We start from the raw sequence: 57,671 nt of genomic DNA, 5'->3' as shown, positions 1-57,671 counted from the left end.
TTTTTCATTAAAAGAGTAGCATGAGTATGACGTAATGAATGATAAGAAATTCTTTTCAAATCAGCTTTATGTGAAATATTATATAATGTTCTTAATAAATTCCTTGGATTTATCGGTTTTCCTAATGAAGTACATATGACCAAATTATTATCGACATAGTCAGCTCCACTTTTTTTCTTATCATTTTGAATTTCCTCAAACTTTTTCATAAGTTCATCCATTACATATTGAGGCATTTCCACTACTCTTCTAGAAGATTTAGTTTTCACTTTATTTCCAATTCTTTTACCGTCATGACTCAGAGTTTCTGTTATAAAGACACTATTATCTTTGAATGAAACATTATTCCACCTTAACCCTAGACTTTCACTTTGTCTTAATCCTCCTGTTGCAGCTAGTAGAAATGCAAGGTAGTAACTACTACTTTTTGCTTCGTCTAGGAGTAACCGGAGTTCTTCTTCTTCAAGGACAGTAATTTCCTTTTTCCTCTCATCTTTAGGTCTTTTTAAAGATTTAGCAGGATTTTCATCTGGTTTAATAAGCTTCCATTCTACTGCATCTCGAAAGGATTGCTTAATAACATTATAAATATCGATTTGACTTTTTAATGCAAGTGGTTCCACTTCTTCATCTTTACTCTCTTGCCTTGCTGCATTAAGAGGATACAAATTACTCATGAACCGTTCTAGGTGAAGAGGTTTAATTTTATTTATTTTTATATTTCCCAGCTCTGGAATTATCCTTTTTTCCACAATTAACTTATACTTGTCATAAGTTACTTTGGAAAGTTGTCTCTTTTTTGACATTAACCAGTCAGTCCTTATGAATTCACCGTAATTATTATTTGATGGTTCTAAATAGATTCCTTTGTTAACTTCTGATATAAAGTCTGCAAGTGCCTTTTCTGCTTCACTCTTGGAACTAAAGCCCCTTTTTTTCTTTTGTCTCCTTTTCCCATCAGCGCCGGGAATATCAACTACAAAATAATAATTTTTACTTTTGCTACTTTTGTCTTTTTTAACTGACCCTTTCATTATAGAATCCCCCTACATTTTATTATTCATATCCAATCATTCGACTTAAGCAATACCTTCTAACCATTCTTGAAAAACCTTCTTGTAAATTAGTATTCTCTTTCCCACTCTTACAGTATGGAACTGACCTGAGTGGACTAATTCATAAGCCTTATCATTACAGATATTAAGATATTCCTTAATGTCTTTGACGTTTAATATGTCAGGGTATTCGTTTAGTGTCTTCACTTTGAATCCTCCATTTTCTTTTATATGTTTTATCATTAAATTGACTTTTTAGTTAGGAATTCCCAAACTTATAGACTACCTTTAAGCCAGCTTACGAATATCTCCTTAGAATAGAGGTTGCCTGTTCCGATTCGCATTTGAGTAAAAGATTGGGTTTTTACTAATTCATAGGTTTGTCTGAGTCCTATCCCCAAAATATGTTTGATTTGTTGAGGAGTTAGAGTATCAGAATAGTCATCTAGGTTTTTCATTGTTGTTCTCTCCTTGTTATTGTTGAATTTAAAATAACAATTTAAGAATTAAAAAACATAAGATTTTCGATTTTTTTTATCCTTTAATAATTTTTTCTACTTTGAAAAAAATTAAATTAAAAAATGGACCAATTCTATTTGAAAATCTGTTAAAATATCCATTTTTATAAGAGGGAATAAAAAAGAGTATGCATCAGCATACTCAAATAAATTAAAGTATTTAATGAAAATGTTCTAAAAGCTTTTAAAAAAGTCATCTATTGAATCGAATATGGCGCCGGATTGTATACTTCCTGATGAATTATTATTCTGTTCTTCTAATATAGCGCTTGGCAATTGTAAGCATTTATATTGGTATTTTCCATATTGAAGTCTGCCCTTATATTTTTTGTTTAACAATTTCTTTGTAATTAATCCTTTTAAAACTAACTGGTTGATATCTTCTCTTATGTTGATGTCATCTCTTATTGCACAGTTCTTGGCAATAGACTTAATTGATACCTCGGCAATCATACTTTCTCTATCAGACCTACTTAACAAATATGCATATATTAGTTTCTGCCGCGGTGTAATTTTATCTGTGCGTAAAACAGCATAGTGCATAAAAAAGAAGTTACCTCGCAAATTAAGGTCTTCATTATTAATGATATAGAACTTATTTCCTTGACCTATTTTTTCTACCAGTTCGGCTTCTTCCAACCGATTTACAACTACCTTAAAGGTTGGGCGTGATATGCCGAAAAGCTGGCTTAATTCCTTTAAATTTGCATATGAATGGTTCAAACCATTAATACAGATAGAACTAAGATAAATGTACGCCATTTTATCTGTCTTTTTTAAACTGTTGATTTGGAACATCCCTTTGTAAACCATGAAGAAGTCTTTGCTAAAAATACCTGGATAACTCATTTTAATTCCCCTTCTCTTGAAATTTAGTGAACAACCATTATTTATAAAGTTCTTTAAAGAATCCTTCATGAGTATGAAAAATTTGAAGGGAGGCTGATGTAATATTCAGCAGCAACTATGTAAAGACTGAAGGTCAGTTAAAGTAAAAACAGGTGGGGTGCTATGTTAAAAAGGAAGGGGTTATTATCTAAATATACAAGTAACAAAATACAAGTATTTAATATACATATCAAAATACGTTCACAAAAACGATTTTCCTTATTTTTGCCGCCGAATCAATTAAGAACATCTTATTAAGTTGGATTAATATCGAGTGTCTTTTTAAATTGTGAAAGAAAAATGTATTTATTCTATTTTTCAAACAAAACAATACGGAGTATAGTATGTTTAAATTAAGGGAGGAGGAAATCAATGAAAAGGGAAAAAATTCAACCACATTGCGTGGTATGTCTAAAACCATTTAAAAGGACAGACTTAGTACATACTGCCACTTTCGATTTGCAAATTCAACATGCCAATTGTTTTATGTTTAAAAGAGAATTTATAAATGATAGTGGCACATACGAAGAAGTTGTTAATAAATATCCTAACTTTAAAAAATCGTTCATAGTATCTGATAAACCAGTTACAAACTTACCACTAGTTGCTGCCCATAAAATACGAGTTTAGATTATTAATAAATGACAGTGGGCATCAGCTTACTGTCATATTTTCTTTCCTCTTCTTTCATCCTATGTAACACTATCTCATAGTCCTCTAATAATTCAGTTTACTATTTCATATATGTTAAACCATAGAAGATGAATAACTTATTCTAGTTTTACCCCTTTTTTTAAATACCATTTATAATCTTAACAGTTGTAAGAAATCAATATATGGCAATACGCTAGGAGGAATATAGAGGCATGCGCCGTTTGAGCTAGATTTTATTGCATACGCAAAGAGTATGCGAGAGCAACATATTTTCACTTTTCCTCTAAGATAGCCATATTTTAATATTCTACATTAACCAACATAGTAGCTTGATAAAAACTATTCTCATCAAGCTACCAACTTACAACTTTGTTAATTGATTACTCTTTTATATAGATTATTGACTGCCAATCAATAATCTTTTCCAATACTTAATCATTCTCTCTTTTATGGGGCAGAACATTACCGCCAATAATGTGTCTGTCTATGTCATCGTGAAAACTCGTTGCCAGCGAGGTACCATAGATGATATCGGGTTCGCGACGTGCATGGAGACATGCCTGCGTCGTGGAAACGGGGGCTGTGGGGTTAAAAACCTGCTTCTACCCACTTAAAGTTTTTTGTGAAGTTCAAAAGGTATATGGGCGACTTAGACAAAATACGATTTTAACAATGTGAAATCGTGTGTTTCATTCCGAAAGTTGGTGTGTATCTTTAAGATACGAATCCACCTCGTACTGCACTAGAAATGGTGTGAGTATTGAGCCGCAAGGGGGAGCCTAGCTGTCAAAGATGGTTAATATTCAGTAATGGATAAGGTGAATAGCTCAACCCGGTAAAGGTCCATCAGCATGTTGATGGTTAAAGCACGCAGCGAGTTGTGTCGGCGATTGCAAAGCGGTAAGAAAATACAGAGAGGCAAGACCTGAGCGCGTTGAAGATATAGTGTAACCGAAGATTTAGTAGGTAGGGGTTTTCTATATTCTCCCCTGTGATTCGTCAAAGAATGGCACAAACTATATTGGAGCAACCTCCACTGTATTTTTGTTGTAGGTTTGGAACTAATAAGGCAGGTCCGAACGGCTAACTAATTTTTCTAGAATATATATGGAAGAATAGTTTAGTGCGAGGATTAGAGCTTTCCCGATTAGGTTCTATAAAATAGAGCGATTGATGTGTAATTAGCATCTACATAATTAAATTTGTGTTCCTGCGAGGGTAGTGGGAGTCGTAGAGCTAGTGACTGTGGCGGTCATACAAATAGCGAAACCAAAAGGGATTACCGTGTGTAGAAGAGAGAATGAAGGGATATAATGTTTTTTCTGTGGCAAGAGAAAACAATCTCTGGGCTTGGCAGCTCGTACTCATGATTTTTTTCCCATCGGGAGGTGGACTGTATATGAGTATTAAGTATAGATATGAATTAGATTCATGGCAGGCATTATTGCAACAATTAAATAACCTTGTTAGTAGTAAATGCAAATATTACTTTTGGCATTTAACATATCTTCCAGATAGCAAAAGAGATAAATGGGGTTCAATTGATTTGAAACTGATAGAGCGTTATCAAACAAATAAAACTCCAAAACAAAGATTGTCCATACGTAAAAAAGGCTATGCCAGATTTATGTATCTTAGATGGGAACATATTGTTTTCATTGTCCATACTGAAGGTCAAATTCCAGCAGGTGTGGAACAGGACAAATTCTATGATATTCGGAAGATACCAATTAATTTTGAATTAAGTGACTTGGTAGGCTTTCAAATTGAAAATTTGAAGGGAAAAACCAGCATAAAATTGAACAATAATACTTTTAATACAGTTAAAGAAGAGTTAAGAATGATTGCAAAATCTGGTGATATCCTAAAAATGAGGAATACCTTTCATAAGCTAAATGGGTTTCCTTCGTGGTCAGGAATCATTACACAAAAGAAAGTTTTGGCTGAATTTTTAACTAAAGAAGCAAAGAAGCATAATGTAAACTCCAGAAATTTTAGTTATTCCAGTCTCTTTATTAGAATGCAACGTAAGGCTGTGAAAACTTGGAGATGAAAATTGTAGTAATTAAAATCAATTAGGGAGAGATTTATTAGTCAGGTATTCTACTACACCTCTCCCTTGTATTTTTATTATTATTAAAATGTAATCACTTAGCAAGTGGTTCCGAGAGGTAATTAAATCTTTATAAACAGTTATTTCATCAACTACCACCGCAAGTAAAAAAACATCTATCCTCCTACACAATTAGGAAACCCCTTTTACGAACCGTATTGTAATTTGATAATTCCGAAAATAAAAACATTAAGGAAACTAGAAAAAAAAACTGAATCCTAAGTTTTTTGATTACTTTTTTGCTAATTTGAGAATACGAAATATCAATAAGCACTTATCAAAATTTATTAAAAGAGAGGAACTAAAGATTATGTTGACAACATCTGTAATTAAGGCCAACCAATAAAGAGATTAAGCAAGGAGAACTTATTCACATTAGTAAACATAATACTTTCTATGCAAAAAAGGAAGACCACATAACAATCCCAAAAGAAAAAATTAGTGATATCATATTGAAAATTTAGGAGGAATTTTTCATGCACTTTGTTAATGAAATGCACAAAGGAAATTATGATTATTTAATGGGGAAATATCACTTAGCACCTGGCGAGGATGCTCAATATGAATCCACTATTTATGTTGCTGCATACCCTGATATTTACAAGGCAATTAATCTAACAAAACTCTCAACGATGTTACATATGTCCCCATTGTATACTCTTACAGAATGGAATGATTACGAAGAAAAACATGTCTTTATAGCTCCGGAACTTACAGGCGCGACTCGTAGAATGTGTCAACTAGCCCTGTCTCTTTATAATGGTTTTCCGGTATCTTTAGATGATGTTTTTGGCTCGGTTAGTAGTCCAGAAATAATAAGGGTTCTATTCCAGGCAATGAAAATCCGGTTAAAAATCTGTGGTAATATCGAATGTTAGCTTGTGAAACCTAAGCTATTCATTAGGATGCAGGAAATAACCCGTAAAATTTTGGAGAGAATAAAAAATAACAATTAAATTATAAGAGCGAGTATGAAATAAATTCACACTCGCTCTTTCGCTTATATATTCCAAGGCTCAACATGCCGGTATAGAGTTGGCGGCAATCCAATCAATTTTACATCTAATTTTAGTGAACTCTCCACTGTGGTGCTCGCACTGTGAATCCTTGCAGAGATTGTCCAACCCTCGTCACAAACTATAATAATAGTATTATCCGAGTTTTCTTTAAAGTGAATTTCATAAATTCGACTAGGTAATCTTAATAATGGCATTCTAAGTTGTGGGTTTCTACCAATTGCTCTCATATTTAAAGTACCATATAAATTAAAACCTTGAAGTTCTGTGGTTCTACTTCTTGTGTTTACAATTGCTTTATAAAAATCATTTCTCCCTAAAAGATAACTTAATAACCTTCTAGGAATTTCTCCTGGATACATAGTGTCTAAGCGTCTTAATTCACTAATTAACGCTTCTAAGATTGGAATGTAATATCTCTCAGCTTTGTCAGTTAAATCTCTCCACTTAACTCCCTCTGCTCTTAGTAACTGAAGTTCTTCAAAAATTGGTCTTATTTCATTGAAATATGAGTCAGTTGATTGATAACCAAACCACGAACGTCCGATATCAATTGTAGGAGACAATCTAGAATGTTTTAACGCAGTGTGGTTATTTTTGCATGAAATACCTATCTCCCAGTCATCTGCACTTCTAATTGCCAAAACATCGCGAACATCACCAGCTTGTCCGGCAGCATCTTGTTGCAATGTGAGTTGTAAAGGATTAGCTCCTAAGTGTAGACGGGGTTCTAATCGCAGAAGTATGTCAATACCCGCATCTGCTGCTAAATCCATTTGTTCTCTACTCGCTTCTTCAAATGAGAGGTATGCTGTTCTAGCAGTAGCCAATGGGTTAGATTCGACAATTAAAATTTCATTTTCAGCATTCAATTTACTCTCAAGAGATTTAAGAAATGCGTATTCTAACGCTTTTCCGTTTCTTGTTTGGGTCGTCATTAAACCACTACCTTTGTATGCTTGTTACTCACCTTTAATGCATCTATTAATGTACTGTATAGTTCCCTAGCAATAACTTCCGCAAGTTTAGGAGGAACAGCATTTCCAATTTGTTTATATTTGCTCACTAAATCTCCTACAAACTCCATTCCTTCTGGAAAAGTTTGAATTGCTGCTGCTTCCTGCCAACTAAATCTCCTTGTAACTCCTTCGCCAAACTCCCATAAATCTTTATCAAGCTTTATCATATCGGGCGAACTTGGATGTAAAGTGACCTGTTTGGCCATAGCAGGAATAGTATAGCTAACCTCATCCCAATTACGTTTACGATTTCTGCTCATATATCTAGGAGAGTAAGGAGCTTGACATACATCATTAGGGTTCGGTTCTGGCATATTTCCTATGACATCGTATAGGTCTCTTCTTCCGGTAGGCTCAGGGAAGGTAAATCCTTTATCAATATCTTTTCTAATACCAATTAAAATTACACGCCACCTATCTTGTGGCACACCATAGTCTGCTGCGTTCAATAACTGGTAATAAAGGTTATACCCTTTTGAACTAAAGTCCTCTACAATGGCATTCATGATATCGCCATTTCCAAGCGTCAATAAACCTTTTACGTTTTCTCCAATAAAAGCATATGGTTGTTTAGCTTCTATTACTCTTGAAAGTTCTTTATATAGTTCGTTCCTCACATCAAGAACCTTTCTGGGACCAGCAGCCGAGAATCCCTGGCAAGGAAACCCCCCAGTAACGATATCTACATCGGGTATATCATCTGCATCAATCTTTTTGATGTTACCACAAACTACCTCGGCATCTGACCAAGAGGCAAAAGTTTGACAAGCATCTTTATCTATATCATTCGCATAAATAGTTTCGAAACCCTCTGATTGGTCTAAGCCTTTGTCTAGTCCACCGGCACCTGCAAATAATGATGCAACTTTAAACTTTTTACCCTGTTCCATGCGTTTCACCTCATAGCTGTTAATACTATTATTTATTATACTTTTATTTGACATTATATCCAACTCCAAATCTATCTATTTTTAACAGGGAATATATGTTCTATTTGGAGTATAAACTAATATTACTTTTAAATAAAAGGAATTACTCCAACAAATGAGATATTTTATAAAAAAACAAAAGAACCTAGGTACCTAGGCTCTTTTGGGCTGCTGTTTGTTTGGTTGATTTTTTAAGGTCGTTAATATTTGCTTTTTCTCCACCTTAAATTCTTCCACAAATGCTAGGTCAACGTCATATTCAACATGTGGGATACCACCTATTTCTGGATACTTTGGAAAACCCTTTTTTACTTCATAAAAGTTTTCCTTTTCTATTTCCAAGCGTATAGGGTTATCAAAGCCTCCCATCGGATACCCATAAGAAAACAATTTTTCATGAAATTTTTCCAAAATAAGAGAATCCTTTGGCATCTTCGAAGCTAAACGCTCTACGACTTCAATTACTGTTTCTCCATTCACTTCAGATGGATTTATTTTTATAATATGAAGGTATAGGTTCCGTTGATTATTCGTGGAAAGCTGCTTATTTCCATGAATTCGAATTAAGCTATTACTTGTTACCTTCGTTTCAATATTACAAGTCGAGAACTGAAAGTCTTGAACATTTTTTAATGGACCTACCCAAGCAGAAATAATTTCAGGGAGCCATAATTTGTCATTCAGCCTTTCAATAGTAATTAACTCGCCGTATAGCCCTTTTTGTTTAGCTACAGAAAAATTCTTATCCCCATGTTTTAAGAAGAATTCCTGCCACAGGGAAATTCTTCTTATTGCAGTACCTACCATTTTTTTTTCTTCATTTATATCTTCTAAAATGCTTTTTAAGTCTTCTGTTATTCTTAGGAAAAATGAAAAATTATTTTCTTCTCTACAAGTAATTGTTAAGGCGTATCTTGCTCCCTTAATAAATGGTATAGTTTTCCAACCTAACTGAAAACCTTTGCACTTAGGAAGAACTACATCTGGTTTTGAAGATTCAACGAGCTCAACTGCAAAATGGCATTCTTTTGTTACCCTATTATAAAAAACATAAAAATGGTGTTTTTTTGACTTCACCTTTTTCCAGATGATTGCTTCTGTAGTTGGAAGTTTAGCATCTAATTCATGCATTTTTTCCCATAAGCTTCTCATACTACATTTCCGCCTAGCACATTTTTTAAATAATAAACAAGATTTGCCATTGTTTTTCGATTTTCATATTTGTCGCATTCGGGAAGCATAATATGAAATCCGATAGGAGCAATTTTAAGTTTATCTTCACTCTTCAGTTTAAGAGTATTATTAATATGGTCAGGACAAAAGGTATATATTATTATTGAACCATGTTCACCACGTATCGGCCGTACCTTTTTTTCGGTTATAGAGTTATCATTTGGATATATTTCATCATAACGATTCCTCTGTTCCTCAGTTAGCCCTAATTTTAAATGTGTGCCTGATATTGTACGTCCACCATTAATTACAGCATAATTTGAATCATCTTCTACAAAGCTGGCACTTCGTTTAACGGCAGACACATTATACGGACCTATTTGAAGGTCGTTTTCCCCTTTAGTCCGCTTGGTCTTAACTAACACAACATCAAAATACTTTAGATGATTAAATTTCCGGTTAACCTCCTCTATATAGTCCCTCAATAACAGAGCTTCTCTAAACCTAGAGTATTTACTTATTTTCATTTGTAATAAGTAGTCTATTACCTTAGATGATTCAACGTTACGCCAACTAATCTCATTCTCATTATATGGAGTACCTAATGAGCTAATAAAATTTGCCGTTACGTTTTGATTGTGTTCCGAAACCTTATCATCAAGTTTAAAAGAGGCCATATCTGAGGCGAATCCTGAAAAAGAACTTTCTACTGCCTCATACCTTCGCATCTTCTTTTTAGATGTAGGTTTTAAATAACCTTGAAGCATATCTTCTATATAGAAACCAAAGTCTTTCGGCGTTTCCCCTTTCTTTTCCATCTGCTTAAATTGTGTAATAAGTTGAAAAACAACTTGAGCAGACATTCTTAGAATCAGTTGAATCTCCTTATTTGCATATACTCTTACTAAATCTCTATATCCATCTCGATATCCGTAAAATCGACCACATTGTAGAACCGTATCTACTTGGAGAGAATTCCTACCATAATAACTGGAAGTTAGCCCTTCAATAGTAACACCTCTTGAAAGGGTAGCCCCCCCTACACAAATTACTTTTAGAGGTCTTCCATTCTCCTTTTCAAAACCATGATAATCTAAAAAATCTGCATCCTTATCACTGTTAATTTTGTATACCCCTTCTAGTTCTTTAAGAAATTCAGCAATCTCTAACTTTATTTCATTAAAATGAAAATCCATATCATATACTACTGTCGTACCAAATTTATTTGAGTCTATTTCTTCCATTTCTTTTGAGGTTCCAATAAAATCTTCTAGCCATAATTTTTCAATTTCTTCCCAAAAATCATTTTCTTTTCCCTTACTGAATACGCTATTCTTTACTTCATCTAGGTATTTTTCAACTGCAAGTTTCACATCAGTATGAGAAGACATACTTGTGGATATATGAATCAACATAGAACAGTGTTGGTGTCCATATCCTCGCAGCCGTCGGATTGCGCCAGATAAGAGAAAAGTATTTATAGCCACTTTTAAAGACGGATTAATACCGTATTCTGGATAGTTCCAATCATGAATTGTTTTCCCATTAAACGAATCCAATTCATCTGTTTTTCGCATTAGTGGCATTCGCTTAATAACAGACCCATTATAATCGATTCCATGAAATTCAAAAGGACCGATATAATTGATAGGAGGCTGCATTAAGAATATAAAATCCTTTGGAAATAAATCATCTCCTTCAGTAGGGTCTAGAAAAATATTAGCGAATGGTGTTGCGGTATAGCCCACGAGCGCGTTTTTTCTAAAAAGACCCAATATTTTTCTTATTTCCCTGTTAATTGCACTTGGTTTTTCAGTTTTTTCCCCTGTATTTGAGCAGTGGTCGGCCTCATCGTCCACTATAAGCAACGATTGGTCAATTATTTTATTTACGCCGGACTTAAATATTGGTAAACCTTTTAACCATGTATAGAGTGCAGTTAAACCTTCAACGTTCTTTTTTACAACAAAAATAATTTGCTTATTCCCATTGTAAGGAGGTAAATGACGCATCCGTTCTCTTCCAACATCTCCATTTAAATCTTTTGTACCATGTGGTTCCTTCTTATCTCTTTTTGTCAGAGGCTCTACTAATGAAGCGTTTTCCAGTTTTTCACCGATTCCAATCCTTCTGCCTGTCAATGTATCAATACCTATTACGTCAAATTCCATCCTCTTTTGTGCCTGGTTCCGTAAAATAACTGGTATACCAGCTAAAATAATGATTATGTCATAACCCAAATCAAGTGCCTTGTTTATTAAAGCAGCATAATTTCGAGTTTTCCCAGACTGGACAAAGCCACAAACTAGTCCACGAATAGTAAACTCTACTTCTTCACTTGGAATTGGTAGGTTGAGTAGGATTTTATCAGTATCATTATCCAAGTTCTTTATTACATTTTCCTTTACATGATAGTTTTCAATCATATGCCTACAATAGGCATTCCATTGATTCCAAAAAGAGGTATTTAACTTCATTTCCTCCAACCTCTTCGTTTTCTCTTCAATTGTCTCTTTGTTATCATTGGTCAATATTATTCCTTCGTTAGTTGTAACAAATTTTATGTCCAAGGCATATTCCATCAGTTGTTTTACCATAAATGGAAATTCCTTAAGATATTCATCAATACTTAGTTTTTTTATAGTGCAATGTGATGTTATTACATCATTTATTATTTGAAGAGCTTCTTCTTCAGTAATTGAGTCTTCATACTCTTTTAAATACAAAGTAAGAAGTGTTTTTAACCTAGATAGTTCCGTATTTATCGTCTTCATTTTTAGAGCTCCTTTTTTACAAATTATTTAATTTACGATTTCTCCATTCGCTCGGCCTTGAATCTTCATGCCATTTTATTAAAGGTCGAGATTATATTTAGGTGTTTGAGTTATTGCATAAATTTATGTATTGCAATAATTGGTAATTATGGAATTTGGGTAATCTAGTTGCTCTAAAAACAGAAAAAGATGCCCCTTAAAAACAGGAGCATCCTTTTCTGTTTATTTAGTTACTACGTAGTCAGAATGGGCATCTTCAACATTTTGCACAAATGTTTCTTCCCATTCTGCAGCATCTTCATATTCACCCAATTTTACTACATGTCCTCGAATAGCCTCTTCCAAACCATTCTCGTCCATATTAATGAATTTTTTCCCCATCGCTTTATGCTCTTTTAACCATTCTTGAAAAACCTGGTCTACAGTTTGGCTATCTGTGAGATGACCATACCGGCGATTTTCTAAAATATTCTTAACTCTTTCTTCAAATGTCATAATTTAGCCTCCTTGTTTTTGACTTATTTATTTTACCAATAATATCTAGCGAATAAAATATATTAATTGAATATTTTAACTTTTACCTTCTCACTAATAAATAACAGTTTCCGGCTCCTTATAAATCTTTGTTATATCAATAATTAAGGTTTGTGAATTTAATTATTAGGAGTCACCATTAAGAATTAAAAATTAATTTGCTTGGTCACAATATTGGTCACAGTTTAAAAAGTAACATTCCGTAATAGAGGACAAAATATTAACTAAAATATAATAAGAACGCCTATTAAAACACTCCCTACGGAACCAAATTGTAAAGTAGGAAAAGCTTATCTCAACGCTGGCAGCGTTGAGGTCAGGGGTTCGAGCCCCCTATTCTCCACTAACAAAAAAGCTGCAAAACCAATTGGTTTTGCAGCTTTTTTCGTTATGAATTACGTTTTTGATAATAAACTAACGTTTCATATGCCCTTAATTTACCGTGTTCTACTTCTTTATAATTCTGTACAATCAATTCTGCTTGTGCCATTTCAGTTAAAAAGATTTCTTCCTCAATAAACATTTCCTCGCTGCTAAAGTTACATAACACCACAACCTTTTCATTCTCACTTCTTCGCTCATATGCAAAAATCTTTGGATGATCCTCTAATAATAGATTGAAGTCACCGGTTGTGATGACATCTAATTTCTTTCTAAGAGAGATTAAATGTTTATAGTGATAAAAAATAGACTCTTTATCTGCTAAAGCGGCTTCTACATTAATTTCTTTATAGCGTGGATTTACTTTGATCCATGGAGTTCCTTTCGTGAAGCCGCTATGAATTTGTTCGTTCCACTGCATAGGAGTCCGGGCGTTGTCCCTGCCTTTTACATAAATCGAGTTCATGATATCTTCTGTTGGAACTCCAAGAGAACGTTTTTCTCTGAACATATTTAATGTCTCGACGTCTTGATATTGTTCGATCGATTCAAACTTCACATTTGTCATTCCGATCTCTTCACCTTGATAAATATAAGGTGTCCCCTGCATCATGTGAAGGCAAGTCGCAAGCATTTTGGCAGATTCCACTCGGTACTCCTGGTCATCACCAAACCGGGAAACAATCCTTGGCTGGTCATGGTTATTCCAATACAAGCTATTCCAACCTGTGCCATGCAATTCAGTCTGCCATTTTGTCAGATTCTCCTTTAAATCAACCAAGTTCAAAGGTTTGAGATCCCATTTTTCAGTAGGACCACTATCTAAGCCCATGTGTTCAAAGGTGAAAATCATGTTAATTTCCTTATTTTCAGGATTTGTGTACATCACCGCATCTGCAGTACTCGCTCCCGGCATCTCCCCAACAGCCAAAATATCGTATTGAGATAGAACTTTTTCATTCATCTCTCTTAAGTATTCATGTATCTTTGGTCCGTTTACGAAGTATGGACCTCCATCTCCATATATGGCACCTTCTTTAACCTCCCCATTTGGAAGATCAGGGACCTTAGAAATAAAGTTAATGACGTCCATACGAAAACCGTCTATGCCTTTATCAAGCCAAAATTTCATCATGGTGTAAATTTCATTTCTTAGAGCTGGATTTTCCCAGTTCAAGTCAGGCTGTTTTTTTGAAAAAAAGATGCAGATAATATTCATTTGTATTTTCGTCATAATCCCAGGCCGGCCCACTAAAAATCGATCCCCAATTGTTCGGCTCTTTTCCGTTTTTTCCTGGCTTCCAAACATAATAGTCTCGATACGGATTATCCGGGCCTTTCTTCGATTCTACAAACCAGGAGTGTTCGTCAGAAGTATGATTCACTACTAAATCCATGATGATTTTCAGTCCTCGCTGATGAGCAGCATCAAGAAGATGATCCAAATCCTCCATCGTTCCAAATTCCTTCATTATTTGGTAGTAATCCCTTATGTCATAACCGTTATCGTCATTTGGAGAGTCATAGATAGGACTTAGCCAGATCACATCCACGCCAAGCTCCTTTAAGTAATCCAACTTTTGGATAATCCCCTGCAAATCCCCAATACCATCCCCATTGGAATCATAAAAACTTCTAGGATAGATTTGATATACAATACTTTTTTTCCACCATTGTTGGTCATTCTTTACCTTTTCCACTACAGTATCTCGATTTTCCATTTCTCCGGCTCCCTTACTTCAGATAAATTCTCAACCCTAACGTCTCCCGAGTAGCCATAAACCTTCATCCCTTTTACTTGGCTTTTCCATTGCTTATCTCCACTTATATTTACATTAACTCTCAGATAACCGTCATTCATATCAGTTTGGAAATTCGTGATGGAATAATGACCATCTTTATAGCCATGGGAACTTCCATCATCTTCATACAAACTGAACTTCCCATTATCACCACCATAAACTTCAATCTCAAGGATTTGATTTTCAGTTGTATTTTGAACCTCTGACCCCATAGGAAGAATAGTTCCTTCTTTTATAAAGATTGGGAGCTTATCTAATGCGGCCTCTATTAAGACATACTTTCCACCTTGATAGGATTCTTTAGTCCAGTAATCATACCAAACTCCCTCAGGAAGATAGATGGACCGATGGGTGGTACCCGGACGTAAAATAGGCGCGATCATGACATTGCTCCCCAATAGGAACTGATCGCTGATATTAAATGTATTTTCATCCTCTGGATATTCCATCACAAGAGGACGAACGATTGGAACTCCCGTTTGAGATGACTCATGGAAAAGGGAATATAGATAAGGGAGCCACTTATATCTCAGCTTGATGTATTTTTTTACTATTTCAGTTGTGTCTTCACCAAAAACCCATGGCTCCTGGCGGATACTGTCCTGTACACTATGATTTCTGAAATAAGGCATGAAAGCCCCGACCTGTGTCCACCTAATCAACAATTCGGGTGTACAGTCAGAAGAGAAACCGCCAACATCCGCTCCAGTAAAAGCAACCCCTGATATGCCAAGATTCATAATCATTGGCAGTGACATTTCAAGATGCTCCCAGTGGCTTCGGTTATCTCCCGTCCAGACGGTGGCATATCTTTGGATACCCGCATAACCAGCACGGGTCAAAACGAAAGGACGTTTATCGGGGAGTAGCCCTGAAAGTCCTTCGGCAGTTGCTTTGCTCATATAGAGTCCGTAGGTGTTGTGCATCTCCAAATGCGGTTTCAGTTCTCCATCCACATCATGCATCACATCGAGATCCATGGTCTTGCTTTCATTGAAGACAGACGGTTCATTCATATCATTCCAAATTCCTTCAATGCCGAGATCGGTATAGAATTTGTGCAAACTTCCCCACCAATTCCTTACCTCAGAATTCATAAAGTCAGGAAATGCACTCGTTCCAGGCCAGACATCCCCATAATAAATCTGTCCATCAAGATACTTACAAAACAAGCCCTTGTTTACCCCTTCTGCGTACACAGGATACTGAACATCCTTTTTAACTCCTGGATCTACAATTGGCACAACCTTAATCCCGCTATTTAATAAGGTAGAGATCAGATTTTCAGGTTGCGGAAAATGATCCTTATCAAAGGTAAATACTCGATATTCCCTCATATAATGGATATCGAAAAATATACAATCCAGCGGGATGCCTTCTTGTTTGAACCGATTAGCGACTTCCAGGACCTCTTCTTCTGATCGATAGCTATAGCGGGACTGATGATATCCAATCGCCCATTTGGGAGGCAGACTCATCTTTCCTGTCAGCTCGGTATAAAGGGTAGTGATTTCCTTTAAGTTCTCACCAGCAAAAACGTAGAAGTCGAGTTGCCCACCATTGGCACTCATCCTGTATTTATTTGAGTAGGTCTGGGTATCAAATTCGGTTTTAAATGTATTATCAAAGAAAAGTCCATAAGATCTCTGCTTGTTATGTACAGCAAAATATGGGATGGATTGATACAGCTCGACCGTGTCCTTATTGTGCGGTGCATAAACGTCCGTATTCCACATCGACAGTTTCGAACCTCTCTTATTGAGGAATCCAGTCTTTTCCCCAAATCCGTAAAAGACATCATCAGTCTCCATCAGTGCATCAAAAAAGACTTCTCCACTGTTTTTATAAAAAGCTGACGGACTCCCCGATTGGAATATTGTTCCTTGGTCATTCGATATCTTTATTGTGAAAGGTACTTTGGTCACCTCAACTTTTACCGAATCACAGGTAATCATTAATAGGTCATTCGTTTCCTGAAACGATGCCTCATGAGGAACTTGCTTAAGTGAAACAGCAATGCTCGATGCCGAGTCTACTTTTCCAAATGGATTTATGATGATTCTAGGAATCTTTTTTTCTGCAAAATAAATCAAAAACTCACCATGCTCATTAGTGCCTGTTAGCATATGATCTTTCCACGCGAAAGATTTGACTGACCCGACATGTAATTTAGGCTCGCCTTCGATCTTTTCCTGGGTTGGAAGGATAGCAAAACTAGTTGTATCTAACACATTCATACCTCCATGAACTCAAGCTTTTTTCTTTCCATTTATAAAAACAGCTTTTCCTTCAGAGTTAGCTTCATCAGGAAGATAAACATCAAATTCTTCTGCTGGTCCACTTACTGAAATCTTCCATCTATCCGATTCTTCTATGACGTCAACAACCCATTGATTATTCAGGTGGTCATTGATTCTTTCGGATAATCCATCCTTTAAATAAATCCTTAATAATGGTCTGACATAACTTGTAATATCATTGGAAACCCAAGAACCTAACTGAAGCGTTTGATCCACATTTGTTAAAATTACAGCCCCTTCTTTTACGTAAACAGGAATATGATCAAGTGGTGAATCAATCAATTCATAGGCAGGACCAATAATTCTTTTTCCGCTCCAGAAATCAAACCAAGTTCCTTCAGGGAAATAAACTTTTCTTGAAGTTGCACCTTCTTCTGTTACAGGAGCAACCAATAAAGAAGACCCAAAGTAATATTGGTCGAATACTCCTTCACCACGTTGATCTTCGGGGTTCTCCATAAATAAGGAGCGCATTAATGGAATTCCTGTTTCACTAGTTTTTCTTGCTTCGTTCCAAATGTAAGGGAGCAAGTTCATTCGGACATTGGCATAAAATCTATATCCCTCAATAGCAATTTTTTGATTGGTTCTCTCCGCAATATTCCATGGAGTGCGATCCTGATTAAACTCACCTTTGCTTTCAGCGTGATACTGCATGATTGGACAAAAGGCCGCCATGGCCGCAGATCTGACATACAATTCGGCCGTTGGAATATCACCATTGAATCCCGCTAAGTCCCAGCCCCAAAATGGAATTCCTGACATTCCAGAAGTGATACCTGCAGCCAAAGACCGCTTAAAGGCGTCAAAAGTCGATCTTTCATCCCCTGCCCAATGTGCCGGGAAGTTTTGAGCTCCCATATATCCGGCACGGCTAAAGGTCATTACATCTCCGCTTTTAAAGTCATTAGCAAATTGGTAGTACGCCTCTATATAATCATTTGGGTAAAAGTTGCGCATTTCGTCGCCGGTTTTCCCATCAGCAAACAGTAATTCGTCTCCGAACACGAACTCCCCACCATCTGTTTTGAAGCCATCCACTCCAATTTCAAGCAAATACTTCCGTTTGCTAAACCACCATTCTTTGGCTTCTTGATTTGAAAAATCCATCAACAGACTTTCCTTAAACCAGCCTTCAGGCATCCTGTATGGAGATTCGTCTTTCTTTTTGACAACATATCCATTTTCCAGCATGTATTTTTCATCAGCATCTTTTTGTGGATGCGTTTGCCTGTTCAAGTATTTTTTAATCGGAATCTGCCACAGAAGAACTTTCAACCCATTATCATGAAGGTATTCAAACAATCCCTTCGGATCAGTCCATCGTCCCCATTCAGGAAACTCCATTTCGTTGTAAGTATGACTTTCTCCGTTCCCCTTCACCTCATATTGGGCATCATTGAACATGTAATAAGTGGCTTCATCACTCCACTGTTCCAGAACTAGAACAGTTGCTGGTATTTGATATTCATTTGTTTTCTCAACTTCTGAACGGGTCAGACTGTCCCTGTCCCAGTTATTGCTCGACATCCAGGGTCCAAATGCCCAAACAGGTGGTAATACTGGTTTGCCAGTTTTCGAAGTAAAGGATTCAATCACTTCTTTTGGTGTTCCTAAGAATGCGGTAATCGAGGTGCTTTGTTGTTTTTCTGACATCCTTATCTTAATAGACATGGCATCCTTCAATGAGTGAGCGATGTCAAAATGGGTGTACCTGTTGGTATTAACCACCAAGCCATATCCCAGTGAACTGATGTAAAAAGGGACAGGCATATAAGTCCTTGTACCTTGGTCTCGATACTGATTATAAACATAGCAATCAATGATATTCCCGCGCTGCTCAACAGCGTTATATCTCTCACCGAATCCATAAAAGCTTTCGTTCAAAGGTGTATGGAAATTAAGCTTTAAATCCCTTATATGCCGATTCTTATCAGTCGTACATTCAATAAAGGAAAGGAAATCATGTGACTCTAAAAGTGTTTTGTTGGCATCTTTTATGCAAATAAAAAATGGATCTAACTTCAGGTCAACAGTAAATCCCTGGTTCATGGATTTTAGGGTAAGAGCTTCATATTCTTCCTGGAGGAATTCTTGATTAATATTTGAATCAATATTTATATAAAACTGATCTTCATTGAAGCCCAGATTGACCTGTAGCGAAAAACCTTCCTCATCTCTCGCTAACAAGACTACTTCACTCTCAGCCTTTTCAAAGAGGCGGAATTCATTCAGTACCCGTCGTTTTAGAGGTGTGATTGGAAACCCCTCTGATTGCACCTTAAGGCTCTCGCCTTTATAAGCAGAGAAATGATAACTGAATTCCTCTTCCTGGGTGAGGGGTTCGATAGTTCCAGTCCAAATGTAAACTTTTTTATCCTCAAGATATTTTCTCTTCAACTCTTTTGTCTTTACGGTTTCACAGCTAGCTGAGGTTAATGTTAATAAAACCGTATCTACTTCTCCTTCAGGCCATACCTGGCATGCTACTGTTATTGGCTCTTCGATTGTCGGATCATGTGGACTGCGTTCTGTAAGCTGTGGTTCGTAAATGTTATGATTGCCGTATGGTGTATGTACAATTTTGTACTCTTCTATTGGATCAACTTTATAGTGTTCTATCATTTCAATAATCACTTTACCAAGCTCTGATTCCTCGGTCGACTCTTTTCCAAGCTGGCTTTGTGCCAAGTTTAAATATGTATTCGCTTTTTCATAGTTGCCCTTTTCCAAAAAATATAATGATAATAGCGCGGTTGCTGAAGGAGATTCTTTCTTGCTTTCAATCGTTTTTAGTGCCCCTTTATTATTAACTAACTGTCTTTCGATTTGACCAACTGCTTCGACCACAATTAAGTCCTCTGGAGAAAACAATCCATATGGCATAACTGCTGTAAGCATATCCAATGAAATTTGCCGTTCATTCACTGCATTAAGCAGCATCCCACCTGAAAGTAGAGAGTCAAAGACAAAATCTCTTAATTCCGTGATTGTTTTTTGGAGTTCATATTGATGTAGATTATTTTTGGATTGAGTTAATGCCGCATATACCATTGCAATGTTCGAAACATACATATCTTTTTTGCCGTCTCCCCAAATACGTTCAAAAGGTTGTTTCCAACTATCCTGGAGAAACGTTAAGTAAGGTTGAACATTAACTTCTTTCAAGCTCTCACTATTCGTCTCTTTTAAATGGTTCTGCACATTCCATAGCCAGGTAGCAATTAGATATATACTGTCCTTATCAAGTTGAGGTTTATGATTCAGAAGAATTCTTTCCGAGGATGGATAATCGTTATTTAACTGGTATACATGAGCTTTAAGCAGCTTGCTGTACATTGCTTTTGAATCCATGTGTCTCTCCCCTTATGTTAGAAGAGAAGGATATGAGGATGCCTCGATATCCTTCTCCAGATTTGATTACTTCAACTTCTCTAATTCTCCCTGCATAACTTTCAATGCTTCTTCAGGGCTCTTTTTACCATTCACCACATTTTCTAGTTCCTTTGTGATCAGGTCACTCATTTTACTCCAATCTTCAATTACTGGAGGTAAAACAAGCGTATCCAGTGCTTCAAAAATCACTTCCCTGCTTTCTGGAGGAGTTTGTTCCAGATAAGGCTTTAAGATTTCTTCATTCGTGATTGCTGGAAGTTCCCATGAACTTGCAATTCGAATTTCTGCGGCTTCGTCACTAGCGCTCATGAAGCGTGCAAATTTATAAGCAGCGTTTTGAGCATCTGAGTCCTTTGAAACTGCTAATCCATTTGCGAAGAAGTGGTGTGCCTTTTGAGTATTACCTGCTTCAAGTGCAATATCCCATTTGAATGGTGCATCTTTAAAAGCGGATAGCATCCAGATTCCAGTGTGCAGGATCCCGATTTGACCATTTTTAAATAAATCTTCTGGCGACTGGCCTGATAGATCTCCTACAGAAGGAGTTACTTTATATTTGTTCACCTTATCAACCATATATTGAAGTGCTTCTGCATTTTCAGGGCTATCGATGGTTACTTCTGATTTATCTTCATTGAATACAGACCCACCATTCTGAGCAATCACTTTATAGAATTCATGGAACTGAATCGGTGAATAAGTACCCCAGATCTTTTCATCCTTGTTTGTGAGCTTTTGCGCTGCTGCTAATTCATCTTCCCATGTCCATTCTGCAGTTGGATAATCCACTTTTGCTTTATCAAACAAGTCTTTATTGTAGAAAGTAACAACGTTTGAGAAGCTTTCCACCATACCATATTGCTTTCCTTCGTATTGATAAGCTTTATATGCTTCTTGATTTAATTTAGATGGATCAAAGTCTTTATCTTCTTCAATGTATTTAGACAGGTCCGCTAAAGCTCCCTTTGAGGCATAACTAACGAAGTTTTCATAGTTAAGCTCGAATACATCCGGTGCTTTCCCGCCAGCAATCATGGTTTGCAGCTTTGTGAAATAATCATCATAAGCAGCAATCTCATAATCTACTTTTACATTTGGATTTTGCTTTTCAAAAGCACTGATCATGTCCTGTAGGTCTTTTTCATGGTCAGTACCTGGTGAAAAGGTAAAGTAATTGATGGTTACCTTTTCATCCTTGCTATCTCCAGAGCTCTTTTCCGAATCAGAACATCCTGCCAATACAGTAAAAGTAAGCATAAATAGTAGAACAATAGCCGAAACTAGCTTTTTCTGAGTCATCTCAATTCCCCCTTATTATTCTTTCATTCCACTCATTGTCATTCCTTGAATAAAGTACTTCTGCGCAAATAGATAGACTGCAAGTATTGGCAAAACACTAATGACTACGCCTGCCATCATCATGTTCCAATTCGTTTCCCACCTCCCTTGCAGAAGAGATAATCCTAGAGGCAAAGTAGCATAGCTTTTATCATTAATTACAATAAGTAGCCATAGGTAATTGTTCCAAGATTGCATGAATGAAAAGATGCCTAACGTCGCGAGTGTTGGTTTAGATAACGGCATGATTACACGCCAGAATATTGAAAAATGGTTGGCACCATCCATGAATGCAGCCTCTTCAAGTTCTTTCGGAATCGACAAGAATGCCTGCCGTAACAAAAAGGTTCCAAAAACACTAAACAATCCAGGGACGATCAATGCCTGATAGGTATCAAGCCAGCCAAAGTTTTTCATTAAAATAAACTGAGGTATCATGGTGACCTGCGCTGGAACCATCATAGTGGCAAGGTATAAAAGGAAAAGTTTATCCCTGCCCCAAAATTGCATCCTGGCAAACGCATAAGCTGCCATAGAACATAAAAGCAGTTGGCCCAAAGTTGTCAGAACCGCTACTAATAAGGAATTCCCTAAAAAATGAAGCATTGGGAATGCCCCTGTCACATCCTTATAGTTTTGAAAGCTTGCATGATCAGGGATAAACTGTGGTGGAAAGACCATTGTTGCTCCTTGATTCTTTAATGAAGTAGAAATCATCCATAAAAAGGGAAGCAGCATGGCGATTGCACCTAAGATCAATACGATGTATAGTAAACCTTTTTTAAATATCCTAAGACTTGTAAGTTGATAGTCTTTCTGAAGGACAGTTGATTGTTTTGTAACCGTATTCATTTCCATATTCAATCCGCCCACCTTTTCTGCATTTTCATCTGGATCAAAGTAATCACAAATATGACGATGAATAAAATCCATGACATTGCGGAAGCGTAGCCCATTTCAAAATACCGGAAAGCATGATTGTATATGTTTTGAACTAGTACATTTGTTGCGCCGCCAGGACCGCCTTCAGTCATGATCATGACCTGGTCAAAAACTTGGAATGAGTTAATCAAAGAAATGATGGTTACAAAAAATGTCGTAGGTGTCAAAAGCGGGAGGGTTATATTCCAGAATTTCTTCCAGGAATTTGCCCCATCGATGTCTGCGGCTTCGTAGTAAGAGGTTGAAATATTTTGTAGGCCGCCCAAGAAGAGTACCATAACAAATCCAATGTCTTTCCAGACACTTGTGATGATGATCGCTGGCATTGCTAGACTTTCATCTTGGAGCCAATTAAGCCCCTCAATACCAACAAATGATAAGAAGTAATTTATTAATCCATAACTCGGATTAAACAGCCATTTCCAGACTAGAGAGACAGCAACCCAGGATGTAACTACTGGTAAAAAATAAGCTGCTCTGAAAAAGGCTCTTAATTTTACTTTTCGATTAAGCAACAAAGCACATGCTAATCCGAAAATCATCACTAAAGGTAAATATCCAATAATGAAAGTTACCGTGTGGGTAAACGCTGCCCAAAATTCTTTGTCAACCATTAGCTGTTTGTAATTATCAATACCGACGAATTCCATAGTGGATATTAGGTCCCAGTTTGTAAAGCTGATGGCTAATGATGATAAAAGCGGGAAAACGATAAAAGTAAAGAAACCGATTAAATTGGGTAAAAGGAACACAGCTACCCAAAAGGCCGTCTTTTTCTTTGTCATACCAACCATGTTCTCACCTCAATTTAAAATAGATTTAGATTCTTCATAGATTGGAGCCTGGAACAAATGAGTGATTGCAAGTAGTGCTGCTCCTTTTAGCCATGAATCATCTCCAAGTTGAGTTGGTCTAATTTCTGTTTGAATATTTGCCGCTGAAAAAAAGTTCACTTTCGCAATATTCACAGCGGTGTCCATAAATAAGTGCTTGTATTTCATCCCTTCTCCAATAAGTAAAATTGTATGGGGATTAAGTGCGTTAATTGCATTTAGTATTCCGTACCCGAGATTCTCACCAAATGAATTCATTAACTCGATTGCCAGTGGATCTTCTTTTTCCGCTGCAGTCGAAACCTCTTCAAATGAAAAATCATCGATAATTGTCTCCGGATAGTTTGCTCTTATTTCAATGCCACGGTTAGATAAAAAGAATTCAGATGCATACATTTCTAAGCATCCCTTTTGTCCACAATGACAAGGATAGCCGCCAATCTTCATTACAGTATGGCCGAACTCACCAGCTCCCCCCGGATTCTCCATAGTAGATCTTCTTATCCACAACAAGGGACATACCTAAACCGGCACCAACAGATATACAGACAAAGTTTGATAGTTCTCTTCCTTCTCCGTACCATAATTCAGCCATTGTGTAAGCGTTGACATTTTTATCAATGAATACAGGGATGTTATTCAACTGTTCGCTTAACAATTGGCATAAAGGTACGTTCTCCCATCCCAGCATGGATGATCTAACAATCGTCCCTTCCTGGCGGTTGATTAATCCAGAAGCCGCGATTCCGATACCCAATAGTTGCTTCATTGGCTTATCAGCACTTTGTAAAAGCTCCTTAATTTCATCAGCAATCATTGATACAACATCCTGGATATTATCAAATCTGTTAAACTTCTTTTCTACTAAATCCAAAATTTCCGCATTTAGATTGGTTAAAGCGAATATAACCCTTTTTTCCTCAATCTTCACTCCAACCGTATAGCCGTAATCCGCATTAAACTCCAGCAGTACAGGCCTTCTACCCCCAGTGGATGTAGCAACACCGACTTCCCTTACCAAATCAATGGTCATTAATTCATCCACAATGTAAGTGATTGTAGACAAACTCATTTTGGTAATTTTAGAAACATCAGACCTGCTGATCCTGCCTGATTTCCTAATTAGGTTAATTACTATGGAACGGTTAATTTCTTTGATTAGATCCTTACTGCCTTTCCTAAGTCCATTCATATTATCCATCTCCATAATTTACTAATTAAAGAGTAACTTACTTTCTTCATTGAAGCAAGTAAGTTTTTTTAATATTTTTCGACAATTTTTTTGTAAAGTAAAATAGACTGCTGATTGGCAGTCTACTTGTTCTTTTTATTGAAGATAAAGCACCCTTATGTTTAAGTGTAATGTTTCACAAATAAATTGAACTCTTCTATTAATTAGTAAGAAATCCCCAAGAAGTATCCCATTTATTCATAAAATCACTGGTGAATGAGAGTTCACAGTTTTTTTCTCCCTTATTGTAATAATTGAAGAAAAGAATAGGGTTTTCAAAGCACTTTATCAATTGTTCTCGTCCTAATGTTTTATCAATTACATTACACATATGATAACCGATTGCTTTGTCTCGGGGTTCAAAACCATTAGAGTCAAAGCAATATTTATTAATCAGTTTTTTTATTTCATCATCTTTTTCAGCATAATTGAGGGCTTTCAAGATATCTTGTTCTAATTCTCTAATGAGTGTGCCAATATTTAGTTGTCGATTATCCATTGACTGACGGTATTTAAGTGCGTAATCTTCTCCGTGAGATTCAACTACCAGTGGATACAAATCCTGTGAATGGTTAAATAAATAGGTAGCTGCTCCCTCACTTAGTATGGCAATTGATAAATACCTGGCAATATCAATTCCCTTATCTATTCCTGTTAATTTAAATTGTGGACTTTTACTTAACCAATATTTAAAACCTATATGATGATATTCGTGCAATAGAATCCCTTCAATTAAGTAAAGATCCTTTTGATTAGAAGGAAAAAACATAGCATTTAATAACATATCATTGTTTCCATAAATGCTTCCACCGTTTATCCCATCTAATGTGAAATAGATATTAATATCTATTTCAGTTTTAACCGGAAGTGTTTCCAAAAGTTTCTCTTCCATTTTACTGAATTCATATCGTTCAATTAATGCAAGTTTATTTCTTAATAAATCTATATTTCTTAATTTACATAGATTTTTATGTAGTAACTGCAGACTAGGATTATCTGTTCCATATCCAATATTGTATATAGCAATGTACAAAATGTCTAAATATTGTTCCTTACTAAAGACCCCATCATAAAAGGCAAGCATTTTATTAAATGAGGTATTAGATTCAAATTGGGTCACTAACTGTTGAAAACTTCGTTCTGTAAATTCCCCAATATCAAAGAATTCAACAAAATCTTTTACCAGTGAGTAATCAACCTTAACTTTCATTGGACATCCCCCTAATCCGACTGCATACTAGCACTTAATACCTCGACTCCTATTTAACTAATTCGATAATGGGGATTTTTATCCTGTTATGTAATACAAAATTTAACCAATTGTTCAAATTTCTTCTTCCACTCCCTCAGTTTTCCTCACGTCCTCCGGCATTCGTTTTTATACCAGACGGCCAAGAAAGTGCCGCTTACGACGCTCACGCAGCTGGCTGGCCACGATGATCCGAAGACGACGATGATCTACACCACGCCGAACCTGCAGGAAGTCGGAGCGAAACTCGTTGACTTGTACCTGGAGGATGAGTGAGCGGATAAAGAGGTTCGAATTTCAAATAAAAAGCCGGATGTCTCCTGTAATGAGGAAATCTCCGGCTTTTTTTATTCATCTTAAAATTGAGCTGGGACTTTAACAAGGCGATATTTTTTGGTCCACATTTCTGTGCTTACGATTAATGTATCATCGTCTTTTTCAAAAAATAGACTATTACCATCTGCCTCTTTGAAAACCCAACCTTTGCTGCTGATAAAATCTTGAATCTGTTTATTGACGTCTTCCGAATTCTTCATGATATACCAGGTTGCCTCATCGTCTTTTGAAATCTGTACTAATGGTTGATCTGATTCATTCAATTTCTGCACAGCTTCTTTCGGGGTGGATTCTACATCTGCCGGAAGGGCTGGGTAACGCAACTGATTAAAATAAATAAAAATTGCTAATAGGACAATGCCAATCAAAACCACGCCTATGATAACCCATTTTCTATTCACCTTACATCCCCCTTTCTTCATAAACTTATTTACTATTTTAACCAAAAGCGCAAACTAATTACAGTTTGCGCTTTCAAATCGTTCAATTATTAATTTGATGCTTTGTCCATTTCATAACCATATACTTTATAGCCACTATTATACCAATTTGCTAAAGTTGTTGTCTCTTTTTTATCAGTTGTATGTTGTGTTAAATATTTATTGCTGCTGTATGAACCAGTATTCTTCGTAATCAGGGCTGTATGGTCGATGCTGCCATCGCCTGTGAAATCAGCATTTACAGCATCACCCGTTTGCAACGCTGAAACCGAACTCGCTACGCCTGCCCGTGCCTTCCAGTGGGTATAGAAGTTATGAGCGCCACCCCAAGTATATGACGGCACAACACCATAACTCCAAGATGCTGACGAAGTATAGGACGATCCGTATCTCATTTTCATGCCACCGTTATATAAGGCTTGTGAAACGAAGTCTGCACAATCATTCCACTGACTCCAACAGCTCTTATCATAAATGCTGCAGCCTGCTTTATAGGCATAATAGTCATAAAGAGGATTTCTTCCGTCCCACCATTTATAGGCGTAATCCCTTGCCTTGATGTTGTCATATCCATTCGAATAAACAGTTGCGATTGATACAATATCCCCAGAAGTTTCATCAGTTTCAGCAGTAGCTGGATCATTTGGTGAAACCGGCAATAAGCTGCTTAACTCGCCGTTCTCCTGTTCCGATAATACAGTATTCTTAGCTAACTTATTCTTGAATCCTTTGAGTTTATTATTCTGAGCGTGATTTTCATAATAATCGATAAATTGAACGAACGATACTATTTTTTTCATATCTTCTTCACTGAACTCGTCAAACGCCGTACCCAAAGATAAAACAAATTGCTGATAGGCTGGGTCCTCGAGATCAGTGACGATCGAAAGATCATTCGCTTTTATGTATTCCTCGACAAGTTTAATGGCCTCGCCATGCTCCACCTTAGCCATTTTTCTTTCTTGTGCCGGATTATCTGAGATGGTTTTGTAGAACTTAATGTCCTTTACGGAAAAGACATTTTCCCTCTTTTCCTGGACTTCCACTTTTTCCGCGGTCAAAGGCGCGGCGACAGAGGTTGTCAGCGCTACTGCAAAAAACAATGCCGAAATCAATTTTTTCTTCATACGTGCATTCCTCCTTATTTTTTGTAATTTCTTACAATTCCCAATGTACCATAAAATTGGAAGATTCATAGTCAAATTTTAATAGATTGCACCAACTGGACTTGGGAAAATTTTAGGACAAGTGATTGCTGTATTTTGTTCACCTATTTGGAATGGAAAACAGGGGGTATGCGTTTACCCGGAATATGTGCGGTGCATGCATCTTTTTTAGCCACCAAGACTTCTATTTTATATGTTTCTATATAAATCAGCCTCATGTGTGGAAAAATGAAGGAAATTGGTAGTGAACACAAGAATGCGAGGAAGTAAAAATGAAAAATACTTTGGGATTCAGCCATTGTCGAACGCTTTTTCGCCTAAAAGGGGTAATTGTTGGAAGTGAATTTGTTATAATAATATTACGGGAAGCGAACCTGTCCTTTTATCCTCCATTCTATGGAAGAAAGGGGTGAGGGTGGTTGGCTCGTAACAACTCCAAACGCAACACCAACCAATGCCCCCTCAAAAGGGCAGCTGCCTATAAAACCCGCAAGGAAGGACAAGCACTGATACTCAAAGAGCTGAAATGGTCGATTTTCGCAATCGTCCTTATCCTGGGTATCGCCTTGTTCTCCCTGGCGGGCGTTGACCTGAAACTTATTGCCGACATCGCGGCAGCAAGTGGAGTGGTCGACATAGGCGCTCGATTAAAACCTTAGCATAACCACGCTTGACCTTATCATATGGACATTCATTGATTTTATGCAGCATTTTTACCGGGACTGGACAACCCGAAGCCGCTTCTTCGTATGGACATGCAGGACAGGTGTATAAAACGATGGGTTCAACCAGTGATCCAGGAATACAGCACAAAAAGAAAAGCCCCGCAGTTGGACGACTGCGTAGGCTTTTTCTTCTGGTACGTGAACGTCACCGCAAGATACGTCCTGCTGTTTCGTGCCGTTCAGCATTACCTGGTTAGTATGTGGTTCCGGCACATACGAAAAACGTAAATGATCTAGTAAACTCCAGTGTCGCTGATGGACGTCAGCTTTTGGGCTCGTTGGCTAGAACCATTCTTTTGTAACAACTCCTAATAAAAGTATATCACGATGTGTGATTTTGTAAACCACAAAGGGCAAACTTTATGATTATAGCGATAGACGACAGCCCGAGTCAATCGCTTTCCCTTCTATTGTGTGTTTTAATTTTCGACACCTCGCTGTATCACTAATCCGCGACCATGACGTTATTTTCAAGAAAAGGTCTTTTATCTTGTTCCATTTAAGGGGGGCTTTTACGGAACAAGCAGATAATATAGAAATAGGGACCCTGAGTGATTAGCTTAACGGGTTTAATTGTGAGGTGAAAACAGTCCAAAATCATATGATATCTCATAGCCAATCACTGACAATATGCTTGGGAAATCACAAGGTAAATCACACAAAAAAGACCGACTTTTGATGAGTCAGTCATTTCATTACCGATTATTGTCTTATTCCACTAAAGCACCCTATAGTTTAAGTGCATTTGTTCACAAACTTAAAAAAGTAAGGCAAACCTTCTGGATTAAAAAACAAAAAAGATTGCAAAAAACAGAACAATTGTCCATATGTATGAAGTAAGGATGGTTTTGTTAATACGATTGTTATTTCTTTGTTTCTTGTGCTCAATCGAAAAAATAAAGAGAAATATTAAAAATAGAAAGTAAATAAGGAAAACATATAAGAGTGACCGCCACTGTTCCACCCAGGTCATAATTGGTCCTACAGTTCCCCCTACTAAAAACAGAATAATAGATAAAACACCAACCGAGATAGTAAGCTTGGGCATCACATTCCAAAAAGATCGTTTAAAAATATTGTCATTCTTTTTTGCCTCCAATAAAAAAATTAAATAGAAGCAAGATAAAACCACTGTTACGATAAAAAATGTGATATAAATGTTGTTTGCTGGGGTCCAATTTGCAGAAGAGCTAACAATTCTATTACCCTCATTTAATTCTAAAACCGCCATCAATATTCCTATAGCACCTAAAGTCAGGATTTGAAGTAAAAACCATTTCACGGAACATACACCTCCTAACTATAATACGAACGACAATGGTAAAAGTTCTCAATAATTTCACTTATTCAACATAACTGCCTCTTTAGTGTAATAAGAGGGACAAGAAAAGCAGTTAATCCTGCTTGGTTCAACACACCCGTTTGTTAAGGACTTTACGTCACAACCCTTGGATTCATTATGTGAGCCTTCTAAAAATAAAATATAATTCTAATATTATTGAATTTTAAATTCTATTTATTCAGAATAAATGCAAAGGAGGATTTACTATGAAACAGATTTATTCGCCACTACCACAAGAAAGCTTATCAATATCCGTTGAGGCCTCACCTGTATGGGAGATTACACTAGGTATTGCAGCCTTTACTCATAGCAAGTTGCGTCACACCTTTGAGCAAGATGAAAATTGGTTGCAACACCAATCAAATATGCCATCAACATTAATGAGTAATCTAAAAGAAATTGAGGATACAAATTTATGGTATGCGTTACTTATGTTGCAAAATAAACTTTGCTCTTCCAATGTTCAAGGCTTTATAAACTCATTAAATGAGTTGGAACCAGAATCGTTTTATGAAACAGTCTTACCCTATAAGGACCGTACATATGAGGCTATAAGAAAAAACACAGCAATAAATTATATGAATGGAGATGTCTTTTTTCAATATGCTTCTTATTTTAAGGATCATGAGTATCTCAATGCCTATGTCCTTTCCTTCCGGCAAAAAGAATATAAGGACATAATTGGATTGTTAACTGATACAATTCTTGTATGGTCTCAGTGGATCAGTGAACAAAATGATTGGGCGAAGTGGTTGCAAGCCCTGTCTTTCGAAAATAAAAAAAACCGGGTAATTGATAATTCTATACCATTGGAGGAAATCGAACGTATTACAGGAGGAGCAAAGTATCTGCCAGAACCATCTGTTTGGCAGGTAAAGCTCGTACCGCATGTATCCTATCGTCCATGGATTTTGGAACTACGCTCTCCTGATACAAAGCTGTTCTTTTATCCATTAAACGAAGATGCACTTTTAGAACCTGGTGTTCCCCCTCAAGAACTAGTACAAGGTCATAAATCATTGGGGGATGAACTTCGCTTAAAGTTGTTGTATCAAATCACAAAAGGACCCATTTCTCTGCAAGATTTGAGCATTCATTTTAATGTTTCAAAAACAACCCTTCATCATCAACTTTCCCTGTTAAAAGCAGCTAAGTTCATTAAGGTTGATAAAGGGATTTACTCAGCAAACACTTCGAAAATCCAAACTTTTTCGAAACGTCTTAATCAATATCTTGGGGAAATTCATGAATAAAATGGGGTATTCAAAATCGTTCAAATCTCTTTGGATTGGAGAAATTGTTTCTGAGTTCGGGGGAGCTGCCGGCGGGATTGTAAATGGGCTTTTATTGTATGAGATTACGGGGTCGAAGGAATGGATGGGAGCTCTCTGGTTGATTTACTTTCTTCCGTCCTTAGTACTTCAGGGAATAAGCTCACCTTTCCTTAATCATGTTATTAAAGAAAAAATGCTAAAAAATATACAACTAATTCGTTCAGGAGCATACCTTCTGCCTCTCTTAGGCTATTTAAGAGGAGAGGATTACATTACAATAATAGGTTTAATTATTTTACAATGTTTATTAGGCCTAGTTCAGCCAATATATGCAAGTCTTTCTTTTTCACTATTGCCTGATTTATGTTCTGAAAAAGAGCTGGTACAAGCAAATAGTTTATTAGACGGAACTCTTAGATTAATGAGTTTTATTGCTCCTGGTATTACATCATTACTTCTTTTAGTCAGTCCTATTTATGTTATATACATTATTTCTAGTCTAATGTTTTTACTAAGCTATATCTCCTTATTACAAATACCACAGAAGAGTGTTGAAAAAATTGCAACATGGTCCAAAAAGTTCTGGTGGGAAGAATTAAAAGCTGGTTACTTCACATTTTTTCAATATCCGCATTTATTAAAACTAACGATCTTATCTTCAATTGTGCAGTTTGCCGTAGGAGCCACGATGGTAATAAATGTTCCTTTTATTCGAGGAGATCTCAATGGACAAGCTTGGGAGTATGCGGTATTCTCTGGGACTTTTCCCGTTGGATATGCTATAGGAATGTTACTGCTCACAAAGTTACCGAAAAACAATCTCCTTATGTACTCGGGTTTAATAGGTGGTGGACTTTCCTTTGTTTTGCTTTATTTCGTTCCAAATATCCCATTTGCATGGGCTTGTGAGCTAATAGGAGGCATTTTGTTTTCATTGTTTAATGCACAGAGTGCTGCATACTTTCAAAGAGAAGCACCTAGAGAACGACTTTCACAGTTAAGTTCAATTCGTTTGCTATTTTTAAGACTTACTATGCCCTTGGGGATTTTATTTGCATCTGCTTCATTCCTGGGAATTAGCACACGATTAACGTATTTGTTAATTGGAACATTCATTGTACTTCCTGGTTTATATTATTTATTAAAAACAATCATTAATGGGGACTCAGCTGCTAAACAAATTAGAAATATTGGTTAAGAAAAAGTGCAATGCTTGCTATTAAAATGCATTGCACTTTTTGAATAATATTTGAACTAAGCTTCCTTAATAAAGTTAGCAGAAATACAATAAAATCAACATAAGACGTTTGATAATGAGCGTTAATTCATAAATAAGCGTTAATCCTTCTTGGGTCAACAAACCCGGTAGTTGAATATCATTCATACATACTTCAAGCAAATAGTAGGTCATCATGAACCAAAAACCAATGAAAGATGGGACCTTAGAAATATCTGTTCCATGGGAATCATACGCTACCTTTTATTAATGGCGTGTCCTTTACTGAATAATTACAACTTAAACCGGAATGTACTCAATAAAAAGAGAAATATTTCTAAGCAGAAAAGCACGTTCCAGCATTTGTAGACAAAGGGGAAACATTTCGTAAAAGCCAAAAACCTTTATACTCAGAAAATATGAAGGTTTTTTTAAATTTTTATTGAAAAATTTTCACGAACCATTAGTTCGTTTTGTTAAATAGAAATAGCCCTCCTCAAACGAGATGGGCTTTTAACGGTTTATTGACTTTCTTAGATTGCTTTCATGCCTTCTAGGATAATTTTTGCATCTGTATTTAGATATGCTGGTGTATCTTTTCTAATCAGTAAGTTGGGATGGTCCTTTACAATCATTTTTATTCCTCTAACGTCGAACTTATTTGCGTATGTATTAATTGCATTAATGATAGCCATATCCTTTCTTGTCAACGGCTGTCCATCATGAGCCTGCATTTGCAAGATGAAATCCAATACTCCCTTGCATTTTTATTTAACATATTTCTATGCTCATTTAAGATTCCAATATTTTCTTCAATATAAACCCTTGCGGTAGCAAGTTCCATTTCTTCTACGTTTTTGTTAATCTTTGCTGTAAGTGATTCTAAACTCAATCCATCCATCTCCTTGTTTGTGGCTACAGTGTATATCGGAATAAAAACGATTTAATTTAAACAAGTCAAAATTATAGCCAACAATTCGGGAGAGTTATTTTAGTTTTTCGGGATCTATCCCATAGAAATCTGTTAACTTTTTTAAAGTAGATCCTCTGTGATTTCCTTTGTCATTTTCTATGTTGCCTAGAGTCCTGGTTGTCATATTGAGTTCTTCGCAAACCTGCTCTTGAGACATATTCCTTATAAGTCGTTCTGATCTTAACTGAGTACCTAAGCTTTCATTATTCATCTGGAAACCTCCGTGTAGTATATTTGAGATTATATCCCTCCAATAAAAAATTTCAAACCCAACTTAAACGATAACCCTTACTGGACCTTTTTACAGTTACAAGAAAGTATAGATTTCGTTTCCTTCATTAAAAAAACCAGTTAAGTGTTATCTTAACTGACCTTTTTTTGACCACACGCTTTTTAAATAGTGCACAAAACAGTGCACAGACTTATTTTATTTAATTGTACTAGATTTACTTAGATTGTTTACTACAGTCCCCAAACCCTTATAAATCAAGACTTAATTGATTTTAATTAAACTTATTTAACTCAGTTTAACTAATGGATTTCCTCTGGCAGCGTTGAGGTCAGGGGTTCGAGCCCCCTATTCTCCACTAACAAAAAAGCTGCAAAACCAATTGGTTTTGCAGCTTTTTTATTGATTGTCTCTTTAAAGAATCTCCGGTCTTTTCCTGTTTTCATAAGTGTTTACTTGTTTATAAAATGGGTAAATTCTTATCTATTAAGAAAGCAACCCTTTTATGGGGTATTGAATTGTTTCATAAGAGGTACAGGAGGATTTCATTTGTTTAAGGATATTTCGACTTTAGAAGAACATAATTTAGTGAAAGAATTAAACTATAAGGTTATAGATGTGTCTAATATAATTGAAAGAGAATCCATTCATGGTGAAATCAATGCCATTTTCGAACAGGCAAAGGCTCGTTTTTTATCTAATTTAAGTAACTAATTCTTCCACTAATAAAGAGGCGGAAAAACCATTTGGTTTTTCCGCCTCTTGTTATGATCCTGATTCTGATCTCAGTTAGTATACTTCTTGGATTCCACCATTAATCATTCCAATAACCCTGCTCCCTTTAAATACTCCCTAGCTGTTTCCTCAGCTGATTCTCCTTCTACATTCACCTGGTAATTCATTTTTCGCATTTCGTCATCGGTGATTTTACCGGCTAACTTGTTGAGGACTTCAATGATCTCGGGATATTTTTCAGCTGTTTCTGCTCTAAGCAGCGGAGCTCCCTGATATGGAGGAAATAGGTTTTTATCGTCCTCAAGTACAAGCAATTTATATCGTTGCAGCTCACTATCAGTGGAGTAAGCATCGACAAGGTTGATTTCCCCATTTTTGATTGCTCTGTATCTTAGCTTTGGCTCCATCGTAATCAAGCTTGGTAGCTTTAAGCCATAGAGTTTTTTGATACCTTTGTAGCCATCTTCACGATCGGAAAATTCAAGTGTGAAACCTGCTTTTAGCGAGGATTCTATTGATTTCAGGTCCGAGATGGTTTTTAGATCATTATCTTCAGCGAACTTTTTAGGAACAGCTAAAGCATACGTATTGTTATAATCCATTGGCTGGAGCATTACCATATGGAACTCTTTTTTCATGCCTTCTTTTGCTTGCAGGTAAACGTCCTCTCGTTTAGTACTGCTTGCTGTCTCTTTTAAAAATTCCGAGATTGCTGTGCCGGTGAATTCGGGATAAATGTCAATATCTCCGTTTTTCAAAGCTGTAAAAACAAAAGATGTTTTTCCCAATCCTGGTTTCAACTGAACAGAGTGATCCGTTTCTTCTTCGATCAATAGCTTGTACATATTAATCAAGATTTCTGGCTCTGAGCCCAGCTTCCCGGCAATGACAATCTGGTCGTCATTTTTCCCGCCTAGGAACGGAATGGCCATCATGACAAGGACAGCTAATGAAATAGTACCTATCGTAATGAGCGATTTTTTAAAGGAAGCAGTTTCGAACCTTCTAAGCACAAGATCGAACAGAATCGCAAGCAAGGCCGCTGGGATTGCACCAAGGACGATTAATGCCGTATTATTCCTGTCAATTCCGAGAAGGATCAGGTCACCTAACCCTCCTGCTCCAATCAGTGCTGCAATTGTCGCAGTTCCGACGATCAAGACCATCGCCGTCCGGATTCCAGCCATAATGACGGGCATCGCCAAAGGAAGTTCAACCTTCATCAAACGGCGCTTGCTGTTCATTCCCATAGCACGAGCAGCTTCGATTAACGATGGATCCACCTCATTGATTCCTGTATATGTATTCCTTAAGATCGGCAGCAGTGCATAAGCCACTAGGGCAATGATTGCTGGGACTTTGCCGATTCCGAATAGTGGAATCAACAGGCCGAGCAATGCCAGGGAAGGAATTGTCTGAAGAACAGCTGTTATCCCAATAATTCCTTCGGAAATCCGTTTCCTTCTTGTCAAAAAGATACCAAGAGGAATCGCAATCAGTACAGCAAAAAACAGCGCTATGAAAGAAATCTGGATATGTTCGAGCAAGGCACTTAAAAGTTCGTCTTTTCGATCTATAAAAGTGGAAGTCCAGTCGTTCATTTCATTCCCTCCATCTGCCTGGATAAAATCTTTATGATTCCCTGTCTGTCAATGGTACCAATTATTTTATCCATTTCTTTTACAGCCAGCTGCTCATGCTCGCCAAGCAACGACAGGATTTCGTTTAAAAGCACACGGGAATCAACGATAGGCAGATTGTCCGGTTCTTCAGGATTTACAGGCTTGACTCCTCCCCTAACATCGACCATCCTTTCCTCGGCCTGGTCCACCCCGACAAACTCACGGACAAAGTCATTAGCAGGCTGCTGGATTAGCGCTTCGGGAGTTCCTGTCTGGACGATTCCCCCATTTCTCATCAAGCATATCCTGTCTCCAAGCTTCAATGCTTCACTCATATCATGAGTGACGAATACGATGGTTTTCTTTATGTTTTTCTGCAATTCGATTAGATCATCTTGGAGCTTTTCCCTGCTCAGGGGATCCAATGCGCTAAATGGCTCATCCATTAAAATAATCGACGGGTTGGCAGCAAGTGCACGCGCCACGCCAATTCTTTGCTGCTGGCCACCGGATAATTCATTGGGCAGCCTTCTGCGGTACGTTTCCGGTTCAAGTCCGACCATATGCAGCAATTCATCGATGCGTTGATCGATTTCTTTTTGCTCCCATTTCTTCATTTCCGGAACAACCGCAATGTTTTCTTCGATCGTCATATGCGGAAACAAGGCAATTTGCTGAAGGACATACCCAATATCCCAGCGCAGCTCGTGAATATCATAGTCACTGATCATCTTATCATTGATTTTAATGTAGCCTTCCGTAAGCGGAATCAGCCGATTAATCATTTTTAATGTTGTCGTTTTGCCGGAGCCGCTTGGGCCGATCAGGACAAGCAATTCCCCTTCGTTGATATGTAAATTAAAGTTCTTCACCGCATAGGTTCCATCGTCATATTTTTTGGAGACATTTTCAAAGCTGATCACTTTTTCACCCCTGGATTTTCTCGTATTTTACTTATAGATATTGTTAGCAGTTTGAGCATTTTTTACTTTCGGTTACAAAAAGCGCCTGTATTACATACTACCAAAACAGACTACATTGGTAAAAATCGACTTTCATATAAAACCAAGTTACCTTTACCCTAAAGACAAGAAAATCATTCCATTAAAAAAGCTTTAAAACCAATTCACTGGCTTTAAAGCTTTTTTGAGTCCTTATTTTAAGATGTCATCAATCGTGTTCAATTCTGCATCACTAAAATCGAGACGGTTCAGTGCAGCGACGTTTTCTTCAATCTGGCTGACTTTGCTGGCACCGATGAGTGCTGAGGTGATTTTCTGTTCTCTGAGCACCCAGGCAAGTGCCATCTGGGCAAGTGACTGGCCTCGCTCTTGTGCAATTTCGTTTAATTGCTTCACCTTATTAAGCACTTCTTCAGAAACATCTCCCTCATTGAGGAAGCTGTTCGGCTTTAAAGCTCTTGAGTCTTCCGGGATTCCATTTAAGTATCTGTTCGTCAACAATCCTTGAGCCAATGGCACAAATGCGATTGATCCGACTCCTTCGTCTTTGAGCAAATCGGTCAGTCCATCTTCTACCCAGCGGTTGAACATTGAATAAGCAGGCTGGTGGATCAGCAGAGGAGTACCCAGGTCTTTTAAAATTCCGATTGCCTGCTTCGTTTCCTCCACGCCGTAATTGGACAAACCAACATAGAGAGCTTTTCCCTGTCTGACAACATGATCTAAAGCCATCATTGTTTCCTCTAAAGGTGTTTCCGGGTCGGGTCTGTGATGGTAAAAGATATCGACATAATCGAGTCCCATCCTTTTTAAACTTTGGTCGAGGCTGGACACAAGGTATTTTCTTGAGCCCCAATCTCCATATGGTCCCGCCCACATTCCATATCCTGCTTTCGTCGAAATCACCATTTCATCACGGTAGCCTGAAAAATCCTTGCCCAAGATGCTGCCGAAATTTTCTTCTGCTGAACCAGGCGGCGGACCATAGTTATTCGCAAGATCAAAATGAGTGATGCCAAGATCGAAAGCTCTTCTTATTAATGAACGGCCATTCTCAAATGTATCCTGGCCGCCAAAGTTATGCCATAGACCAAGGGAAATTGCTGGCAATTTTAGGCCTGATTTACCGCATCTGTTATATTTCATACTTTCATATCGATTGTTGTCTGGTTGATAAACCATTATTTAAAACCTCCAGAAAATCTTCTTGTTTTTCTACCATCCCAATGGGTCAACTTGCAGTTTTTCTTCCCAAAGCTCTTCTAACTTCTTCGCTTTTTCGGTTGAAATTCCTTCCACTGAAGCAGATAAATTCTCAATCAGCTGCTCTGAATTCTTGTTTCCTGGAATCACAGTAGAGACTTGCTGATAATAAAGAATATACCTTAAAGCCAACTGGACAAGCGACTCACCAGGTTGTAGCATTTCCTTAAGCTCGGGCAGGAACTCGGCTCTTTTCATAAGCTGTCCGCGGTCCCAACGACTGCGTATATCTGTAAAAACACTATTTTCATCATACTTACCTGATAGCCACCCAGAATCAAGCGGAACTTTAACAATCAACCCTACATTCTTTTCTGCAGCGAGCTTGAATGCTCTCCTTGGCTCCTGATGAAAAATATTGAACATGACCTCAATTACCTGGCTTCCGGTATTCCGAATCAGCTCATCCATTTCTCTCCCAGAGTCAACTGAAGCTCCGTAAGCCAGGATTTTCCCTTCCTGCTTGAGTGACTCCAAAACCTTAAAATGATCTGTGCTTCCAGTCAGTATTTCAAACGGAGGGTTATGCAATAAAATTGAATCCAGGTAATCCGTGTTTAACCTTCGTAAGCTGTCTTCAACCGAGCTGCGGATTTTCTGCGAATCAAAATCGAGCGTGTTATCTGGATGATGCCCAAACTTGCTATTGATAACCGCCTCGCTCCTTCTTCCAGTGAGAGCTTTCCCAAGCAATGCTTCACTATTTCCTCCGCCATAATTCGGTGCAGTATCAAAGAAATTGCAGCCTTGATCAAGCGCCTCATGCACCATCCTAATGGCCTGATGATCTTCCACGCCTTCCCAGTCCCTTGCGTTCCCGAGCTGCCAGGCACCAAACCCAACTTCCGACACCTTCATCCCAGTGCCGCCAAGATTTCTGTAATTCAACTGTCTTCACCTCTCAAAAAATACTCTGATCATGCTGTTTGGTCCGACGTGTCAACCAGGACCTTCTTCTCCCAGACACGGCTTCTCCACCTGATATACATGATGATGCCTCTGAACCATTCATCAATGATAAAAGCGATCCAAATGCCCGAAAGCCCGAAGCCCATTTTAATTCCCAGGAAATAGGCGAGCGGCACACTGATCCCCCACATCGAAACAAACGCCATCGTCACAGGGAATACCGCATCACCGGCTGCCCGGAGAGAACTGATCACGACGATGTTGAAGGTTCTCCCAGGTTCAAGGATTAAGCACAATAGCAGAACCTTGCTGCCTTCCCTGATGATTTCTTTATTATCTGTAAAAATCCCCAGTATTGGTTCCCTGATGGATACGATTACCACGGTGATCGCCATCGTGATGATGATACTTAGTTTCAAGCTCTTCAACAGCTGATGATAGGCCTTATCAAATTCTCTGGCCCCTACTTTGTAGCCGATCAGGATTTGCGTTCCCTGGCCTATCGCTATACCAAAAAGCATCATGAATGACATGATATTGAATGTATATACCCTTGTTGTCAGTGCCATAGCCCCGAGCAAACCGATAATGACGGTAATCGCCATCTGGCTGGTGTTGTAAAGAACATTTTCCCCGGCTGAAGGAACGCCTATTTTCAGGATTTTTTTGATAAAAGTCTTATTGAAGCTCAAGTAATCTTCCAAAGCAATTCTCATAGGAAGCCTGCGGTACAGCAATCGAAAAATCAGGATCACTGCGATCGCACGGGATATGGCTGTCGAAATAGCCACACCCTGAACACCCATTTCCGGAACACCGAATAGTCCATAGATGAACAGACTATTGCCGGCAAGGTGAATGATATTCATGATAATGGAAATGAACATCGCCTCTTTTGTTAATCCATTTGCCCTAAGTATAGCTGACGCGGTAACAAGTAGTGCTTGTGTGAAAAGTGTTCCGCCAACAATCGTCAGATACTGTTGAGCCAGCCTGTGTATTTCCGGTGTCAGATTGAACATCTGCAAAAACAAATCATTGAAACCGACAACAATTACACTGACCAATACTCCAAATATAAGATTAAGAGATAGCGAGAGACCTGATATCTTCCTTGCATCCGTTTGAAGTCCTGCTCCAAGGTTTTGCGATACTAGAACCGCAGTCCCTGTGGCAACAAAACCAAATACGAGAATCATAAAAAATACGAGCTGATTAGCTACCCCTACAGCCGCTACAGCCTCATCTGAAATATGGGACAGCATGAAAGTATCCGTGCTGCCCATTAACATATGCAAAAATAACTCTATAAAAATGGGACAGGTAAGTGCTAATAATCCAATCCGTTTAGGCAGACTGTTGTTTTTCTGTAAATTCATACTGCATTTCCACCTTTAAAAGTTCCCTTTGATTAAAAAGGGGGTATATTACGCTGACCTCCGCTCATTCAACTTTGATTGTTAAATTTTAAAGCAACGCAATGAAATAGAAGAATAAGAGGCAGAAAAGACTTGCTGTTCTGCCCCATCATTTCGACCATATTTAAATTTATTGGCGCTAATTTTAAAATAATTCGACCACATTCCGAATTTTATTGGCGAATTTTAAATTAATTCGACCACATTTTAAGTTTTATTGGCGAATTTTAAATTAATTCGACCACATTCCGAATTTTATTGGCGAATTTTAAATTAATTCGACCACATTCCCAGTTATTTCGACCAAGTTGAGCCATCCTTCATTATTTTACAAGCCTTAAAAAACTTCTAAAATAAAACCACCTCCTTTTCATGATCATCACATAGCATAAAGCACATTTTGTCATGACAAGGAGGTGGCAGAGCTTAACTTTCTACGATGAATGTTGTAATTGAATGGCCAGTCAACTCAGCTTCGGCAGTCTTACTTCCGACCGATAATGAGAATGACTCTGTACTGTCTGCATCATTCATGACCACAGCAACAATGGAGCCATCTTCATTTTGGAATGATACTGCTTTTAATGATTCATGATTTAGTTCATGTGCGATTCTTACTGCGTTTGGCTTAATGTACTTGCTGAAATGTCCAATATAAAAGAAGGAACTGTTATAGTGAATTTCACCGGTTTTTGTATCAGCGATCACTGGAGCGTCACAATAATTGCCTACATGGTTCGGACCGCCCTGTTCATTCAGGACAATATTCCAGTCAATCCAGCCCTCAAGCCAGTTATTGATATCGCCCATGATGTTCCTTGCGTAACGTTCCCCAGTATGCCATGCGCCTAACTGGACTCCGCCTTCAATGCAGCCTTCGGTAAAAATCAGATGCTTATCCGGAAAATCCTCATGGATCTTGCTTAAGTTCTCGAACTCCTCAGAAACATACCAGTGCAGCCCGGTACCCCAAATATATTTTGAAGCCTCAGCGTCTGATAAAATCGTCTTTGCCCGCTCATAAGCAATATCCCGATTGTGGTCCCAGATGATGATTTCCTTATCACCTAGACCTTCCTGCTCCATGACAGGTCCCAAATGATTTTTCACAAAATCACGTTCTTCTTCGGCTGTATATCTGCAGGAATCCCAGACCTGTGTTGCTTCCGGCTCATTCTGCACAGTGATTCCCCAAATCGGGATTCCTTCTGATTCCATCGCCTTGATGTATTTCGTGTAATACAAAGCCCATCTGCTATAAAACTCAGGCTTCAGCTTTCCGCCATTATTCATTTCATTATTTGTCTTCATCCATGCCGGAGGGCTCCATGGAGAAGAAAGGATCGTCAACTCTTCTCCTCTTGCCTTCACCGCATCCCTTATGAGAGGCAATACGTATTTCTGTTCCCGTTCGATTGAAAAAGTCTTTAGTTCAACGTCATTCTCTTCCACATAAGTGTAGTTCTCCAGTGCGAAGTCACAGCTATGAATATGGGTTCTGCCCAGGCTGTAGCCAAGACCTGTTTCCTGGTTAAAATAGCTTTCGATTATTTTTAGGCGTTCATCTTCCGGGATTTGCGCAAGCGTATAGGCAGCCGCCTCTGTAAACGCTCCCCCAAATCCCATGAAGCTTTGATATTTCGTTTCTGGATCAAGGTTCATGACGATCTTTTGGTCATCATTCCGGTCTGCTACAGAAGCATACCCCTTATCAGCAAAGCGGTCACCGGTGTTTTTGGCAGTTTGGATTACTTTTATTTTCATCTATAAGCACCTCATTCTCATTAGTCTAAATAAACGTCGATTTTTGAAATTTTCCCATTCCGGACAGCTTTTGCATACCATTCAGGCAAGTGTGTGCCTTCAACCGTGACCTCTTCACCAATTAGGTGGAGCACATATCTAACTGTCCTGGCACCATCCATTCCGAATGTGTTTCTTCTTGTTGGATTATGGTAGGTTACCTGAGTCTTACCCAGTAATGTAAACTGCACATTTCCCTCTTCATCGAAAAGCCATGATGGCAATATTGGCTGCAGGCTTAATGTAAGCCCTTCTTCTCGGACTGCAAAAGCCTCTTTGCCCATCATCATCGTTTGCCAGATGCTTAAAAATTCTGCCGTTGTTCCGCTTAACCTGGCGACAAAACCCTGGTCATGCAAGGCTTCATCCGGATTCACGCTGCTGGCAATAAAGGAGGAGTTTTCAAGAATACTCCTGCCGTACACTTCCGCATCCATGAATGGTGGCAGCGCAGAGGTCAAATCCTCATAAAACTCTTCATATAACCCTGACTTCAGGACACTGAGCAGATATTTGAATTCCATATGCATGAAGATGGATTCTCGCTCCAACCAGCCTGGAGTAAATGCCCTCGCTCGTCCGATTTCATAAGTTTGCTCTTCCAGTGCCCCAGATGTTTTATACATTTTTAGTTTTGGATCATAGATCTCAGAGTTCCTAACATTCTGATACGTCGAACGGGCTTTTTCTGCATCAGCACTCTTCAATTCCCTTGCTGGTCCCTCGAGGAAATGTGGCAGCACAGACACCTTGAATTCGTTGACCTTAACGAACGGAAGTCCTTTTTTGTTCAACTGTTCGTTCCCGTTCACATCAACAATCTTTTCCCAGTTCACAGCTTCAAAGAAGAAGTAGGTTGGAATCAGTCCATCGCCAAGCTCTGTCGCTTTTTCTATTCCTGCCTTTGTCTTCAAAAGCATTTGCCTTGCATACCCTGTCAGCTTTTGTAACGGGATATTTTTTTCCGTCCCTTCAAAGCCATTTTTCACTTCTTCACGATACTTCTCACGGGCAGCGGATACACGATCCCAATAGTTGTAATCGTCCAATTCACCTTTTTCAAACAGGACAAGATTTGCATGAACAGCCTCAACCAGTTCAGATACCTCTACAGGCAGTGCAATGTCAATGTCCCCACTTTCTCCAGAGGCAATGACAAAGTCAAGAAGACGTTTAAGTTCGAGTGTCTCACTCATGGCTGAACCGAATAATCCAGGAAGACCATTCATTGAATCATTCCACCCAGGCTTATTCGCTTCCATTTCCACACCCATTCCATAAGGGTCCAATGTAGAAAACTTAATCAGAGCTAGCGAGAAAATTTTGCTGTAAAGGTTCGATGTATAGAATTCTCCCTCAGATGTAGTCAACCAGTTTGAGCCTTTTTGATGACCGTATTCTGTAATGGCCTCATATTGACGGACTTTGCCGTTTGCCAAGACATATTTTTCAGAGCGAGGGTTCACAAATACAGGGCTGTGGAAATATTTATAGCTGGAATCTTCAAATAGAAGCCCTGTTTTGTTTTCCGGGTAGACCTTCAGGTAATTTTCAATCAAGTCAAGATTGTAAGTCCAGTGATCCATCCAGAACCCTTCACCAAACTCGGCCTCAATGTTTTGGCTGCTCCTGGAAAGGAGATTTTTCAGGAATTCCGGAAGTGATACTGTCAAATCTATCTCGCTGTCTGAAATTGTTTGAAGCAAATCACCGGGTGTAAAAGTTCCGCTTAGCTTCTTTTTGATGAATATCGCGCCCATATCATCCGAGACAAGCTCCTCCAGCCATGACCAGTCCGACTGATCCTTTAGTTCAAAGCTTGCACCTTTTACCACAAGCGGATTATATCCATCTGCCTGAATCAGGCTCATGAATAGCTTGATATTATAATCTTCGGTTTCAGGATGGAAAAAGACATCATTCCGTCGGTTTTGATTCACATCACGGAAGTTTCCGTTGCCCTGGGAAAAGAATTCTGGCGCAAGCGAGAAGAAGTTATAATCCCTCTCCAGATCTCCATGCTTGCGGGAAAATACATAATAAGTAAACGGTGATGCGTCAGTTTCCAGGCTAATTGGGTATCCGCCGCGCAGCACATTATCGAGATAGCTTTGGTTAACATAAGCATCAAACAGCGGTGAAGCCGTTTTTGTCTGCACATCCTTCGTGATCCCGGTTACAAGACTTTGAGCTTCTTCATATTTTCTCTCCATATATCCGTTCGCCATTATCTCTGCTGCTTTTCCATTGATGATTTCAATATCCTTCACATGGCCAACAAGCGTATGGAAGGATATCTTCTCGCCTTTGCCAAGCAATCCGCTAACACCAGAAAAGCCACAAGGAACTTTATTGGATGTAACTGGCGCAGCACTTAAGATCTCTTCCACTGATTTACTTTCAAACGCATCAGGAAAAGAGAGTGAACTGTTTGACCCAAATACAAGATCAGCATCAACAATTGGCGAGATCAATTGACCATCATCAGTAAAACTCAAGTAAAAATGGCCTTTCGAAACCTCTTCAACTTCCGCTGAGTCATTTGTTGATGAACGGACTCTATAGTATGGAATGCGATTTTCAAGATTGAATACATCCATCCAGCTTTTCAGTGTATTTCCAACTGCTTTGTAGGCTGCGTCATCAATGCCAAATGGAATGATCGCTGGCAGTCCATCGAGCAGCTCGAGGTTCATTGATTCTTCAGTAAGATTTTCAACTTCAACCTTTCTCACCAAAGCTCCAAAGTTCTCGTTCGGCAATGTGAAATACGTAATAAGTGTCTTCAATCCGTATTGATGATTGATTTCCTCAATTTTCAGCTCATTCTCTTTGATATACATCCTTCTCGTTCGGTCTTTCTTGCTTCCGAATGACGAGAAAGGTTCAACGATGTTGTTCCCATCCATTTTTATAAAAGTGCGGAAACCATTGGCTGCTACACGCTGATACGCCTGATTTGCCGGGAAGAACTCTGTAATGGCATGATTTTTATCCTGGACACCGAAGCTGACCATTGCCTGTCCACGGTTTACGTAAAATGCCCAAATCGGAATCCCGTATAATCCTGCTAAGCCAGGAAGGAAGCTCGAGAACGTTTTTGCCTGATCGAATTCTTCAATTACAAGGTATTGATTTTCATCAAATCGGTATTTTTCCATCATTATCACTCCGAAGGTATAAGATTTAAATTGAACGTTCCTTGATGATTTCAGCATAACGGTAACCACTGTCTTTTAAGATTCTCTCCTGTGTTTCGAAGTTGACATAGGTAATACCGAAACGTTTTTCATAACCAAATGCCCATTCAAAGTTATCGAGAAGGGACCATTGATAATAGCCAGCGATATTCATATCCTCTTCATTCAGATCTGCAACAGCATTAATATGTTGTTCAATATAATTTTGTCGCTCTGGATCTTGGACTGTATTGTCTACTGAAACCTGATCATCGAAAGCTGCGCCATTTTCAGTGATATAAATTGGCAGTTTCGTATATTCCTTGCGCAGACGCCGGATTAAATCCTTAAACTCATAAGGAGAGATATCCCATCCCATTCCTGTCTTTTCGTAGTCTGAATAAGCACTTGTGTAAAGGAAATCTGATGCAGCATTGAATTTAACTAGACTGCGGGTGTAAAAGTTAATCCCAAAGAAATCACACTCAATCGAAATCTTTTCCAAATCACCTTCCTGGATAAACTCAAAGGAGTGGACGTATTTGGAGAATAGGTTCATCATGTCGGCTGGGTAATACCCTTTTAATACAGGATCAAGGAACCATCGGTTTGTATAGCCGTCGGCATTATTAGCGGCCAATCGATCATTTGCTGAGTTGCTTGCAGGGTACATCGGCGACAGATTCAGCGTAATGCCGACAGGTGTTGAAGAGGCAAGCTTGTCTTTCAACAGAGACACTGCTTCACCATGGGACAGAAGAATATGGTGAACCGCTTTTAATGCTTCCTCCATATTTGTATGTCCTGGAGCATGTACACCCTGATGGTAACCGAGGAAACCTGCGCACCACGGCTCATTATGGGTAATCCACATTTCCACATGCTCATCAAGCTCCTCAAAGCATTTCTCTGCGTATTCCATGAACCAATTTACAGATTCTCTGTTTGTCCAGCCACCCTGTTCATGCGCCCACATTGGCAGATCCCAATGGTAAAGAGTGACCGCAGGCTTTATTCCGTTTTCGATCAAGCGTATTATAAGGTTTTTGTAAAAATTCATTCCTGCTTTGTTATACTTTCCTTGCTCTGGAAAAATCCTTAGCCAGGCAATCGAGAATCGATAAGAATCCACACCAAGCGTTTTTAAAATCTCAATATCTTTCTCATATAAATGGTAATGGTCACACGCAATATCCCCGTTATCCATATTGAAGACATTTCCGGGAGTCCGGGAAAATGTATCCCAAATGGAAAGGCTCCTTCCGTCTTCTTTATAAGCTCCTTCTATTTGATAGGAAGATGTAGCTGTTCCGAAAATAAAATCTCTTGAAAATCTATTCACCAATTTCTCACCTCGAATGTTAATAGTCTTCTCGCTTGTAAACTTTGATGTAATCAACTGTCATCTGCTGTGGGAACTTGGTTGTTTCATCAGGGTATCCCGGCCATTTTCCTCCGACAGCCAGATTTAGCTGCAGATAAAATTCGCGGTCAAATGGTGCAAAACCAGGCTGCTCATCTTCTGAGTCTACAGCCTTGCTGAACCATTCAGTCTGTCGTGCATACAGGACATCATCTACATACCATTTGAATTCTCCTGGCTCCCAATCAAGAGTGAAAACATGAAAGTCATCGGAGAACTTTTCGCCTTCTGGAAGTGTATAATTGTCTCCTGTATATGTGTGGGGCATGCCATAATGAAGCGTTCCATAAACGGTACCTGGTTGATGTCCGATACTCTCCATGATGTCAATTTCACCGCAAGCTGGTCATCCAGTATACTTTTTCATATCCTCCGGCATCATCCAGATTGCAGGCCAGATTCCCTGTCCTTCCGGCAATTTTGCCCGAAAAGAAAATCGACCGTATTTCCAGGCTGCCTTGCCTCTGGTCGTCATTTTCGCGGATGTATAATCCATCCCTTTATACTCTTCCTTCTTCGCCTCAAGAACCAGCATGCCATTCTCGATTCGCACGTTTTCTTTCCGTCTTGTATAGTACTGGGATTCTTCATTCCCGAAGCCTGTGCCTGCCTCAACAAAATTCCATTTGTTTTCATCTATCTCAGAAAGATTAAAGTTCTCTTCCCAAACTAACTTCCACTCCGCTTCAGAATTTGAAAGCGTCATCATTTCTTCGCTTAATTGATCCTGGTTTTTTGACTCCACCTAAACCGCCCCTTTATGAAAAGACTCGTTGCTGTGAACAAAATATATCTCAATTTCTATTCTACCTTTGCCAGTCCTGCATCTTGAGATAGAGAATTTTGTTTAGGGTGACAATATTTTAGAAGAGCGCAACATCATTTGAAAACACTTCCAAAAAACGTTAAAACAGTTGAAGATTAATTGGGTTTTAAGTGAATCTCCGCATAAGAGATGGTGAAAATGAATTGGAGATACTTCGGACAAAGTGATGGCGCACCGACGAGATTTTGTCCGAACCTGGGGGGACTTCGGACAAATTGTAGGTGTACCGACGAGACTTTGTCCGAACTTGGGGGGACTTCGGACAAATTGGTGATGCTCCGGCATGATTTTGTCCGAACCTGGGGGGACTTCGGACAAATTGATGGTGCACCGACGAGATTTTGTCCGAACTTGGGGTTACTTCGGACAAATTGTTGATGCTCCAGCAAGATTTTGTCCGAACTCGGTGGGACTTCAGACAAATTGTTGATGCACCGGCGAGATTTTGTCCGAACGTGGGATGACTTCTGACAAATTGTTGAGGCACCTGCATGATTTTTCCGAACCCGGGGGGACTTCGGACAAATTATTGATGCTCCGGCATGATTTTGTCCGAACCTGGGGGGACTTCAGACAAATTGTAACCGCACCGACGAGATTTTGTCCGAACCTGGGGGGACTTCGGACAAATTGTTGATGCTCCGGCTTGATTTTGTCCGAACTCGGGGTGACTTCAGACAAATTGATGGCGCACCGACGAGACTTTGTCCGAACCTGGGGGGACTTCAGACAAATTGGTGATGCTCCGACCAGATTTTGTCCGAACCCGGGGGGACTTCGGACAAATTGTTGATGCTCCGATGAGATTTTGTCCGAACTCGGGGTGACTTAAGACAAATTGAAGCCGCACTGACGAGATTTTGTCCGAACTTGGGGGGACTTCAGACAAATTGTAACCGCACCGACGAGATTTTGTCCGAACCTGAGGGGACTTTGAACAAATTGAAGCTGCTCCGGCATGACTTTGTCCGAACCCGGGGGGACTTCGAACAAATCAAGGCTGCTCCGGCGAGCTTTTGTCCGCTCCTGATGTTACCTTTTCCTTTGAGATGACAAAATTTCGTACCTAATACTGATTGAGCATTCTTTTATAGCGCTTAAATTTGTCCGCATCAATAACTTAAAAAACAGAAAAAAGAGAGCCAATTCAGCCCTCTTCATCCATTCATTTCCCGATATTCTTTTGGGGAAATTCCTTCAACATCGCGGAACACCCTCGCGAATTGTTTAGGGTTTTTGTATCCAACCATCTCACTGATTTCGAGTATTTTAAAATCTGTCTCTTTCAGCAGCCGCTTTGCACTTTCTACTCTGACCATTTTCAAGTAGTCAACGAAGTTTTGTCCAATATACTCCTTGAACATATGGCTGAAATAGGAATAATTCAACGAAATGTAATTAGCGACTACGGCTAAATTCAAATCTTTATGATAATTTTCCCTAATATACGCAATTGCCCGGTCCATGTACTTTTGCTCTGAATACACGGCTTTTACCTGTTTATTGTATTCATGGATTCTCATCAGCAAATCCTCGAGGGAATGGAAGTATTCATGGAAGTTGTCAAAGTTATAGATATTATCTATCTTATTTAGAAGCTCGAACGTTACAAGAGATTCTTCCCCCAATCTCTTGAAAAAGCCTTTGAAGATTGTTTCGTTGATTTCCTCATTAAGATTTTCTAGATAATCGATGCTACTGTGGGCAATGACATCAAAATCCATAACCTGCCTAAGGTTATCTTTAATTTCCTTTTCCCGTTCAGTCCCCAGCATATTAGAAATTTTATTGATCAGGTCTGTCGGGATAGAGGCTATTTCTGGTTTCTCCTTAACATTCTCATATAAAATGATCTGACGACGCGGATAAAGGAAGTGATACTTAATCGCTGTGTCTGCCTGGCGATAAGTTTTTTTAAACTCTCTTATATCCTGCGTCTTTTCGCTAATGCCAATGGTAAAAATCGAATGTTTGTCCCTGCTAAGCTGTTCTTTCAGAATGGAGAATTGCTCGAAGTCTGCTGAAATGATTGTCACTCGGCCGTCTTTATCAAGGAATGGAATGCTGTCACTGCTTGAATTGAGCAGCTGATTGATCTTATAAAGAAAATCCTCTCCAGCTATATCTTCATCCACCTGAATGATTCCTACATAATATCCATCCGGATATGATTCTATTTTCATTTTCTTATAAAGATCTTCTACATCTTCCTGCTGGATATTAGGATTAAGCAAAATGTAGTTTAATTGACTGGCACGGTAGTCATCCAGGTGCTGGTAGGTCATTTTCTGGCTGTTTTCCAGTTCTTCTATGATGGTATTCAAGGTTTTGAAAAGCTCTGTCCGGTTTACCGGCTTCAATAAGTAATCCTTTACCTTATGCTTGATCGCTTCCTTGGCATACGTGAAATCATCGTATCCGCTTAGAATCACAATCGATGTTTTTATGTCATCTTGCTGTTGGAGCTCTTTAATTAATTGAATACCATCCATCCTTGGCATTTTAATATCAGTGATAACGATGTCCGGTTTATTTTCCAATATGCCATCAAGGGCTTCCTGTCCATTTGATGCAATGAACGTTTTAAAATCTGGATATTCCCGCTTGATCATTGCCTGTATACCCAATCTGATATTTTTTTCATCGTCAGCTATAAAAACTTTATACACTTTGGCTGCCTCCTTTCATGATTTTACAAGGCATTTTTATCGTCACCATTGTGAATTCGTCTTTCTCACTAGTAACAAACACTCCATATTCCGTTCCATAGTAAAGCTGGATTCTCTCATTCACATTATGGATTCCTATGCCATTGCCACCTTTAGAACCTGGATTTTGAATTCCTGCCCCAGTTTGAATGGAAATGTTGAGGGAATCGCATTCTTCTTGGGTCATCCCCACACCATTATCTTTTATCTCAATGATGATATAGTCCTCTGAACATCTTCCATTCACCTGCAGGATGCCTTCGCTTTTCTGGTCATTAGGAATGATTCCATGTTTGATTGCATTCTCAATGATCGGCTGCAGTGACATTTTCAGCACTTCCTGATCATGCAGTTCGAGAGGGACATCAATATTCAAGGTTAGTAACCCATCCAAGCGCAAATTCATAATGTCGACATAGTTCTTTATATAATTCAACTCTTCATCCAGCACCACAAAGTCATTTTTCCATTTAAGATTGTAGCGCATCATTTCACCAAGGGATGTGACGGCATCAGAAATAGGATACTGTCCTTCTATTTCTGCCATCATCTTGATATTTTCCAAAGTATTGTAAAGAAAATGCGAGTCAATTTGGGTTTTCAGAGCCTTTAATTCTGTTTCTTTAGCAGTCGCCTGCTTATTGACAGCATCGGCGATCAATCCATTCATTTTACCAAGAAGACTTTTAAAATGAAATGCAAGCTCCGAAATCTCATCTTGTCCATCAATTTCAACGTCTACAGAAAAATCGCCTTGTTCTACCTGCTTCATTGAATCCTTCAATTTGTACATTTTTTTCAGCAGCAGTAAAACCAATACATAGGTGACAAAAGAAAGAATAATAACAAGAAAGATGATTCCGCTAAAAATTACATTCCTCGTCTTTGCCGTTTCTGCATAAAGGCCTTCAAGGGAAATAACATTCAGCAGGTATGCATCCAAATCATCAATATAGGCAGTGATGACAAGATATGGAGTTTCATTATTTTCAAATTGAAAGCTGCTAGTTTCTTCGTGTTTTGATTTGTTGAATTTATGTATGAGATCTTCAGTGTCAATTCCCTCAACCTCAAAATAGGTGTGATGGAAATTCCTGATCATGTTGTTATCCTTATCAATGACTACGTAGACAGAATCAGGGTCCTGCACCATTCCGAACATCTTAGGGAAAAAGTTTTTCAGGAACATATTGATTTCAATGATGCCTAAATGTTCATTCTTTGGGTAGTCCAATTCCCGCAACAATGAAATTTTCGCTGTATTTTGCGATGGAAGTCTTTCAAGGACATCATCGGTCTGCTGATCGAACCACCATACCTCCATCCCATTCCTGTTGATAACCTCTTTTCTCCATGGCTTTTCCATGATTCGCTCTTCTTTAAAAAGAATCGGCCACATCTCAGTTATATATGGATTGGTGGTATAGAGGCGAATATTCTCAATCGCTGGGTTATTAGCCTGCAGCCTGGTCACATTCGACAATTCGTTCATCTTGAAATCAATCAACTGATCAATATTTGCTTCGTTCCTGCTTTTAACAAAGTCTATGAATTCTATATCCGACACGACCATTTGTGCGGTTCGTCTCATCGATTCAATATTATTCTTTATATGGATTTTCTCAATTTCAAGAGCATTTTCACTTTTTATCCTGATTTCATTGATCGCCCTGTCATACACGTTGCTTGAATAAATAGAAATGAAAATGATGATGGGAATAATGATAATAATGATATATAAGGCAATCAGCTTTTGTTGCAGGGAAAGTCGATTCAACCATAAAGCAGCTTTGTTAACTGTTTTTTGAAAATCCATATTCTCACATCCATTGTTTGTCCGCATATAAAAAAATTATAAAGTATAGTCAATATAATTATTGTGTTAATGTGTTTCAATTTAATGAAATTAATTTTGTGTAATCAACCTAAGTGGTTCTTCCCTATATGTATAAAAGGCTGTTATCGTAAAGATTGCGTGATAATAAGCCAGTTTGAAGTTCGGTACGGATTGCACAAGCTCTTTTCTCATCATTTTTTGAAGAAGCATAGGTCATTCAATCTTGTAGTCAATAATAACAAAGTTTGAGAAAAGAGCTAGGCAAAAAGAGGAATAGACTGCCCCCTCAAGAAATTTAATTCTAGAAGGAACAGTCTTACCTTGGTTATTTATTTTGCACCATTAAGTTTCTCTTTGTTCTTTTCATAGATTTCCTGCTGATACTTTTCAACTTTTTCATAGCCGAAAGAATCACGTTTCTTCAAGAAATCGTTATAGACCTTATCGAATTCTTTATCGGATTTTGCAAGAAGAAGCTTAGGCAGTGTCTTGCCCCATTCCTGAGCAATCTTGCTTGCTGCTACACCTTCAGCGGAAGTTCCAGTCGGGCTGATGCCGTCAAATTCTGCATAGCTGACTGTCTTTCCTTTCGTCCAGTCTTCCATTTGCTTGAATGGCTCTGAAGCAGGCGGTGCCCACGCAAGGCTCATGTTTGTATCCATCAGCATCCAATATTTGAATGAAGCTCCATACTGCTGGTCAAATGCTGCACGGTCCTTATTTAATAGGTCCAATACTTCTGGCTTGAATTCAGGCTTACCGTTCACCATGTCATACGTTTCGCCTTCTTTACCCATGTAAAGGTCCATTTGTCCTTCTTCACTGATCATGTAAGTCAGGAATTGAATTGCTCTTTCTTTGTCTTTAACGTCTTTAGAAATCAAAGTAACTGTCCAGCCTGAGATGCTGTCACCTGCTAATGCTGGTCCATCTCCCTTTGAGTTCGCTGGTCCGTCTACTGCGATATAAACGGAATTAGGATCTTTTGCATACAATGCGTGCTGTTGTGCTGCAAGGTCACTGCGCTGGTAAAGCATCGCGAAGTAACGGCCTTGTGAAATTTTCTCTTCCATTTGTGGACGCTTATCGATGAAGATGTCCTTCGCAAGAAGTCCTTTGTCGTTTGCTTCTCTGAAAGTCTTTAACCATGCAAGATATTCAGGATCCTGGCTGCGGTCATAAACCTTTCCGTCTTTTTCCATCGGGATGTTAAGGTAGTTTTGCAGATAGCCTTCAAGAGAAGTATTACCTACATCAGTAAATTCATTCAATCCGAATGGAATCAATGGTGCTCCATTCACTTCAGGGAATTTCTTCTTAGCCTCTTCAAGAGCCTTCAAGAATCCTTCAGGAGTGCTCATATCCGGGCTGCCAATTGCTTCATACATATCTTTTCTAACAAGGAAAGTCTGGTTAGAAGGCTTAAGGTCTTTATATTTGTCGAAATCCTTTGGTGAAGAAGAAGCATTCGGGTAGCCATACGTGTTGCCATCTTCTTGTTTGTACCATTCAATCTTGGCTCCGTCTGCTACTTTATAGAAATATGGATCATATTGGTCTGCAAGTTCATTTAACGGAAGAACAAGCTCACCTTCGATCATTTTCTTAACAGCATCTTCCCACCAGCCGATTGTGATGAAATCAGGAAGTTTGCCAGAAGCGATCATCGTGTTCATTTTCTCTGCTTCGTTACCTGCTGGTGAGATAAAGTTAACTGACACACCAGTTTTATCCGTTACATACTTGGAAACAGCATCGTCGCCCCATTTATGCGCGAACCATGAAAAGTTAACGTACCAATCAAACGTAATTGGATCCTTATTATCTTGCCAGCCAGGTGCATCAGCACTTGCCTTCGGTTTATCTGCGTCCTTTTCATCGGAAGCGTTTTCATTTGTCTTGCTGGAACAACCTGAAAATAGTGCTAAAACCAATGATAGAACAAGCAATAATGAAAAGCCTTTGGAAAAGAATTTTTTTCCCATTTTCTTGACCCTCTCTCTTTTTGTTATTTTGGTCCACATTATTTAATGTATACTGCTTTAAAAAGGAGGGAAAGACTTTTCGGCTAACTTCCAGCCTTTCCCACACTTTGAAGGGGGTATCCTTCATGAATAAAGCACGTCATTCAATAATGAAGCCTGGTTATTTAAATTTCTTCATTGAAGAAAAATTTAAATCGAAGTTTAGTCGATCAACCTTTTACTGATCCAATCAGCATTCCTTTAACAAAGTACTTTTGCAGGAATGGATAGACTAACATGATTGGAAGTGTTGTAACAACCATCGTTGCCAGCTTGATAGACTGGGATGTTACCGTCTTAGTGGCAATCGATCCTGCTGCATTCGTCATCATCTGGTTGGAACTAGATTCTGCAACAACTTTGTATAAATAGGTCTGGATTGGCTGCAGGTCTGGATTATTTACAAAGATGACACCGGCAAAGTAGTCGTTCCACTGGTATACTCCCTGGAACAATGCAATGGTTGCAATAACCGGCATTGAAAGTGGGATGATTACTTTGATAAAAATCATGAAGTCATTTGCTCCATCTATCTTTGCTGCTTCCTCCAGAGAAGTTGGCAGTTCCCTAAAGAAGGATACAAAGATGATTAGATGGAAGAAGTTGAACATTGTTGGAATGATATATACAAGGAAGTTATCAAACAATCCAAGATCCCTGATCAATAGGAAGTAAGGAATCAATCCACCGCTGAAAAACATGGTGATGACACCGACAAGCATGTAGAAGTTCCTGCCGTAAAGATCGCGTCTTGAGATGGCATAAGCCACCATCGCTGTAAAAAATACATGAGTGATTGTTCCGATGACCGTTTTGGCAATTGTCACGCCAAATGAAGTGACAATACCCGGAGTTTGAAAAACAGCCTTGTAGTTTTCAAAAGTAAACTCTCGCGGCCACCAGTAAATTCCGCCTCTCATTGCATCAACACCGTCATTCAGTGAATTGACGAGAACATACCAGATTGGGTAGATCGTTATAGCACATATAAAGAGCATGATGAGAATGTTAATATTGTCAAAGATGTATTCACTTGTTGTTCGCCGGTTCCGTTTAAAAAGTTTAAACACAACCTCACCCCCTTAGAATAAAGATGTTCCATTCAGTTTCTTGACAATCTTGTTAGCAGACAGGAGAAGGATAAAGGCAATGATTGCTTTCAATAAACCGACTGCTGTTGCATATGAGTAGCGGGCATTTTGCAGACCCATCTGATAGACGTAAATATCAATTACATTACTTGCGCTTTCATTCAACGAGTTACGCAGAATCAAGATCTGGTCGAAGTTTGAATTCAAGACACCGCTTACAGCAAGGATGAAAAGAATTGTGATTGTCGGGCGTATTGACGGCAATGTGACATGCCACATCTTTTGGAAGCGATTGGCTCCGTCAATCGTTGATGACTCGTAAAGCTCTGGTGAAACACCAGCAATTGCTGCAAGATAAATGATTGCTGACCATCCAAGTTCTTTCCATATATCCGAGAGAATGACGATTGCCCAGAAGTTATCAGGTGAAGCAAGGAAATTCGTACGTTCACTGATCAACCCTAAACCTAGCAAAATATCATTTAAGACACCGATATCTGCCAGCCATGTTGTCAAAATCCCTCCAAGTACAACCCATGAAATGAAGTGCGGTAAGTAAGAAATCGTTTGAACCGCTTTCTTAAGCTTCATTGATGTAAGTTCATTAAGCAAAAGTGCAAAAATGATTGGAAGCGGGAAACCGATGATTAATTTAATCAAGCTGATTCCGAGAGTGTTTTTCAGGACGATCCAGAAATTCTCATCCTGCAGGAATTCCTTAAACTGCATCAAGCCGACCCATGGTGCTTCTGAGATTGTCTTGATGATGCTGTATTCCTTAAAAGCAATGATCAGTCCGTACATTGGGATATAGTTAAAGATGAACATCCAAACTACACCGAGAAGGGTCATCCCCTGCAAATACTTTTGAGAAATGATTGTCTTTTTAATTTTTTTGTATTTTTCTTTTTTTGTAGGCTCTACCATTATGGTGTCACTGACTTGTTGTTCGACTGGCTGTTGAATCTTGACTTCCATTTCTTCACCACCTTAGTTGCTGTTGTCTTAACTTGTACCTTTATCATAAAAAAAAGGGCTTACATTTATAAGCCATCGAATTTTGCTTATGGTACCAATTTTTTAGTTTTTGGAGTATTGAACAAAATATTGATACCATCATGTTGTTATCGTTTTCATAAAAGGCAGAAATCTGACACTTTTACCACGCCAGCAGGTTGAATCTATATGAAGAATAAACCTAAAGGTTGGATTTTCATAACTAAAAAGGATAATCTAATCTTAGAGTTTTTAAACGATGCTATTGGAAAGGAAATATATTATGATTGCGAAAACACCAGAAGATTTTAGCGGCTTGAAGGAAATTGGCAGGATTGTGGGCTTGATACGGGAAGAATTAGTCGGGAAGACTGCACCAGGTATCACCACAAAGGAACTGGATGAAATAGCGGGCAGGTTGTTTGAAGAGCATGGGGCGATTTCAGCACCAAAGGGGGAGTACAATTTCCCAGGCTATACATGTATAAGTGTGAACGAAGAGGTGGCACATGGCATTCCAGGCAGCCGTGTAATCAAGGAAGGCGATATTGTTAATATCGATGTTTCCGGTTCCAAAAATGGTTATTTCGCCGACACTGGAATCTCATTTGTCGTTGGGGCAGGTGACCCCATTTTAACCAAGATATGCGAAACAGCTGTGGAGGCATTTGAAGCAGGTTTGAAAAAAGCGAAACCTGGTTCGAAGAAAAGCGGATTAGGAAAGGCTGTCATTGCTACTGCGAGAAAGAATGGTCTGACTGTCATCAAAAATCTTACCGGTCATGGAATCGGCCGAACAATCCATGAAGCACCCGATCACATCTATAATTATCATGAGCCATGGGATGATGAACTTTTAAAAGAAGGAATGGTTATCGCTTTTGAGCCATTCATTTCAACTCGCGAGGAAGAAGTCTTCCAAAATGAAAACGACGAATGGACATATGTAACAGAAAACAGCTTTGTCGCTCAATGTGAGCATACGATCATCCTTACGAAGAATGGCCCAATAGTGATTACGTTATAGAA

General features: G+C 38.5%; 46 protein-coding genes and 2 pseudogenes (1 of these 48 cut by a window edge). 9 read left to right on the top strand and 39 right to left on the bottom strand.

The window, feature by feature from the left end:
• From LC048_RS02805 to LC048_RS02790, 4 genes are all read right to left on the bottom strand, one after another.
• On the bottom strand, window positions 1–1,034 hold the 5' portion of the coding sequence (locus tag LC048_RS02805; RefSeq protein WP_226601987.1) for a site-specific integrase. The gene continues 145 nt to the left of window position 1, outside the view; 1,034 of the gene's 1,179 nt are visible here — the first part of the coding sequence; it begins with the start codon at window positions 1,032–1,034; the stop codon falls past the left edge of the window.
• A gap of 45 nt (window positions 1,035–1,079) precedes the next feature.
• Complete coding sequence (locus tag LC048_RS02800) at window positions 1,080–1,262, bottom strand: helix-turn-helix domain-containing protein (protein WP_226601986.1); 183 nt, start codon at window positions 1,260–1,262, stop codon at window positions 1,080–1,082.
• Window positions 1,263–1,330: 68 nt separating this feature from the next.
• Complete coding sequence (locus LC048_RS02795) at window positions 1,331–1,513, bottom strand: MerR family transcriptional regulator (protein WP_226601985.1); 183 nt, start codon at window positions 1,511–1,513, stop codon at window positions 1,331–1,333.
• 234 nt (window positions 1,514–1,747) lie between these two features.
• Window positions 1,748–2,422, bottom strand: coding sequence for a helix-turn-helix domain-containing protein (locus LC048_RS02790; RefSeq protein ID WP_226601984.1), 675 nt, complete (start codon window positions 2,420–2,422; stop codon window positions 1,748–1,750).
• A gap of 411 nt (window positions 2,423–2,833) precedes the next feature.
• Between LC048_RS02790 and LC048_RS02785 the strand changes: the two genes are divergently transcribed.
• From LC048_RS02785 to LC048_RS02775, 3 genes are all read left to right on the top strand, one after another.
• Window positions 2,834–3,091: a hypothetical protein gene (locus tag LC048_RS02785; RefSeq protein ID WP_226601983.1), complete on the top strand. Its 258-nt coding sequence runs from the start codon at window positions 2,834–2,836 to the stop codon at window positions 3,089–3,091.
• A 1,423-nt stretch (window positions 3,092–4,514) separates the two neighbouring features.
• Window positions 4,515–5,168, top strand: a complete 654-nt coding sequence (locus LC048_RS02780) for a hypothetical protein (RefSeq protein WP_226601982.1) — start codon at window positions 4,515–4,517, stop codon at window positions 5,166–5,168.
• Window positions 5,169–5,704: 536 nt separating this feature from the next.
• Window positions 5,705–6,106, top strand: coding sequence for a hypothetical protein (locus LC048_RS02775; RefSeq protein WP_226601981.1), 402 nt, complete (start codon window positions 5,705–5,707; stop codon window positions 6,104–6,106).
• Window positions 6,107–6,228: 122 nt separating this feature from the next.
• Here the strand turns inward: LC048_RS02775 and LC048_RS02770 are convergent, their stop codons facing one another.
• From LC048_RS02770 to LC048_RS02705, 14 genes and pseudogenes are all read right to left on the bottom strand, one after another.
• A complete protein-coding gene (locus tag LC048_RS02770) occupies window positions 6,229–7,182 on the bottom strand; it encodes a HaeIII family restriction endonuclease (protein WP_226601980.1) in 954 nt (317 codons plus the stop codon).
• The gene (locus tag LC048_RS02765) at window positions 7,182–8,207 is read right to left on the bottom strand and encodes a DNA cytosine methyltransferase (RefSeq protein ID WP_226601979.1); all 1,026 of its coding nucleotides are present in this window, start codon (window positions 8,205–8,207) and stop codon (window positions 7,182–7,184) included. Before LC048_RS02765 ends, LC048_RS02770 begins: the two co-directional genes overlap by 1 nt.
• Window positions 8,208–8,345: 138 nt before the next feature.
• Window positions 8,346–9,344 (bottom strand): PD-(D/E)XK motif protein, encoded by a 999-nt coding sequence (locus LC048_RS02760; RefSeq protein ID WP_226601978.1) that lies wholly within the window; start codon window positions 9,342–9,344, stop codon window positions 8,346–8,348.
• The gene (locus tag LC048_RS02755) at window positions 9,341–12,139 is read right to left on the bottom strand and encodes a Z1 domain-containing protein (protein ID WP_226601977.1); all 2,799 of its coding nucleotides are present in this window, start codon (window positions 12,137–12,139) and stop codon (window positions 9,341–9,343) included. Before LC048_RS02755 ends, LC048_RS02760 begins: the two co-directional genes overlap by 4 nt.
• Before the next feature lie 222 nt (window positions 12,140–12,361).
• Complete coding sequence (locus LC048_RS02750; RefSeq protein WP_226601976.1) at window positions 12,362–12,634, bottom strand: hypothetical protein; 273 nt, start codon at window positions 12,632–12,634, stop codon at window positions 12,362–12,364.
• A 427-nt stretch (window positions 12,635–13,061) separates the two neighbouring features.
• A pseudogene (locus LC048_RS02745) lies at window positions 13,062–14,775 on the bottom strand (glycoside hydrolase family 13 protein).
• Window positions 14,754–17,087 carry a glycoside hydrolase family 31 protein gene (locus tag LC048_RS02740; RefSeq protein WP_226601974.1) on the bottom strand — a complete coding sequence of 778 codons (2,334 nt, stop codon included), beginning with the start codon at window positions 17,085–17,087 and terminating at the stop codon, window positions 14,754–14,756. Before LC048_RS02740 ends, LC048_RS02745 begins: the two are co-directional and overlap by 22 nt.
• An 18-nt stretch (window positions 17,088–17,105) precedes the next feature.
• Window positions 17,106–20,510 (bottom strand): glycoside hydrolase family 31 protein, encoded by a 3,405-nt coding sequence (locus tag LC048_RS02735; RefSeq protein WP_306049385.1) that lies wholly within the window; start codon window positions 20,508–20,510, stop codon window positions 17,106–17,108.
• A gap of 66 nt (window positions 20,511–20,576) precedes the next feature.
• Window positions 20,577–21,851, bottom strand: coding sequence for an ABC transporter substrate-binding protein (locus LC048_RS02730; protein WP_226601972.1), 1,275 nt, complete (start codon window positions 21,849–21,851; stop codon window positions 20,577–20,579).
• A gap of 15 nt (window positions 21,852–21,866) precedes the next feature.
• Window positions 21,867–22,628: a carbohydrate ABC transporter permease gene (locus tag LC048_RS02725; protein WP_371932038.1), complete on the bottom strand. Its 762-nt coding sequence runs from the start codon at window positions 22,626–22,628 to the stop codon at window positions 21,867–21,869.
• 122 nt (window positions 22,629–22,750) lie between these two features.
• Complete coding sequence (locus tag LC048_RS02720; RefSeq protein WP_226601971.1) at window positions 22,751–23,626, bottom strand: carbohydrate ABC transporter permease; 876 nt, start codon at window positions 23,624–23,626, stop codon at window positions 22,751–22,753.
• A 9-nt stretch (window positions 23,627–23,635) separates the two neighbouring features.
• Window positions 23,636–24,154: an ROK family protein gene (locus tag LC048_RS02715; protein ID WP_306049383.1), complete on the bottom strand. Its 519-nt coding sequence runs from the start codon at window positions 24,152–24,154 to the stop codon at window positions 23,636–23,638.
• Entirely contained in the window at window positions 24,129–24,857 is a 729-nt protein-coding gene (locus tag LC048_RS02710; RefSeq protein WP_306049381.1) for an ROK family protein, read from the bottom strand. The genes LC048_RS02715 and LC048_RS02710 overlap by 26 nt, the downstream gene beginning before the upstream one ends.
• Window positions 24,858–25,056: 199 nt before the next feature.
• Entirely contained in the window at window positions 25,057–26,106 is a 1,050-nt protein-coding gene (locus LC048_RS02705; RefSeq protein ID WP_226601969.1) for a DUF5700 domain-containing putative Zn-dependent protease, read from the bottom strand.
• Between the two features lie 93 nt (window positions 26,107–26,199).
• Here LC048_RS02705 and LC048_RS24900 point away from each other — a divergent pair, with 93 nt between their 5' ends.
• Entirely contained in the window at window positions 26,200–26,421 is a 222-nt protein-coding gene (locus LC048_RS24900) for a tyrosine-type recombinase/integrase (protein ID WP_226602001.1), read from the top strand.
• Between the two features lie 80 nt (window positions 26,422–26,501).
• On the opposite strand, the gene LC048_RS02700 is transcribed toward LC048_RS24900, so the two are convergent.
• Window positions 26,502–26,882 (bottom strand): hypothetical protein, encoded by a 381-nt coding sequence (locus LC048_RS02700; RefSeq protein WP_226601968.1) that lies wholly within the window; start codon window positions 26,880–26,882, stop codon window positions 26,502–26,504.
• An 89-nt stretch (window positions 26,883–26,971) separates the two neighbouring features.
• Window positions 26,972–28,048: an amidase domain-containing protein gene (locus LC048_RS02695; RefSeq protein ID WP_306049376.1), complete on the bottom strand. Its 1,077-nt coding sequence runs from the start codon at window positions 28,046–28,048 to the stop codon at window positions 26,972–26,974.
• Window positions 28,049–28,506: 458 nt separating this feature from the next.
• On the opposite strand from LC048_RS02695, the gene LC048_RS02690 reads away from it, so the two are divergent.
• Window positions 28,507–28,746 (top strand): hypothetical protein, encoded by a 240-nt coding sequence (locus LC048_RS02690; RefSeq protein ID WP_306049374.1) that lies wholly within the window; start codon window positions 28,507–28,509, stop codon window positions 28,744–28,746.
• A 54-nt stretch (window positions 28,747–28,800) separates the two neighbouring features.
• On the opposite strand, the gene LC048_RS02685 is transcribed toward LC048_RS02690, so the two are convergent.
• On the bottom strand, window positions 28,801–29,025 hold the full coding sequence (locus LC048_RS02685; protein WP_306049372.1) for a hypothetical protein: 225 nt from the start codon (window positions 29,023–29,025) through the stop codon (window positions 28,801–28,803).
• Between the two features lie 571 nt (window positions 29,026–29,596).
• Window positions 29,597–30,094, bottom strand: coding sequence for a hypothetical protein (locus tag LC048_RS02680; RefSeq protein ID WP_226601608.1), 498 nt, complete (start codon window positions 30,092–30,094; stop codon window positions 29,597–29,599).
• Between the two features lie 266 nt (window positions 30,095–30,360).
• On the opposite strand from LC048_RS02680, the gene LC048_RS02675 reads away from it, so the two are divergent.
• Together LC048_RS02675 and LC048_RS02670 are read left to right on the top strand one after the other, a co-directional pair.
• A complete protein-coding gene (locus LC048_RS02675) occupies window positions 30,361–31,407 on the top strand; it encodes an ArsR/SmtB family transcription factor (RefSeq protein WP_226601962.1) in 1,047 nt (348 codons plus the stop codon).
• A complete protein-coding gene (locus LC048_RS02670; RefSeq protein WP_226601961.1) occupies window positions 31,400–32,626 on the top strand; it encodes an MFS transporter in 1,227 nt (408 codons plus the stop codon). The genes LC048_RS02675 and LC048_RS02670 overlap by 8 nt, the downstream gene beginning before the upstream one ends.
• 551 nt (window positions 32,627–33,177) lie before the next feature.
• Here the strand turns inward: LC048_RS02670 and LC048_RS02660 are convergent.
• The 3 genes from LC048_RS02660 to LC048_RS02650 form a co-directional block, all read right to left on the bottom strand.
• Window positions 33,178–33,396 carry a hypothetical protein gene (locus LC048_RS02660; RefSeq protein WP_226601960.1) on the bottom strand — a complete coding sequence of 73 codons (219 nt, stop codon included), beginning with the start codon at window positions 33,394–33,396 and terminating at the stop codon, window positions 33,178–33,180.
• Window positions 33,351–33,536 carry a hypothetical protein gene (locus LC048_RS02655; RefSeq protein WP_226601959.1) on the bottom strand — a complete coding sequence of 62 codons (186 nt, stop codon included), beginning with the start codon at window positions 33,534–33,536 and terminating at the stop codon, window positions 33,351–33,353. Before LC048_RS02655 ends, LC048_RS02660 begins: the two co-directional genes overlap by 46 nt.
• 94 nt (window positions 33,537–33,630) lie before the next feature.
• Complete coding sequence (locus LC048_RS02650) at window positions 33,631–33,828, bottom strand: helix-turn-helix domain-containing protein (protein ID WP_226601958.1); 198 nt, start codon at window positions 33,826–33,828, stop codon at window positions 33,631–33,633.
• Between the two features lie 567 nt (window positions 33,829–34,395).
• Between LC048_RS02650 and LC048_RS02645 the strand changes: the two genes are divergently transcribed.
• Entirely contained in the window at window positions 34,396–34,560 is a 165-nt protein-coding gene (locus LC048_RS02645) for a hypothetical protein (protein ID WP_226601957.1), read from the top strand.
• A gap of 104 nt (window positions 34,561–34,664) precedes the next feature.
• Here LC048_RS02645 and opuFB read toward each other — a convergent pair whose 3' ends face one another.
• The 14 genes and pseudogenes from opuFB to LC048_RS02575 form a co-directional block, all read right to left on the bottom strand.
• Complete coding sequence (gene opuFB / locus LC048_RS02640) at window positions 34,665–36,182, bottom strand: osmoprotectant update ABC transporter permease/substrate-binding subunit OpuFB (protein WP_226601956.1); 1,518 nt, start codon at window positions 36,180–36,182, stop codon at window positions 34,665–34,667.
• Window positions 36,179–37,126 carry an ABC transporter ATP-binding protein gene (locus LC048_RS02635; protein ID WP_226601955.1) on the bottom strand — a complete coding sequence of 316 codons (948 nt, stop codon included), beginning with the start codon at window positions 37,124–37,126 and terminating at the stop codon, window positions 36,179–36,181. Before LC048_RS02635 ends, opuFB begins: the two co-directional genes overlap by 4 nt.
• A gap of 231 nt (window positions 37,127–37,357) precedes the next feature.
• Window positions 37,358–38,347, bottom strand: coding sequence for an L-glyceraldehyde 3-phosphate reductase (gene mgrA / locus LC048_RS02630; protein WP_226601954.1), 990 nt, complete (start codon window positions 38,345–38,347; stop codon window positions 37,358–37,360).
• Between the two features lie 33 nt (window positions 38,348–38,380).
• Entirely contained in the window at window positions 38,381–39,316 is a 936-nt protein-coding gene (locus tag LC048_RS02625) for an aldo/keto reductase (RefSeq protein ID WP_226601953.1), read from the bottom strand.
• A 29-nt stretch (window positions 39,317–39,345) separates the two neighbouring features.
• The gene (locus LC048_RS02620; RefSeq protein ID WP_306049368.1) at window positions 39,346–40,716 is read right to left on the bottom strand and encodes an MATE family efflux transporter; all 1,371 of its coding nucleotides are present in this window, start codon (window positions 40,714–40,716) and stop codon (window positions 39,346–39,348) included.
• 465 nt (window positions 40,717–41,181) lie between these two features.
• Complete coding sequence (locus LC048_RS02615) at window positions 41,182–42,519, bottom strand: glycoside hydrolase family 30 protein (protein ID WP_226601951.1); 1,338 nt, start codon at window positions 42,517–42,519, stop codon at window positions 41,182–41,184.
• 20 nt (window positions 42,520–42,539) lie between these two features.
• Window positions 42,540–45,722: a cellobiose phosphorylase gene (locus LC048_RS02610; RefSeq protein ID WP_371931983.1), complete on the bottom strand. Its 3,183-nt coding sequence runs from the start codon at window positions 45,720–45,722 to the stop codon at window positions 42,540–42,542.
• 22 nt (window positions 45,723–45,744) lie between these two features.
• Window positions 45,745–47,079: a GH1 family beta-glucosidase gene (locus tag LC048_RS02605; RefSeq protein WP_306049366.1), complete on the bottom strand. Its 1,335-nt coding sequence runs from the start codon at window positions 47,077–47,079 to the stop codon at window positions 45,745–45,747.
• 19 nt (window positions 47,080–47,098) lie between these two features.
• Window positions 47,099–47,866 (bottom strand): annotated as a pseudogene (locus tag LC048_RS02600) (glycoside hydrolase family 16 protein).
• 1,277 nt (window positions 47,867–49,143) lie between these two features.
• A complete protein-coding gene (locus LC048_RS02595) occupies window positions 49,144–50,655 on the bottom strand; it encodes a response regulator (protein ID WP_226601947.1) in 1,512 nt (503 codons plus the stop codon).
• Window positions 50,648–52,510: a sensor histidine kinase gene (locus LC048_RS02590; RefSeq protein WP_226601946.1), complete on the bottom strand. Its 1,863-nt coding sequence runs from the start codon at window positions 52,508–52,510 to the stop codon at window positions 50,648–50,650. The genes LC048_RS02595 and LC048_RS02590 overlap by 8 nt, the downstream gene beginning before the upstream one ends.
• 350 nt (window positions 52,511–52,860) lie before the next feature.
• On the bottom strand, window positions 52,861–54,516 hold the full coding sequence (locus LC048_RS02585; protein WP_226601945.1) for a type 2 periplasmic-binding domain-containing protein: 1,656 nt from the start codon (window positions 54,514–54,516) through the stop codon (window positions 52,861–52,863).
• A 209-nt stretch (window positions 54,517–54,725) separates the two neighbouring features.
• The gene (locus tag LC048_RS02580) at window positions 54,726–55,553 is read right to left on the bottom strand and encodes a carbohydrate ABC transporter permease (RefSeq protein WP_214907195.1); all 828 of its coding nucleotides are present in this window, start codon (window positions 55,551–55,553) and stop codon (window positions 54,726–54,728) included.
• A gap of 84 nt (window positions 55,554–55,637) precedes the next feature.
• Window positions 55,638–56,573, bottom strand: coding sequence for an ABC transporter permease (locus tag LC048_RS02575; protein WP_306050416.1), 936 nt, complete (start codon window positions 56,571–56,573; stop codon window positions 55,638–55,640).
• Between the two features lie 352 nt (window positions 56,574–56,925).
• Here LC048_RS02575 and map point away from each other — a divergent pair, with 352 nt between their 5' ends.
• Complete coding sequence (gene map / locus LC048_RS02570; RefSeq protein ID WP_226601944.1) at window positions 56,926–57,669, top strand: type I methionyl aminopeptidase; 744 nt, start codon at window positions 56,926–56,928, stop codon at window positions 57,667–57,669.
• The last annotated feature ends 2 nt before the right edge of the window (window positions 57,670–57,671 follow it).

The organism is Mesobacillus subterraneus, from assembly GCF_020524355.2.
Classification (GTDB): Bacteria; Bacillota; Bacilli; order Bacillales; family Cytobacillaceae; genus Mesobacillus; species Mesobacillus subterraneus_C.
This window is presented reverse-complemented; position numbering and strand designations above follow the sequence as displayed.

Bases quoted from the DNA above. Each gene is read 5' to 3' on its own strand.
- LC048_RS02575 (WP_306050416.1), bottom strand. From the start codon at position 56,573: ATGGTAGAGCCTACAAAAAAAGAAAAATACAAAAAAATTAAAAAGACA.
- LC048_RS02615 (WP_226601951.1), bottom strand. From the start codon at position 42,519: ATGAAAATAAAAGTAATCCAAACTGCCAAAAACACCGGTGACCGCTTT.
- LC048_RS02590 (WP_226601946.1), bottom strand. From the start codon at position 52,510: ATGGATTTTCAAAAAACAGTTAACAAAGCTGCTTTATGGTTGAATCGA.
- LC048_RS02720 (WP_226601971.1), bottom strand. From the start codon at position 23,626: ATGGTTGGTATGACAAAGAAAAAGACGGCCTTTTGGGTAGCTGTGTTC.
- LC048_RS02765 (WP_226601979.1), bottom strand. From the start codon at position 8,207: ATGTCAAATAAAAGTATAATAAATAATAGTATTAACAGCTATGAGGTG.
- LC048_RS02715 (WP_306049383.1), bottom strand. From the start codon at position 24,154: ATGGAGAATCCGGGGGGAGCTGGTGAGTTCGGCCATACTGTAATGAAG.
- LC048_RS02795 (WP_226601985.1), bottom strand. From the start codon at position 1,513: ATGAAAAACCTAGATGACTATTCTGATACTCTAACTCCTCAACAAATC.
- mgrA (WP_226601954.1), bottom strand. From the start codon at position 38,347: ATGGTTTATCAACCAGACAACAATCGATATGAAAGTATGAAATATAAC.
- opuFB (WP_226601956.1), bottom strand. From the start codon at position 36,182: ATGAACGACTGGACTTCCACTTTTATAGATCGAAAAGACGAACTTTTA.
- LC048_RS02775 (WP_226601981.1), top strand. From the start codon at position 5,705: ATGCACTTTGTTAATGAAATGCACAAAGGAAATTATGATTATTTAATG.
- LC048_RS02585 (WP_226601945.1), bottom strand. From the start codon at position 54,516: ATGGGAAAAAAATTCTTTTCCAAAGGCTTTTCATTATTGCTTGTTCTA.
- LC048_RS02725 (WP_371932038.1), bottom strand. From the start codon at position 22,628: ATGCTGCTTCCCTTTTTATGGATGATTTCTACTTCATTAAAGAATCAA.
- LC048_RS02620 (WP_306049368.1), bottom strand. From the start codon at position 40,716: ATGAATTTACAGAAAAACAACAGTCTGCCTAAACGGATTGGATTATTA.
- LC048_RS02670 (WP_226601961.1), top strand. From the start codon at position 31,400: ATGAATAAAATGGGGTATTCAAAATCGTTCAAATCTCTTTGGATTGGA.
- LC048_RS02735 (WP_306049385.1), bottom strand. From the start codon at position 20,510: ATGGATTCAAAAGCAATGTACAGCAAGCTGCTTAAAGCTCATGTATAC.
- LC048_RS02750 (WP_226601976.1), bottom strand. From the start codon at position 12,634: ATGACATTTGAAGAAAGAGTTAAGAATATTTTAGAAAATCGCCGGTAT.
- LC048_RS02710 (WP_306049381.1), bottom strand. From the start codon at position 24,857: ATGAATGGACTTAGGAAAGGCAGTAAGGATCTAATCAAAGAAATTAAC.
- LC048_RS02705 (WP_226601969.1), bottom strand. From the start codon at position 26,106: ATGAAAGTTAAGGTTGATTACTCACTGGTAAAAGATTTTGTTGAATTC.
- LC048_RS02790 (WP_226601984.1), bottom strand. From the start codon at position 2,422: ATGAGTTATCCAGGTATTTTTAGCAAAGACTTCTTCATGGTTTACAAA.
- LC048_RS02780 (WP_226601982.1), top strand. From the start codon at position 4,515: ATGAGTATTAAGTATAGATATGAATTAGATTCATGGCAGGCATTATTG.
- LC048_RS02580 (WP_214907195.1), bottom strand. From the start codon at position 55,553: ATGCTCTTTATATGTGCTATAACGATCTACCCAATCTGGTATGTTCTC.
- map (WP_226601944.1), top strand. From the start codon at position 56,926: ATGATTGCGAAAACACCAGAAGATTTTAGCGGCTTGAAGGAAATTGGC.
- LC048_RS02650 (WP_226601958.1), bottom strand. From the start codon at position 33,828: ATGAATAATGAAAGCTTAGGTACTCAGTTAAGATCAGAACGACTTATA.
- LC048_RS02785 (WP_226601983.1), top strand. From the start codon at position 2,834: ATGAAAAGGGAAAAAATTCAACCACATTGCGTGGTATGTCTAAAACCA.
- LC048_RS02675 (WP_226601962.1), top strand. From the start codon at position 30,361: ATGAAACAGATTTATTCGCCACTACCACAAGAAAGCTTATCAATATCC.
- LC048_RS02770 (WP_226601980.1), bottom strand. From the start codon at position 7,182: ATGACGACCCAAACAAGAAACGGAAAAGCGTTAGAATACGCATTTCTT.
- LC048_RS02610 (WP_371931983.1), bottom strand. From the start codon at position 45,722: ATGATGGAAAAATACCGATTTGATGAAAATCAATACCTTGTAATTGAA.
- LC048_RS02730 (WP_226601972.1), bottom strand. From the start codon at position 21,851: ATGACTCAGAAAAAGCTAGTTTCGGCTATTGTTCTACTATTTATGCTT.
- LC048_RS02755 (WP_226601977.1), bottom strand. From the start codon at position 12,139: ATGAAGACGATAAATACGGAACTATCTAGGTTAAAAACACTTCTTACT.
- LC048_RS02760 (WP_226601978.1), bottom strand. From the start codon at position 9,344: ATGAGAAGCTTATGGGAAAAAATGCATGAATTAGATGCTAAACTTCCA.
- LC048_RS02695 (WP_306049376.1), bottom strand. From the start codon at position 28,048: ATGAAGAAAAAATTGATTTCGGCATTGTTTTTTGCAGTAGCGCTGACA.